The sequence below is a fragment of the Bradyrhizobium sp. ISRA464 genome (assembly GCF_029910095.1).
Taxonomy (GTDB): Bacteria; Pseudomonadota; Alphaproteobacteria; order Rhizobiales; family Xanthobacteraceae; genus Bradyrhizobium.
Window position 1 is genome coordinate 5,407,616 of sequence record NZ_CP094526.1, and the last position, 57,156, is coordinate 5,464,771.

Consider the following 57,156-nt stretch of genomic DNA (forward strand, 5'->3'; position numbering starts at 1 on the left):
CGGTGGACGCCTCACGTGCAACTGACGAGTGCGCATGCGGCGGACGGTGAGGTCGTGCAGGCCTGACGCCCTAGTGGCAGGTGTCTCCTTGCAAAGCGCGAAGCGCTTTTGCAAAGACGGTGACAACAAAGCCCAGTCTCGCCGGGGAGAGCACGTATAAGCCGTAAACCATCGCGCAGGGAAAGCCGGGATTGCTCCGGTTTCACCTGTGGTCCTACCTCCCGAGCTTTCCATTTGCTCGGGACCCATGGGTGCGATCGGCACTCGGCTTTCCCTGCGCCCTCTGATCCTCAGAGTGGCGAAGACTTGACGAAAACCTCGGACGCATCGCGCCGCGAGAACGCGGATGTACGACTCTCAACCAGCGCCACACATTCAGTGTCGTCCTGGCGAAAGCCAGGACCCATTACCCCCAATGCTCATTGTTGCGCGACGCTGGGGCCAAGATCTCATTCATCATCAAATGCGGTGGTTATGGGTCCTGGCGTTCACCAGGACGACGAACGGCGAGTCCCGCTCACAACACAAGCCGCGGCGTATGGGTCCCGGCTTTCGCCGGGACGACAGCGGTGGACGCTGCTCTGGCCTTTGCGGAACGATGGCCGTTGGCGAGGCGGCCGCCCTACTCCGCCATCTCGACCGCCGGCCGCGTGGCGGGGCCGGCGAGCGGGCGCTCTTCCATCGTGATCATGCAGATGGAGGCGGTGGTCAGCAGCACGGCAGCTGCGGTGAACACGTAGCGGAAGGCAGTGATCATATCGGCGACCGGGATCGCACTCACGACGCCCGCGCCCGCCGCGTGATGTTCGCCGGCAAGCGAGATATCGGGCCCCAGCGTCATCAGCAGGATCGCCGCGAAAGCAGCGACCGTGAAGGAGGCCATCAGCGCGCGGAAGAAATTCATCGCGCCGGTGACTGTTCCGACCTGCGCGCGCGCCACCGAGTTTTGCAGCGACACCACGCTGACCGGGAACGTCGTGCCGAGCCCGAGCGCGAACACGCCCATCAGAATCAGCAATCCCCACAACGGCAAGGTCGTGACGGCCATCCCGACGGCGCAGATCGCGGCGACAGAGGTGCCAACGATCGCCACGCGCTTGTAGTGCTTTGCCTTCGCCATGGTTCGTCCCGCGATCGCGGCCCCGCAGGTCGAGATCGCGGCGAGCGGGATCAGCGCAAGCCCGGCCTCGCTGGCGCTGAGGTGATAGACCACCTCGTAATACAGCGGCAGGTGGACGGTCAGGCCGACGATGGCGCCGAGCGCGCAGCCGCCCGCGCCCATCGCGAAAGGAACCACCGAGCCGCCGAGCAGCGACAGCGGCAGGAATGGCTCATCCGCGCGCCGCGCATGCCAGACGAAAGCGCCGGCGAGCGCGACCGAGGCCCCGAGCATCGCCGTGATGGTGGGCGACAGCCAGGAATAGCGGGTGCCGCCCCAGGTCAGCACCAGCATGAACACGACGGCCGATGCCATCAGCAGGACGCCGCCGAGCCAGTCGACCTCGCGCTTGCGGTGGAACACCGGGATCTTGGCCATCTTCGGCAGCAACAGCGCGAGCGCAGCCGCCGCCAGCGGCAAGTTGATCCAGAAGATCATCGACCAGTGCAGATGCTCCGCGAACACGCCGCCGATCACGGGCCCGAGAATGCCGCCGGCCATCCAGACGCTGGAGAAATAGGCCTGGTAGCGGCCGCGTTCGCGCGGAGACACCACGTCGGAGATCACGGTCTGGACGACCGGCATGATGCCGCCGCCGCCAAGCCCCTGCAGGCCGCGGGCGAGGATCAGCATGGTCATGTTCGGCGCGATCGCGCACAGGATCGAGCCGACCACGAACAGGCTGAGCGAAGTGATGATCATGGCGCGGCGGCCATAGATGTCGCTCAACGTGCCGAACACCGGCGCCACGGCGGTGGACGCCAGCAGATAGGATGTGATCACCCAGGACAGATTGGTGACATCCTGAAACTGGCGGCCGATGGTCGGCAGCGCGGTGGCGACGATGGTCTGGTCGAGCGCCGCAAGAAACATCGTCAGCATCAGGCTGATCACGATGGTGCGGACTTCGTCGTGATTGAGCGCGGCAGGCGGCGCGATGGGCGGGGCCTCGCTGAGTTCAATCACTTCGCTCGGAAGACCAGACAACTCTACGGCAATGTCGTCGGGCAATGTCTGTTGGTCGGCAGGAAAACGGCTCTGCCGTTCATACTTGTTCATTTGGGGCGTATAAGTGCTGCGCGGGCCGTGCCCGTGATGGAATCATTCTACAACCGGCAATTTATGCAGCAATTCGTTACCGAGGCAGGCACCTCCGCGCATGGGTGCTTCCCGCCGGGGCATTCTCGCGATGACGTGATTGAAAGCCGCGTGGCCCCACGTCTTACGACGTCACGCCTTCGTCGTTTTCGGATGTTTCTTCAGCCGTGCCCGCTTCGGCAGCAGTGCCGGCCACCGCACAATGTGATCCTCGAGATCGGCGTCGTTGACGTCGAGCTCGGTGCCCTGCACCCGGCCACGCACCGAGACGCCCGCTTCATGAACGGTGTTGGGATCGCCGGAGATCAGCGGGTGCCACCAATAGAGATCCCGTCCCTCGGCCACGAGGCGGTAGGCGCAGCTCGGCGGCAGCCAGTTCAGGGTGCGGACGTTCTCGGGCGTCAGGCGGACGCAATCCGGAACCTTGTCGGAGCGGTTCGCATAGTCCTTGCAGGTGCAGAGGCCGGCATCGAGCAGTTTGCAGGAGATATGGGTGAAGTAGATCCTGCCCGTATCCTCGTCCTCGAGCTTCTCCAGGCAGCAGCGTGCGCAGCCGTCGCACAGGCTCTCCCATTCGGCGTTGGACATCTCTTCCAACGTCTTGGTTTTCCAGAAGAATCCCTCCTGGTCCGACGGGCGCTTGGGCGGTGCTGTCATGATTCCCTGAAAATGCCGATGCCGCTCTTCTTGGGATGCCGCCAAAGCCCGCGCAAGGGGGTGGTTTTTGCGGGGTCGAAAAAGCCGGTGGGCGACGTTAGCCCTCTCATTAAATTCACGAGCCGCGCCATTGGTTTATGGCTGCCGCTCGGATAGAACAGCCTGCGAGTCCCCAATGACGCAAAAGCGCCTTGGGTTTGCCGCAACCTCCAAGCAAGACGCTCGTCGGTGCCCCGTGGGGCGCTTGCAGCGCTGTCGAACTGATCAAGGGCCACGGTGCGCCAGATCCTACCGCCGCATTGGAAGCAGAAGGTCCGGAACTTCTTCCTCGACCTCGATGCGCGTATCGACTCGACCCTGTTCTCGTCGGGCAAGGGGCTGCGCGAGCTCTACGAGCGCTACTCGACCTTCATGGACCGCTTCTATGTCGGCCGCTGGAAGCGCTGGGTGTTCATCGAGCCACTGTCGGAGGCCGCGACCATCGGGCTCGCCGGCATGGTCCTGATGCTGACGCTCGCGATCCCCGCCTTCCGCGAGACCGCCGACGAGGACTGGCTGAAGAAATCCGACCTCGCGGTGACCTTCCTCGACCGTTACGGCAACCCGATCGGCAGCCGTGGCATCAAGCATAATGACTCGATCCCGCTGGAAGACTTTCCGGACAACCTGATCAAGGCGACGCTCGCCACCGAAGACCGCCGCTTCTACGACCATTTCGGCATCGACGTTCCGGGCCTGGTGCGCGCCCTCGTCACCAACGCGCAGGCCGGCGGCGTTCGCCAGGGCGGGTCGTCGATCACCCAGCAGCTCGCCAAGAACCTGTTCCTGAACAACGAGCGCACCATCGAGCGCAAGGTGAAGGAAGCCTTCCTCGCGATCTGGCTGGAGACGCGCCTCACCAAGAACGAGATCCTCAAGCTCTATCTCGACCGCGCCTATATGGGCGGCGGCACCTTCGGCGTCGACGGCGCGGCGCATTTCTACTTCAACAAGTCGGTGCGCGACGTGAACCTCGCGGAGGCCGCGATGCTCGCCGGCCTGTTCAAGGCGCCGACCAAATACGCCCCGCATATCAACCTGCCCGCGGCGCGCGCCCGCGCCAACGTCGTGCTCGACAATCTCGTCGATGCCGGCTTCATGACCGAAGGCCAGGTGTTCGGCGCCCGCCGCAACCCCGCCGTCGCGGTCGACCGGCGCGACGACAACTCGCCAAACTACTATCTCGACTACGCCTTCGACGAGATGCGTAAGCTCGTCGACACCTTCCCGAAATCCTACACCGAACGCGTCTTCGTGGTGCGCACCGCGATCGACATGAACGTGCAGCACGCGGCCGAGGAAGCGATCGAGAACGAGCTGCGCCAGTTCGGCCGCGATTATCACGCGACCCAGGCGGCAACCGTCGTGTCCGATCTCGACGGCGGCATCCGCGCCATGGTCGGCGGACGCGACTATGGCGCAAGCCAGTTCAACCGCGCCGTCGACGCCTATCGGCAGCCGGGTTCGTCGTTCAAGCCCTACGTCTACACCACGGCCTTGCTGAATGGCTTCACGCCGAATTCGAAGATCGTCGACGGCCCGGTCTGTATCGGAAATTGGTGTCCGCAAAACTATGGGCACTCTTATTCCGGCTTGGTGACGCTGACGCAGGCGATCACCCGCTCGATCAACGTCATCCCGGTCAAGCTCTCGATCCTGCTCGGCGGCAAGGCAGGGCCGAAGGCCGGCCGCGCCAAGATCGTCGAGGTCGCGCGCCGCTTCGGCCTCACGGCGCCGCTGCCGGACACCCCGTCGCTGCCGATCGGCTCGGACGAAGTCACCGTGCTTGAACACGCCGTCGCCTATGCGACCTTCCCGAACAAGGGCAAGGCCGTCACGCCGCATGCGATCCTCGAGGTCCGCACCGGCGCCGGCGACCTGGTCTGGCGCTGGGATCGCGACGGGCCGAAGCCGCGTCAGGCGATTCCGCCGAATATCGCCGCCGACATGGCGGGCATGATGAGCCACGTGGTCAGCGAAGGCACCGCGCGCCGCGCTGCGCTCGACGGCATTCCGACCGCGGGCAAGACCGGCACCACCAATGCCTACCGCGACGCCTGGTTCGTCGGCTACACCGGCAACTTCACCTGTGCGGTCTGGTTCGGCAATGACGACTATTCGCCGACCAACCGCATGACCGGCGGCTCGCTGCCAGCACAGACGTGGCACGACATCATGCTCGCCGCGCATCAGGGCGTCGAGGTGAAGGAACTGACCGGTGTCGGCATGGGTCAGAAGCTGCCGCAGCCGCCGCAGGCCAATGTCGCGGCCAATGCTGCGCCCAAGGTGCTGGAGACGCGGCCGGGCCCGCCGCCGGTGCTGACCAAGCGTGGCGCCGATGTCCTGGTCCGCGTCGAGAAGGAGCTCGATGACGCCGCCAAGACCATCGGCAAGACCACGCTGAACGAGCCGTCCAACGTCACGCCCAAGCCGGAATCCTCCAGCGCGCTGGCCTTCCCCGAAAACTATGTCGCCGCGGCCGGGCCGGACGGCACGACGGCGACCGTGCCACGTAAGAACTGACGTGCGGCTGCTCTTCTCCACCTTGCTGGCGCTGTTGATCGCCGCTGCTGTCGGGCTCGGCCTGACCTACATGACAGCGACGCGCGGCACCGATCTCGGCACCCTGAAGATCGGCGCCTGGACCGCGCGGCCGAAGAACGGCACCTCCGACGTCGACCCTTATTCCCGCGCGACCATCGCGCGCAGCGGCGAGCTGCCGATCGGCACCGGCGACGGTATCGCATTCACCGCCACCACCGACGACAAGAACAAGCCGCTCGACGGCCGCTGCGACGTCGTCGTCAGCGGCGTGACGCCGGCGGCGCGGTTCTGGACGCTGACGCTGTTCGATCGCAAGGGCCATCTGGTCGCCAACGCGCTGCAGCGCTACGCCTTCACCAGCCAGGAGATCACCCGCGCCTCCGACGGCACCTTCGAGATCCACATCGCCTCGCGCGCGCGGGCCGGCAACTGGCTGCCGACCGGCGGCATCGAGCGCTACGCGCTGATGCTCCGCCTCTACGACACGCCGGTCGGAGTAGCGACCCGCACGCAGCGTGATGCGCCGCTGCCGGCGATCGCAACGACAGGCTGCCCATGATCCGCTTGCTGCTCACCATCATCGCGGGCGTGCTGCTGGGCGGCGTGGTGCATCTCGTCAGCGTGCTGGCGCTGCCGAGCATCGCCTCGCAGGACGCCTATTCGCGGCTGACGCCGATGACCAAGCTCAACGAGGTGACGCAGCTGCCGCTGGCCGATCCCAACAACTCGCCTATGCCGTTGATGGACCCGGCCTTCGCGGTCGCGATCTGCCGCTACGATCTGTCGACCGGGCCGATCAAGCTCACGGTGCCGGTGAGCCAAGCCTATACGTCGGTGTCGTTCTACACCCGCCAGGAGATCGCCTATTACGCCATCAACGACCGCTCCGCCGGCAAGAAGGTGATCGAGCTCGACCTGATGACGGAGCAGCAGCACAGTGACCTGCCGGAGGACGAGGACATCACCTCCGCCGACCGGCTGATCATCGACTCGCCGACGACCACCGGGCTGATCCTTCTCAAGGCGCTGGCGCCGGAGCCCGGCCTGATGCCGCAGGCACAGGCCTCGCTGGCAGCCGCGAAGTGCAAGGTGCAGTCAGAGCCGACGGCCGCGAAGCAGGACGCGCCGCCGCCGGTCGCCCCGGCTCCGGCACCGCCCCCGGCGCGCAAGCGCTAGGCCGCGGCGGCTGGCGCCGTATGCCGGCCGCAGCGGCAGGCCTCGTAGTCGACGGGGTCGTGGCTGTTGATGATGGTGACGGTGTCGCCATGGGCCGCCTTCAGCGCCCGCAGCCGCTCCTGGTTGTGGATGCGCGCCGCGCGATCCATGTCGACGCGGCGCTGGAACATGCCGAGCACGAGCGGAATCCTCGGCCTGGCGTCGAGCTGCGCGTGATGGAAATAGGCATCGCCGGCGTGCAGCAGCCACCTGCCCCCATCGCGCACCGCGATCGCGCAGTGGCCGAGCGTGTGGCCCGGCAGCGGGATTAGAAGAATATCGGGCTCGCGGTCGCCGAGCGCGCGCACGCCCGCAAAGCCGAACCAGTTCTCTCCACCTTCGTCATGGAGCGCCCAGTCCGGCTCGTGCCGCCACTGCGCCGTGACGTAGCGACCGGGCGGCGGCGCAATCTGCCGCGTCACCGCCATCTCGTACTCCTTGCGATGGACGTGGACCTTGGCCTTCGGAAAGTCCGCCACGCCCCCAGCATGATCGCGATCGAGATGCGTCAGCAGGAGATGCCGCACGTCGTTCGGAGAGAAGCCGAGCGCCTTGATCTGCCGCACCGCGGTCTCCGCCGGGTCGAGCCGCGGCGTGGTCTGCCTGACCCATTTGCGGCCGAGCCGCGACGGGTCGGCGATATCGTCAAGCCCTATGCCGGTGTCGACCAGTACAAGGCCGTCATTGCTCTCGACGAGCAGGCAGTGACAGACCATCCGCCCGCGCCGGAACAAGCCGCCGGTGCCGTTCACAAGCCGCTGTCCGATCGGACACATGGTGCCGGTGTTGAGATGATGGATGCGCATGATGAACCCTCCGCTGAACCAGCTCACGGCTTGCCACGCGTCATGACATAGGTAAAATATTGTCTTCTGATCTATTCGATAGGATGTTCCTATGGATATCCGCGAGCTGCGCTACTTCGCGGCGGTCTACCGCGAGCGCAACCTCACCGCCGCGGCAAAGCGCTGCTTCATCTCGCAGCCGTCGATCTCGGCGGCGATCACCAATCTCGAGGCCGAGCTCGGCACCACGCTGTTCATCCGGCACAAGAAGGGCATGGCGCCGACGGAATCCGCTGCGCAATTCCATGCCGTCGCCCGCAGGATCATCGACGAGGCGGACGCGGCGCGAAACCTGTTTCGCAAGCCGGCGACGCGGCAGGCGCTGACGCTCGGGCTGTTGCGGACGCTCGATCAGACGCGCACGATTGCGCTGCTGAAGCCGCTGACCGGCAACACCGATCTCGCGCTGCGCCTGGTCGGCGCCAACGAGAAGGCCGACGCACGGATCGTCGCGAAGTCCATGATCGACGCCGGCGAGCACTTCATCCCGCTCTGGAGCGAGCGCTACGTCGCGGCGCTGCCGCCATCGCATCCGCTCACCTTGAAGGAGACGCTGCGGACCGCCGATTTCGCCGGCGTCCCGATGATCGATCGCTGCCATTGCGAGCAGCAGGAATTCTTCAAGCGCGCCTCGCCGCCGCGCGCCCCAGTGGCGATCGCCGAATCGGAGGATTGGGCGATGGCGCTGGTTGCCGCCGGCGTCGGCGTTGCGATCGTCCCCGAAGGAGTGGCGCGCGGCAATCCCGACGTCGCAGTGCGCGCGATCGAGATCGACGTGACGCGGCAGGTCGGGCTCGCCTATCCCGCAGTCCGTCCGCCGTCCGATGCGCTGAAGGAGTTCATTGCGACACTGCCGCGGCAGCAGGCCAAGGGCGGCCGCGCAAGACCAAAGGAAAGGAAGCCTAGCCCTTCGACACCACGGCGCGGCCGATGACCGGCGCGGAGACGATCGGCGCAGCGGCCGCGAGACGCGCGAGCTCGCCGATCTGGCGGTCGGCGTCTGCCGCCATGCCATCAGGCGCCTGGATCACCAGCCGCTCCAGCGCCCAGCGATAGGACGAGATGCGCCGCTCCAGGCTCTGCTGGACCCATTGCACGATCAGCGCGTTCTCTTCCATCCGCGCGACTGCGTCGGCGCGCTCGCGCGGCGACACATCCGCGATCATGTTGAGACTGGCGTTGCGCTTGCGGTCGAGGTCGATCACCTGGCTCGCGGTGGCGAAGAACGGTTCGAAGCGCGTGATGTCGTCGCGGACATCGTCGATCAGCAGCGAATAGCGCGAGGCAAAGGAGCGGTGCGGCTCATCGATCAGGTTGCGGCCGTAAGCGGTGCGGTCGAACACCGCTTTCTGCCGCCATGGCGACGGCAGCGGCTGGTAGTCGCCGAACACGCTCTTCCAGGCCGGGCGCGAAAGCGGCGCCTCGATGAACTGATAGGCGAGGTCGCGCAGCTGCCGCTCATTCTCGGTGAGCTGGAACTGCGAGGCCTTCATGCCGATGCTGCCGGTCGCTTCCGCACCGAGCCAGCGATGCATGTCGTCGTTGCGGAAGTCGGCGCGGGTGCGGCCGAAGTCACCGCCGCTGCAGCCGCCGAGCGTGGCGCCCGCCAACAGCAGGATCAGCGCCGGGAGTGACCACCGGCCAGCGATCCGCTGCGCAAGCTTCGGCATCGCACGATGTCCGCAATCAGGAGCGCCGGCGGCGACGGCGCCCCGGTGCAGTCCCCTGTTCGGGTCCACGATCACCGCCGGTCTGTTCGGCAGCTCGCTCGATCCGAACGACGGGGAGGATCAGCACGATTCCCATGCCTTCGCTTGCAGCGCCGTCCATCATGCTCGGCCGCCGCGTAGCCGCATCCGCCGGAAACTCGATGATGGTGCCCATGTTCCGTTCTCTCTGGCCCCCGCACGGACATGATTTGCCCTGCGCTGCCCGAATTAAGAACGGGCATGGTTAATGACATCTTAATCTGCAAATGCGGGCGGTTACGGATGTGGCGTTGTGCCTTATTTGACACGCGCAAATTGTAGCCTTCGCCTTCACGACTTATTTTCCTTAACTGCCTCTTAAAGCAGCCCGCGTAGGCTCGCTTGCACAAGGATTCCCAAACTCGAATCGATACCGACGTCGCGTAACGCCCGAGATGAGCGCAGCTCCACTATTTCCCGGCTTTGATGGGCTGATGACGCTCTCCCGACGCGAGGGTGTCGACATCCGCCCCACCCTGCTGCGCGTCTTGACTGACCTCTATGTACAGGCAAGCGCCCACTCCACCGACGAAGAGCAGCAATTCGTCGAGCTGACGTCGCGCCTGATCGACGAGGTCGACGACGCGACCCGCGCTGCCGTCCGCGCCCGCCTTGCGATCTATCCGGCAACGCCCGCCAGGATCCTCGACAAGCTCGGGCTGCGGTGCGCCGATGCTGGCCAGCCGATCGCGGCTGCGTCTCCCATTCCCGCTCCCGCGCCGTCGGCGCCAGCGGTCAGGGTCCCGACCGAAGCCGAGTTGCGGATGGCTGCGAGCCTGTCGATGCGGCCGAACGATGCGGCCGAAATCTCCGACGTGTTCTTTGCCGCCGGTGCCGGCGAGCGCGCGCGGATCCTGCATAATCTGCAGGACACGCCGCTGAAGGCCGCCGCGCGAATTCCGGCCGACCGCGCCGCGCGCGCGATCCACATCCTGGAGATGGCGGCGTTCGCCGAGGACGTCGAGAACTTCACGCTGGAACTCGGAGAAGCGTTGATCCTGTCATCGCGGATCGCCGCGCAAGTGGTGAACGATCCTGGCGGCGAGCCGCTCGCCTGCGCGATGCGGGCGCTCGACGTGTCGAGCGCGGCGTTTCAGCGGATCCTGATGTTCCTCAACCCGGAAGCGGGCTCATCGGTCAACTATGTCTACCGCCTCTCGCGGCTCTACGATCGGCTGAGCGAACGTTCCGCACTCGTGATGCTGGCGGCGTGGCGCGGCTCGACCATGGCGGTGGTCCGCGCCAAGTATCGCTCCTCGCTCTATGACGATGAGCCTCATCGCGCGCGTCCGGCGTCGTCGCTGACGCGGCCGACCGTGCAGCCCGGCAGTGCGCCGGCCATTCGCAACCACAAATCCGGAAGCTAGCTTTTCGCGAGGTCGAGAAAATGCCGCCCGGTGCGGTCCTCGGTCTCGACGATCCAGGCGTCGGGGTCGAAGCGGACCTCCTTGACCAATCGTTGCTCGACCGACGGCTCGGGCAACGGCTCCGGCGCGATCGGAACAAACAAGCGTTCGACCGGGCGGCTGTCGTCATAAACCGTCTGCGGCGCCGGCGCATACAGCATTGCGTTGCCATCCATCAGCGCCACCTTGACGAAGACGGCACCGGCCTCCTCGGCACCCTTCTTGCGGATCGCGCCGAACACGCCCTCAGTCTGGCAGCGGCGCAGATAGGCGGCCACCCATATGCTGGTTTTCAATCGCATGCGCGACCTATAGGCCAGCGGCGCGGCTCCGTGCAATCGCGGTGTCGAGCACCCCTACAGGTTGCCCCTCGCACCAGCCGTCCATATCCTCGCTGTCGCAGTGTGAGCCGCGCCTGGGTCGACGGGGCCATTCCGGATCCCGACGATCCGGAATCGGTGTTGATCGGGGGACGCAAGAAAGAGTTCTCCGACGAGGTCAGAGAGGTCCTGCTTGAGGACGTCAGTTGACAAGCGGAATCACTCGATCGGGTGGCCTATCATCGCGGTGAGTTCGTGAACCAGGCGATCGGACATCTGTCCGGTCACCGGGAGCTTCCGCGCCCGCTCGAACTTCGCGATCGCGGTCTGCGTATCCGCGCCGATCGTGCCGGTCGGCTTGAGCTGACCATAGCCATATTCGGTCAGCGCACGCTGGACCGCGGCGATGCGTCTTCCGGCCGGGCTCAGATGCGGGGTCGGGATCGGTGCCGGCGGACGAATGACGTTGGACGGCGCGGCGGCCGGCGGCGCAGCGGTCGACTTCATCACCAGATTGGTCATGGGGTCGGACGCCTTCGCCTCGGCCGGCTTGGCTTCAGCAGATTTTGCCTCGGCGGCCCTGGTTTCAGCCGGCTTCGTCTCCACCGGCTTCACCTCGACCGGCCTCGGCGTCTCCACGGCAGCGGGCTCGACCGACCGCGCTGCGGCTTCAGCCGGGCGCGGACGCGGCAACGGGCTGGTAACGGCGGCGACCGGCGCCGGCGGCGGAAGCGTCACGACCGAGCCGCCAAACATCGGCGACGGATGACGGCCAGCCTGCAGGAACAAGGCATTGATCAGGATCGCAACGATGACAGCCGCTGCCAGCACGCCCGCGACCATGTCCTTCGGACTGTAGAGCAGCACGCGCAGGAAGAGGCCGCGTTCTTCCTCGGCCTCGATCGCCATTGCCTTCGCGCCGCGGCGACGGCGCGGCGCCTCATCATCGTCCAAAGTCTTTCTAGGCACTTTTCTTCACCTGATGGGCTTGCTCTTGTAATCCGGACCGCAGCGCGGGCTTCAGCGGCGAGACATTGCTGGACGGTTCGGCCGCTACCGGCAGCGTGAACGCGAGCGGCAGCGCGATCGACACCGTGGTGCCCTCGCCGACCTTGCTTTCCACGCTCAGCTCGCCGTGATGGAGGCTGACCAGTCCCTTCACGATCGAGAGGCCAAGGCCCGTGCCTTCGTGCCGACGCTGATAGGTCTTGCCGGCCTGGAAGAATGGGTCGCCGATCCGCTTGAGGTCATCGGCGGCAATGCCGACGCCGGTGTCCGAGACACGCAGCTGCAGCCGCGATCCTTCGACCGCAGCCGATACCGTCACCCTGCCACCGCGTTCGGTAAACTTGATGGCGTTGGAGACGAGATTGAGCACGATCTGCTTGAACGCGCGCGGGTCGCCATTCATGACCGGCAAATCATCGGGAACGCGGGTCACGAGATCGACGCCGTTCTCGCGCGCCTTCAGCGCCACCAGGTTGCAGCAATTGACCAGCGCCGGCCGCGGGGCAAACGGCTCGGGAGAAATCTCGAAATTGCCGGACTCCATCTTCGACATGTCGAGGATGCCGTTGACGACGGACAGCAGATGCTGGCCGGAGTCGTGGATAAGCTGCGCGTACTCCTTGCGGCGCACGGCATCGAGGCCCAGGGCCTCCTCCTGCGCGATCATCTCGGAGAAGCCGATGATGGCGTTGAGCGGCGTCCGCAGTTCGTGGCTCATGGTCGCGAGGAAGCGCGTCTTCGAAGCATCCGCCTGCTCCGCAGCGTTGCGTGCCAGCTCCAGGGCTTGCTCCTGCACCTTGCGATCAGTGACGTCACGGATCACGGCGACGACCTCAGCTTCGCCGGAGGTCTGATCGAGCGGACGGCAGCGCATCTCCACCCAGATGAAGTCGGCCGCGACGGCCTGGCCCCGCGCCGCGTCGCGGCGCAGGCGGAACTCGACGCTGCGCGGCTCGCCGCCGCGCGCGGCATCCGAGAGCGCGGTGAGATAGGCCGGGCGGTCCGCTACATGAACGCGGTCGAACAGGCCGTGGCCCAACAGCCGCGGTGCCTGAACGCCGAGCATGATCTCGGCCGCGGGCGAAATGAAACGCACCGCACCGTTGCGGCTGTGCCGCGACAACACATCGCTGATGTTGTGCGCGAGCAGCCGATAGCGCTCTTCCTCGACGTAGAGCAGCGACACGGTGGTGCGCGCCAGCGACTCGGCGCCAAAGGCGAGCCCGGCTGCATAGAATATCGCCGACACGACGCCGAAGCCGCCCAACATGCTGCTCGCCGCGATCGCGGCGTCAGCAGCCGGCAGCACGTGATAATATCCGAGCGCGCTCAGCAACGCCGCGCAGGTCATCGCCAGCGCGAATGCAAAGGCCACCACGCGCCGCGACGCCGACAGCGCCGCCTCGATCGGAATGACGATGAGCCATACGGCGGCGAAGGACGTAATTCCACCGGTGGTCGCCGCGATCATCATCACGAGACCGGCGAGCGCCAGCGACGACAGCACATGCGCGCCCTCGTAGCGGCCGGTGCGCGACAAGAACCATGACAGCAGGATCGGCGCGATTAGCCAGGCGAAGGCCGCGACCTCGATCGCCGTAGGCGCACCGCGCATCGCAAGGAAGGCCGGGAAGGACGCGAGCGCAGCCAGGCTGCCGAGCAGCCGCGGCGCCATGAAGGCGCGATGGCGCGCACGCGTCAGCGCATCATATTGCGCCGACGGATGCAGCAGCGCATCGAGGCAATCGCGAATTAGACTCACAACACTCACAGCACTCGCGCTTCGGCTCGATCGTCGGACAGACGCGCCGGAACGCCTCCTTGGTGATTGCAGGTCAACGTGTCAGAGCGAACTTAAGCGAACGCTAAGGCGAGGCGTCCCGCCACCAAACACCGTGCATTCGCGAAGCTTTGGCGCGCTATTCACCGCGCATTTGTCAGGGATGGTGAACGGCAGGTTTCCGGACGTGACGATCTATGGTTTCGAAATGGTGGACACGCCCGATCCGGCACATCAGGCCTCGCCGCACGTCATCAATCGAAAATTTACGCCGAATCAAATCAGGCGGATTTTCCGCGTTTTTTCGGCGGATTTACCTCAATGCAAACACTTCCGATTTATCGAGCGATGCTACGTGTGAGCCAAATGCGGCATCGACCGCATGTGAAGCAAAAGACAAGACAGACGACCGGGGTCGCGCCATGTTTTTCCTGTTGCGCTTGGCATTCTGGCTCGGGCTGGTGCTCGTGCTGCTACCGAGGGACAAAACACCTGAATCGGACAAGGTGCCGCAGATCAGCGCATCGGACGCGGTCTCGGCTGCGACCGCGACGATTAGCGACATGGGTCAGTTCTGCAAGCGCCAACCCGCTGCCTGCGAGGTCGGTGGCCAGGCCGCGACCGCGATCGGCCAGCGCGCAACCGACGGCGCGCGCAAGCTCTACCAGATCATCACCGAAAAGAAGGCCCCCGATCACACGGACTCGATCGGCGGAGACGATTTGGACGCTGCGTCGGCCATGGCCGCATCCGGCGACACCCTGACGGCGGACGATCAGGCGATCGAATTCCACCCGCCGCCGACGCCGTAACCCGCAAATTAAGCGGGGAACCAGGTCCATTTCCGTCGCTTTCGCGGCCCGCCTTCCTATATAAGCCGGTAAGAACGGAACGCAGGCCGCAATGACGACGATCGACGAAATCAGGGACAATTTTTCGCTGCTCGACGAGTGGGACGACCGTTACCGCTACGTCATCGAGCTCGGCCGCGCGCTCAAGCCCCTGTCGGAGGCAGAGCACTCGGCCGAGAACAAGGTGCAGGGCTGCGTCAGCCAGGTCTGGCTGTCGAAGCGGATCGAGCGCGACGCCGATGGCGAACCGCGGCTGATCTATCTCGGCGACAGCGACGCCCATATCGTGCGCGGCCTGGTCGCGATCGTGCTGACCCTGTTTTCCGGTCACACGCCGAAGGACATCCTGGCCACCGATGCGCTCGCGCTGTTCGACGAGTTCGGCTTCCGCGACCACCTGACGCCGCAGCGCTCCAACGGCTTGCGGTCGATGGTCGAGCGCATCCGCAACGATGCGCGCGAGGCACTGGCGTCCGCCGCGTAAAGCCACGCTTCCTTCGCGCGGACCGCGTCCGCGTCGCTGGAAACGCTCTACTTTCGCTTTCGCGCCTGCTGGCCCAGCCCCATCTTCTTGGCGAGCTGCGAACGCGCCACCGCGTAGTTCGGCGCCACCATCGGGTAGTCGGCCGGCAGCCCCCATTTGTCGCGATACTGCTCCGGCGTCATGTTGTACTGCGTACGCAGATGGCGCTTGAGCGACTTGAAGCGCTTGCCATCTTCAAGGCACACCAGATATTCGGGCGTGATCGACTTCTTCATCGACACCGCAGGTTTGGCCGGCTCGAGCGGCGCATCGTTGCGTCCGGTCGAGACGCGCAGCAGCGCGGCGTGGACCTGGCTGATGAGGTTAGGAATATCCGAGGCCGGGGTCGGATTGTTGCTGAGATAGGCCGACACGATATTGGCCGTCAGTTCGACCGGACTCTTGCCCGACGTATCAGACATGGCTCAACCTTCCCTGTGCTCTCGAAGGGCGCGGCACCCGAGTGCCGACCGGTCAGTATCCGGCCGCAACAATACCTCCGCAGAATCTCGTACTACTTTGCGTATATGAGCGAACTACAGGGAATCTGACAAGAACGGCGATGGTCTATGTTCAAAACCGGGCTCGCCGCAAGTATTGGCCTCAAATCAAGGCCGCTGCTCCAGGTGCGACCGGAGTTCGTCGATCGAGGCAAACCGCATCATGCCCTCGGGCATCTGCGCTTCGATCGATCCGTCCGAATAAAGCGAATAGGCCATACCGTCCACGACACCGGACTTGAGCACCGTCACCGGGGGCTGCTCCTGGGGCGCCGGCGGGTGGCCGGGCGATGGCGGGGCAGCCGATGGCGGGGCGGCCTGGGCCTCTCCGAAAGTCGAGGGCGTGCGGGCGCCCCGCCGCGGAGCAACATCGACCGACCGCGGTCGCTCCGCTTTCGGCCAGGCATCGTCGAAGGTGGCGGGTGAGGACTCGCCGGCCTCAGCCGGATTCGGGCGAAGCTCCGGCGCCAACAGGTCCGGAGGCAGCGGTTCTGCGGTCCGGGTCTGAGTACGCTCGCGCTCCTTCCGCGAGGTCGAGGAAAACAGCAGGTTGCGCCGTTTAGGCGGCGCCGGAGGGGCGTCTGGAGCCGCGCCGGCAGGCGCGGGCGATGGCACCTCGCCAGGGGACCCGCGCGAGGCGATCTCTTCGTGCCACGGCGGCCGGGCGGACGAAGCCGGCGATGACGGCGCCAGCGGCGGAGGCGCCACGGCGTGGGGGTCCCGCTGGGACGGGAAAGGGATCTCACCAGGGCTGCGCGGGGAAATTGCAGGCGCCGGCAATGGGAGCTCGGGCGCACCCGCTGCAACGGTACCAAGCCGCCGGGCGATGTTCTGGAGTTCCCGGACGGCCACGGCGATCGCCAGCACGATGGCGCCGGTGCACACTCCGGTCACGCCGGCCATGATCAACGTGCTGCCGACACTGAATTCCTTGTAGGGAATTCCCAAGCCGATCGCCGCCAAGCCTGCCAACACCAAGCCCGCGCCGACGACCCACAGAGCAACCATCATCGAACTAACCCCCGGGCGGCCCGCATGAAAATCGCCGCGGCCACCAACGCCACGATACCGTCATATTGCCCACACCGCCAACCGCCAATTGTGGACGGAGTTCCCGAAAATCTCATTACAACCGGCAGTGCGGGCCTCCCGTCAGGCCTGGCGCCGGTCCTCCAGGCAGCGATTCCCCTAAATCTACTGCCTACGAAATACTGCTAATTTATTGCAACGCTTCGGGGAAATTACGCCACAATTACCAATTACTTGGAAATGGAACTGCGCTATATGGACGCCGGGGAATGAGGCCCTAAAGCGCCAACTGGGCCACAGGGACGCCGGTACCAATAGCCATGTCATCCATCACGACGTCTGCCATCGATACGCCGGCGCGGCGCTCGGTGGAAAAGACCTGCGACGATCTCGCCATCCTGGTCCTCGGCGTGGTCGCCGTCGTCGCTGGTCTCACCTTTCGCGATTACGGACTGGGCTGGGACGACTACACCCACGCCGAATACGCCGATCTCCTGCTGCGCATGTACCGTTCCGGCTTCAAGGACACCAGCGCGCTGTCCTTTGCCAACCTCTACATGTATGGCGGCGGCTTCGACATGGCGGCGGCATTGCTGCACAAGGTCATTCCGCTGGAGCTGTTCGAGACGCGCCGGCTGCTCGGCGCCATCGTCGGCGTGATCGGGCTTGCGGTCACCTGGCGGCTGGCACGGCGCGTCGGCGGTCCGCTGGCCGGGCTGGCGGCGCTCCTGCTGCTGGCGCTGTGTCCGACCTTCTACGGCCACATGTTCATGAACCCGAAGGATGCGCCGTTTGCCGTGGCAATGGTGTTCCTGATCATGGGCCTCGTTCGTCTCGCGGAAGAATATCCGGCGCCCTCGCCGCGCACGATCCTGATCGTCGGCTTCGGCGCCGGCCTGTCGCTCGGATGCCGGGTGCTCGGCGGCCTCGCGCTGATCTACGCGGCGATCGGATTCATCCCGCTCTGGATCGATGAGTACCGCAGCCAAGGCCCGCGGGAGGCCGTCCGGCGCTTCGCGCATGTGGTCTACGTGCTGCTGCCGGGGCTCGTGTTCGGCTATCTCGTGATGGGCCTGATCTGGCCCTGGTCGATCATGGAGCCCGGACATCCGCTGGAAGCGGTGACCTACTTCTCGCACTTCTTCGAGAAGCCCTGGAAGGAGATGTTCGACGGCGCACTGGTGTCGGTGCCGGACATGCCGTGGTCCTATCTGCCGACCCTGTTCGCGCTGCAGCTTCCGGAGGTGCTGCTGGTGCTGCTGATCGCGGCCGTCGTCATCACCTTCATGTCGCTGTCGCGCAAGGAGGTGCCGGCGCGGCGCAAGACCATCATGCTGATGCTGATGCTGGCGGCGATGCTGCCGCTGGTCATCGCGATGGTGAAGCGGCCGGCGCTCTACAACGGCATCCGTCATTTCATCTTCGTGATCCCGCCGATGACCGTGCTGGCCGGCGTCGCATTCGCCCGCGGCATCGATTGGCTCGGCGAGAAGCGCCGCGCTTGGCAGCCAGCCGCACTCGCGGTGTTCGCGTTCGGCCTGCTGCTGCCGCTCAGCGAAATGATCCGCCTGCACCCGTATCAGTACACGCACTTCAACCACATTGCCGGCACGGTGCGGACCGCCGACAACTACTTCATGCTGGACTATTGGGGTCTGGCGCTGAAGCAGGCGTCCGACGGGCTGCGCGAGCAGTTGGCCGAGCGGCAAGAAGTCCCGCCGCAGGACCGCAAGTGGAAAGTCGCGGTCTGCGGTCCGCAACGTCCGGCCCAGGTCGCGCTCGGTCCCGACTTCACGATCGGCTGGGACAGCAAGGGCGCCGACTTCGCGATGACGCTCGGCGAGTTCTACTGCAAGGGCCTGGCCGCGCCCGTGCTGGTCGAGATCAAGCGCGACGACGTGGTGTTCGCCCGCGTCTACGATATCCGCGGCCGCAGCATTTCGAGCCTGCTCACGATCCCGGCTCCTTAAGGGCCGATGTCTTCACAGCAAATCGATCGCGCGTCGGCGCGGTATTGGAGCATGATCGTTTCCGATCATGCCCCAGCCGTCACACGGCGGCATGACTGTCACGCCGGAGCGCGGCCTTGCTGCGCTCAGGCCGCAACGCTAGGCTTCCCTTGAACAGCAGCAGCCATCAACGGAGCAAATCGACCATGTCGCCAGCGGAAGCGCGCCTGAAGGAAGTGCCGTCGGATATCAGCGCGGCGGAGTGGGAGCAGCGGGTCAACCTCGCCGCCTGCTACCGGCTGGTTGCCCTCTATGGCTGGGACGATCTGGTCGACACCCACATTTCCGCACGAGTGCCGGGACCGGAGCATCACTTCCTGATCAATCCCTACGGCCTGATGTTCGATGAAATCACCGCGTCGAGCCTGGTCAAGGTCGATCTCGACGGCAATCAGCTCTCCAAGAGCGACTACAGCATCAACCCGGCCGGCTTCACCATCCATTCGGCGATCCACGAGGTGCGCGAGGACGCCGGCTGCGTGCTCCATCTGCACACGATCGACGGCACCGCGGTGTCGAGCAGCCCCGACGGACTGCTGCCGCTGAACCAGACGGCGCAGCTCGTCACCCACGACCTCGCCTATCACGACTATGAAGGCATCGCGCTCGATCATGACGAGCGCCCGCGCCTGCAGCGCGACCTCGGCCACAAGAACCACATGCTGCTGCGCAATCACGGCACGCTGACGGTCGGCCGCTCGGTCGCCGCGGCGTTCGAGCGCATGTACCATCTGGAGCGGGCCTGCTCGATGCAGGTGGCGACCCGCGCGCTCGGCCCGATCGCCTATCCGGTCGAGCAGCAGGCGATCGACAAGAACACCGAGCTGCTGTCCAATCCCGACCGCGCCGAGCTGCGTTCGACCCAGCTGGTGTGGCCGCCGCTGTTGCGCAGGCTCGACCGGGTCAATCCCGGCTACCGCAGTTGAATTTTCACAATCTTCGCGTAGATTAGCTGCCAACACCCTCTGCACTATCGGAATCAAACGCCGCCCAATTCCGGGCGGCGTTTTTACGTGCGGCAACTGCTCCGCGCTTCGCGCCTATTTGGCGTCCGCGAAGGCCGCGAGAATCCGCGCCCAAGAGCGGATGCCCTTGTGGAAGCTCTTGAGGTCATACTTCTCGTTCGGCGAATGGATGTTGTCGTCGTCGAGGCCGAAGCCGACCAGCACGCTGTCGAGCCCGAGCGTGCGCTTGAAGTCGGCGACGATCGGGATCGAGGCGCCGGAGCCGATCAGGAGCGCCTCCTTGCCCCATTCGTCGGTCAGCGCACGCCGGGCGGCCGCGAGCGGCTTCATGTTCCAATCGAGCGCGATCGCCGGCGCGCCGGCATGGTCGATGAACTCGACCTTGCAGTCCGCCGGCACGCGCGCCCTGACGTAGTCGCGGAACGCCTGCCGGATCTTCTCCGGGTCTTGTCCCTCGACCAGGCGGAACGAGACTTTCGCCGATGCCTCCGCCGGGATCACCGTCTTCGAGCCCTCGCCGGTGTAGCCGCCGACGATGCCGTTGACGTCGCAGGTCGGACGCGAGGAAACCTGCTCGATCAGGAGCCTGTCCTTCTCGCCGGCCGGCACCGAGAGGCCGATCGGCTTGAGGAAGCTTTCCGGCGTCAGATTGAGCTGCTTCCATTGCGCCAGGATGTCCGGCGGCAGATCCTTCACGCCGTCGTAGAAGCCGGGAATGGTGATGTGACCGTTCTCGTCATGCAGGCCGCCGAGAATGCGCGTCAGCACGCGGATCGGATTCTGCGCACCGCCGCCGAACACACCGGAATGCAGGTCGCGATTGGCGGCCTTGATCTTGACCTCGTCATACACCAGTCCGCGCAACGAGGTCGTGATCGCCGGCGTGTTCGGATCCCACATGCCGGTGTCGCAGACCAGCGCGAAGTCGGCCTTCAGCTCGGCCTTGTTCGCCTCCAGGAACGGCACGAAGTTCTTCGAGCCGACCTCTTCCTCGCCCTCGATGATGACGGTGATGTCGACCGGCAACGACCCCGTCACCGTCTTCCAAGCGCGGCACGCCTCGATGAAGGTCATCAGCTGACCCTTGTCGTCCTCGGCGCCGCGCGCGACGATGATCTTGCGGCCGTCGGCGTGGTCGGTGACCACAGGCTCGAACGGCGGACGATGCCAGAGATTCAGGGGATCGACCGGCTGGACGTCGTAATGGCCGTAGAACAGCACATGCGGGCGCCCGTCGGTGCTGCCGGTGAACTTGCCGACCACGGCCGGATGGCCCGCGGTCGGCCGCACCTCGGCCTGGAAGCCGAGCGTTGCGAGATCCGCGGCGAGATGATTGGCGGCCGCCTTGCAGTCCTTGGCGAAGGCCGGATCGGCCGAGATTGACTTGACCCTCAGAAGCGTGAACAGCCGCTCGAGACTGTTGTCGAAATCGGCATCGATGCGGTCGAGGACCGGCTGCAGCTTGACGTTGGACATCGCGGACATCCTCTTGGTGAACGTGGCACCGGGTTGTAGCCCGCTGCCCGCCGGAGGCAAAGCGCCGGCCCTTATTCGTGGCGCGCCGGCGCGGGATGTTACCTGCGCAACAATCCGCCGAGCGCACCGCGCACGATCGCGCGGCCGATCGACCCGCCGACGGAGCCGCCGACCGACTTGCCGAGATCGGCAACCACGCCACCGACCACCCTGTCCGTGACCGAGCGCGTGACATTGCGCGCGATCACCTGCCCGGTCGACAGCCGGCCACGCTTGACGTTGGTGCCGAAGATCTCGGCGGCGATCGCACCGATATGGCCGAGGATGCCGCCGCCCTCCGCGCCTTCCGCCGGCGCCGCCGTTGCGGCGAGCCGCTTCTGGATGATCTCGTAGGCGGATTCGGCGTCGATCGCGGTGTCGTATTTGCCCTTCACCGGACTTGCATCCATGATCGCCTTGCGCTCCTCGGGCGTGATCGGCCCGATCCGCGCCGATGGCGGCCGGACCAGGATGCGCTCGACCATCGACGGCGTGCCGCCGCCCTCGAGGAACGACACCAGCGCCTCGCCCTTGCCGAGCTCCATGATCACGCGCGCGGTGTTGAGCTTCGGATTGGGGCGGAACGTTTCCGCGGCCGCAGCAACGGCCTTCTGGTCGCGCGGCGTAAAGGCGCGCAGCGCGTGCTGCACGCGGTTGCCGAGCTGCGCCAGCACCTTGTCGGGCACGTCGATCGGATTTTGCGTGACGAAATAGACGCCGACGCCCTTGGAGCGGATCAGCCGCACCACCTGCTCGATCTTGTCCATCAGCGCCTTTGGCGCATCGTTGAACAGCAGATGCGCCTCGTCGAAGAAGAACACCAGCTTCGGCTTCGGCAGGTCGCCGGCTTCCGGCAATTCCTCGAACAATTCCGAGAGCATCCAGAGCAGGAACGTGGCGTAAAGCCGCGGACTCTGCATCAGCTTGTCGGCGACGAGAATGTTGACCATGCCGCGGCCGTCGCGATCGGTCCGCATGAAGTCCTTCAGCGTCAGCGCCGGTTCGCCGAAGAATTTCGTGCCGCCCTGGTTCTCGAGCACCAGAAGCTGACGTTGAATGGTGCCGACCGTCGCCTTGGACACGTTGCCGTAGCTTTGCGCAGCCTTACGGAGCGGCGCCAGCGGATCTTCCTCGTCATCGGCGGCCTTCTTGCTCCCGTCGGGAGCGACCGCATCGAGCAGAGCGCGCAGATCCTTCATGTCGATCAGCGTAAGGCCGTTCTCGTCGGCGACACGGAAGGCAACGCTGAGCACGCCTTCCTGCACGTCGTTGAGATCGAGCATTCGCGAGAGCAGCAGCGGACCCATTTCGGTGACGGTGGCGCGCACCGGATGCCCCTGCTCGCCGAAAACGTCCCAGAACACGGTCGAGAACTGGTCGGGCTGGAAGGTCAGCCCCATCTCCTGGGCGCGCTTGACAATGAAGTCCTTGGCCTCGCCGACTTCGGAGATGCCGGAAAGATCGCCCTTGATATCGGCCGCGAAGACCGGGACTCCGGCGCGCGCAAAGCCCTCCGCCATGACTTGAAGCGAGACGGTCTTGCCGGTTCCCGTCGCACCGGTCACGAGGCCGTGCCGGTTGGCCAGCGCGAGCGTCAGCCACGCTGTCTCGTCACCCTTGCCGATAAAAATCTTCTCGTCGGTATCGGCCAGCTTGTTGTCGGAAGTCGCCATCGCTTGGTCTCTTCGCAAAGATAGATCGGCCTCGGTTGCCGAACCCACAGCAATCATATTGCATCTTGCCGGTCGAATGAAACTGTCAGTGTGCGCTGACATACATTGTCGCTCCGAGGTTCCTCATACTTTCTTCCCTGTCGCGCGAAGAAAACGAGTGCGCATTGCGACAAGATGGCGTGAATCCGGCGCTCACTCTTGCATCGGTGCAACACTTGCAATGCGATCGAAAACTGAACGGCGCGGATCGCTTGTATTTCGTGGCACAGACGCTCAAGATGAATTGTTAATAAATATCCGGCAAGAACCGGATGAGGCGGGGCAAGATGGACGAACTGGTTGGACGGCTGGCCGCGAAGGCCGGCATCGATGGCGCTGTCGCTGAAAAAACCATCGGCATCGTTCTGGGTTTCCTCCGTAACGAGGGACCTTCCGACAAAGTCCAGGCTCTCATCGACCAAATCCCCGGCGCCGAAGCGGCAATCGCCGCCTCCAACAACAGCGGTGGTCTATCGCGGTTGATGGGCGGCGGACTGATGGCCGTCGGCACCCGACTCATGGCGCTCGGCTTGAGCATGAGCGAGATTCAGAAAATCGCGCGTGAACTTTTCGTGTTCGGTCGCGACAAAATCGGAGCTGATCAAATGGGCGAGATCATTTCGGGGACGCCGGGCCTTAGCCAATTTGCCTGAAGCACGTCTCACGCCTTGCGGATACGCTCCCTTCTACCTGCACACGAGTATCATGACATACCCCCTCTCCGAGATCGACGGCCTGTCCCCCTATTGCGCAGCAAAACTGAAATCACAGGGTATCCGCACGACCGAAGCGCTGCTTGAAGCCGCCCGCACCGTCAAGGGACGCAAGGCGCTCGCGGCCAAGACCGGGATCAGCGAACAGCAATTGCTCGAGTGGGCCAACATCTCCGACTACATGCGGATTCCGGGTATGGGCAGGGCGAAAGTCGGCCTGATGCGCGCCGCCGGTGTCACCACGGTGCGCGAGCTCGCGCACCGCAATCCGTCGCGGCTGGCTCAGAGCATGAAGGACGCCAACCTCAAGCGGAAGCTCGTCCGCGTCATGCCGTCCGAGAAGTCGGTCGAGTTGCTCATCGAACAGGCGCGCAAGCTGCCTCCCAAGATCACCTACTAGCCCGCCTGAAGGCTCCAGGTCGCCGCCGGCGCCAGCCTTGCTTCGCCATGCCTTGACTTGCCGGCGCTGTCAGCGCAAAGCGACCGCATGATGGCGACCAAGCCCATATCGTCAGCCGCAGCCGGCCCGGCCGGACGCGCGCTGCTGCCGACGTTGCTGTCCAAGCCCTATCCGGCCGTGATGGGCATATTGAACGTGACGCCGGATTCATTCTCGGACGGAGGGCAGTTCATCGCGCCCGAGCAGGCGCTGGCGCAGGCCCGCAAGCTGGTCGCTGACGGCGCCGACATCATCGACATCGGCGCGGAGTCGACCCGCCCCTACGGCTCCCAACAACCAGTCTCGGCGGACGACGAGTTGAAACGGCTGAAGCCGGTGCTGGCCGACGTCATCGCGCTCGGCGTACCGGTCTCGATCGACAGCATGAAGTCGGAGGTCGTGGCCTGGGCGCTGGACCAGGGCGCCGCGATCGCCAATGACGTCTGGGGCCTGCAGCGCGATAGCGGCATGGCCCCCCTCGTCGCCGCACGCGGCGTGCCCGTGATCATCATGCACAATCGCGAGCAGGCCGATCCGGCGATCGACATCATGCATGATATTGCGGCCTTCTTCACCCGCTCGCTCGACATTGCGGCCGGCGCCGGCATTGCGTCCGACCAGATCGTGCTCGATCCCGGCATCGGCTTCGGCAAGACGCAGGAGCAGAGCATGACGGTGCTGGCGCGGCTTTCCGAGCTCGACGCGTTCCGCCTGCCCGTGCTGGTCGGCGCGTCGCGCAAGCGCTTCATCAGCACGGTTGTGCCGTCGGAGCCGCGCGAGCGGATCGGCGGCTCGATCGCGGCGCATCTGATCGCCGCGCAGAATGGCGCCCGCATCATCCGCGCGCATGACGTCGCGGAAACCGTTCAGGCGCTGCGGGTGGCTGCAGCAATCAAGGGACAGCAATGACCGATACGATCTTCATCACCGGGATCGTCATCCATGCCCGTCATGGCGTGATGGAACATGAGACCGAGGTTGGGCAACGTTTCGTCATCGATCTCGAGCTCTATACCGATCTCTCGGAGTCCTCGCGCACCGACCGCCTTTCCGACACCGTCTCCTATTCCAACGTGGTGGCGACCGCGACGTCGGCGTTCAAGGACACGAACTACAAGCTCTTGGAGCGCGCCGCCGGTGCGGTGGCCGACGACATCCTCAGTGCATTCCCGCGCATCAGGGCCGTCAAGGTCACCGTCCACAAGCCGCACGCCCCGATCGCCGCGATCTTCGACGATGTCGGCGTGGTGCTGACGCGCTCACGGCATCCGCCGTCCCATGGCTAGCGTCCTGATCGCGCTCGGGGGCAATGTCGGCGACGTCCGCACGACATTCCGCAAGGCCATCGCCAATATCTGCGGCATGGCGCAGGCCGCCCTGCTGGCGCGCTCGTCGGACTATTCGACGCCGCCCTGGGGAGAGGAGCAGCAGCAAAGCTTCATCAATGCCTGCATAGAGATCGAGACCAGCCTCGATCCGCATGCGCTGCTGTTCACGCTGCACAAGATCGAGACCAGGTTCGGCCGCGACCGCGCCAACGAGCGGCGCTGGGGGCCGCGCACCCTCGACCTCGACCTGATCGCCTATGACGACGTCAAGCTGGACAAGCCGGAACTGACCCTGCCGCACCCGCGCCTGTTCGAGCGCGCTTTCGTGCTGGTGCCGCTGGCCGAGATCGTTCCCGATCGCCTGATCTCCGGCCGCCGTGTCGCCGACGCGCTGGCCCAGGTTTCCGCCGACGGTATTTTCCGTCTGCCGAACCTCGATTAAGGTCCAATATCCCCAAAACAACTGTTTGGCTTGGCCGCGCACCCGTGGCAATTTCCGGCCAAATCAGGAGGCCCTCGCAGGGCTGGCGAAGGATATATTGGGCGGATGACGACCACGACTGACGATTTGCGGCTGGCAGCGGATTTTCAACCAGCAACCTATGAGGACTGGCGCAAGCTGGTCGACGGCGTGCTGAAGGGTGCGCCGTTCGAGAAACTGGTCGGCAAGACCTATGACGGACTGAAGATCGATCCGATCTATCGCCGCGCCACCAACACCGGCCCGATCGCCGGCCGCGCAGCCGTGGCCCCCTGGCGGATCCTGCAACGGATCGACCATCCCGATGCCGCGCAGGCCAACGTGCAGGCGCTGCACGATCTCGAGAACGGGGCGACCGGCCTCGAATTCGAATTCGCAGGTGGTCCCGGCGCGCGCGGCTTCGGCCTCGCCGACGCCAGCAAGCAGACATTGGCCAAGGTTTGCGACGGCATCCATCTAGACGCCGGCATCATGATCGCGCTCAACCCAGTGATCGGACGCGAGAACGCCGGCGAAACGTTTGCCGACGTCGTGGAAGCCCGCAAGATCGATCCGGCCAAGCTCGACCTTCACTTCAACTATCAGGCGCTCAGCACGGTCGCGGTGCGTGGCGCCGCGGCTGCCGCTTGGGCCGATTACGAGCAGCCGTTCGGCAAGGTCGTCAACGGCCTGATCAAGCGCGGCTTCAAGGGACCGTTCGTGCTGGCCGACGGCCGTCCGGTTCACGACGCCGGCGGTTCCGACGTGCAGGAGCTCGCTTTCACGCTTGCGGTGGCGCTCGCCTATCTGCGCATGCTGGAAGCGGCTGGCATCGATCTCGATGCGGCGCGCGCCGCAATCTCGTTCCGGCTCAGCGCCGACGCCGACCAGTTCCTGACGCTGGCGAAATTCCGCGCGCTGCGGCGGCTGTGGGCACGGGTCGAGCAGGCCTGCGGGCTTGCGCCGAAGCCGATCTTCGTCAACGCGCAGACCGCGTGGCGCATGCTGACCCAGCGCGACGCCAATGTGAACATGCTGCGCGCGACCATGGCGACGTTTGCGGCCGGCCTCGGCGGCGCGAATGCGATCACCGTGCTGCCGCATACTCTGGCGCTCGGTTTGCCCGACGAGTTCGCCCGGCGCGTGGCGCGCAACACGCAACTGGTCCTGCTTGACGAAGCAAACCTCGCAAAGGTCTCCGATCCCGCGGCGGGCTCCGGCGGCATCGAGACGCTGACGTCGCAGCTTTGCGAAGCGGCCTGGGCGATGTTCCAGGAGATCGAGAAGGCCGGCGGCGTCTTCGCTGCGCTCCAGCTAGGCCTGATCCAGAACAAGGTCGCCGCGACCCGCACGGCACGCGAAGCCAACGTTGCGAAACGCCGCGACGTGCTGACCGGCGCCAGCGAGTTCCCGAACCTGCATGAGGCCGACATCGCGGTGCTGGACGTGAAACCTTCAGTCCCGATCGCCCCGGCCGATGCGACGATCAAGTTCGACGCACTGGCGCCGACGCGCCTTGCCGAACCGTTCGAAGCGCTGCGCGACAGGTCGGATGCGGCGCTGAACGCGAAGGGTGCGCGGCCAAAGATCTTCCTTGCCAATCTCGGCACAGCGGCGGATTTCACCGCACGCGCCACCTTTGCCAAGAGCTTCTTCGAGACCGGCGGCATCGAGGCGATCGACAGCGAGGGCTTTGCCGACGCGGCGGCGCTGGCCACGGCCTTCAAGGCCTCCGGCGCGGCAATGGCCTGCATCTGCTCCTCGGACAAGGTTTATGCCGACCGTGCGGCTGATGCCGCCAGGGCCCTTCACGGAGCCGGAGCGAAGCATATCTATCTAGCGGGACGGCCCGGCGACCAGGAAGCGGCATTGCGGACGGCCGGCATTGGTGAGTTCGTCTTCGCCGGCGGCGACGCGCTGGCGACATTGCGCGACGCCTATCGGCGGCTGGAGCAAGCATGACGGCTGAAGCACCATCAAAACCCGTTCTGACCGGCGGCTGCCAATGCGGCGCCGTCCGCTTTGCGGTATCGACAGCACCAACCCGGATCAGCATCTGCCACTGCCGGATGTGCCAGAAGGCCTCCGGCGCGCCGTTCGCCTCCTTCGCCGAGGTTGATCGCAACGATTTCACCTGGACCCGCGGCAAGCCCGCCGCGTTCAGGTCCTCGTCGATCGCCGAGCGCGACTTCTGCGCGGCTTGCGGCACACCCTTGAGCTTCCGCCGTATCGACGGACCGCGGATCGAGATCATGACCGGCGCCTTCGACCGGCCGGACCGGGTGGTGCCGACGCAGCAATTTGGAAGCGAGTCCCGGCTCGGCTGGGTGGTTGGTATTGCCAATCTGCCGAGCCAGACCACGATGCAGAATTACGGCCCGGAGAAGATGGCGACCATCGTCAGCCACCAGCATCCGGACCATGATTGAGGGGCGTCGCAAGACGATCCGAGTGATATGATGGACAACATGAGCCGCATACCAAATTTCGCCGATATCGCTTTTGAGAAGGTCGGCGGTGGAGCGCCCGCCACGAACGCCGAGCCGTGGCTGACGCCCGAGGGCATCCCGGTCAAATCCGTCTACAGCGAGGCCGACCTCGAAGGCATCGACTTCCTCGAGACCTGGCCGGGGATCGCGCCTTATCTGCGCGGTCCCTACCCGACCATGTATGTCAACCAGCCCTGGACGATCCGCCAATATGCCGGTTTCTCCACGGCGGAGGATTCCAACGCCTTCTATCGCCGCAACCTCGCGGCAGGACAGAAGGGCCTGTCGGTGGCGTTCGACCTCGCCACCCACCGCGGCTATGACAGCGATCATCCCCGCGTCTCCGGCGACGTCGGCATGGCTGGTGTCGCGATCGATTCCATCTACGACATGCGCACGCTGTTCGCCGGCATTCCGCTCGACCAGATGAGCGTGTCGATGACCATGAACGGCGCGGTGCTGCCGATCCTCGCGCTGTTCGTGATCGCCGCCGAGGAACAGGGCGTGCCACCGGAGAAGCTGTCGGGCACCATTCAGAACGATATTCTGAAAGAGTTCATGGTGCGCAACACCTATATCTATCCGCCGGTGCCCTCGATGCGGATCATCTCCGACATCTTTGCCTACACCTCGCAGCGGATGCCGAAGTTCAACTCGATCTCGATCTCCGGCTACCACATGCAGGAAGCCGGCGCGACGCAGGACCTCGAGCTCGCCTATACGCTGGCCGACGGCGTCGAATATCTGCGCGCGGGTCTCGCGGCCGGGCTCGACGTCGACCGCTTCGCGCCGCGGCTGTCGTTCTTCTGGGCGATCGGCATGAACTTCTTCATGGAAGTCGCCAAGATGCGCGCCGCGCGGCTGTTGTGGGCCAAGCTGCTCAAGCCGTTCAACCCGAAGGATCCGCGCTCGCTGTCGCTGCGCACGCATTGCCAGACCTCCGGCTGGTCGCTGACCGCGCAGGACGTGTTCAACAACGTGATGCGCACCACGATCGAGGCGATGGCCGCGACGCAAGGCCATACCCAGTCGCTGCACACCAACGCGCTCGACGAAGCGCTGGCGCTGCCGACCGACTTCTCGGCGCGCATCGCCCGCAACACGCAATTGTTCCTGCAGCAGGAGAGCGGCACCAACCGCATCATCGATCCCTGGGGCGGCTCCTATTATGTCGAGCGGCTGACCCGCGATCTCGCGGCGAAAGCCTGGGGCCATATCCAGGAGGTCGAGGCGCTGGGCGGCATGGCGAAGGCGATCGAGGCCGGCGTGCCGAAGCTCCGTATCGAGGAGGCCTCCGCCAAGACGCAGGCGCGCATCGACGCCGGCCGCCAGGCCGTGATCGGCGTCAACAAGTACAAGCCGGAGAACGAGAAGCCCATCGACGTGCTGAAGGTGGAGAATTCCACCGTGCGGCAGCTGCAGATCGACAAGCTCGCGCGGCTGAAGAAGGAGCGCAACCAGAAGGACGTCGACGCAGCGCTTTCGGCGCTCACCCGCGCGGCCGGCGAAGGCAACGGCAACCTGCTGGCGCTGGCGATCGACGCGGCGCGAGCGAAGGCGACCGTCGGCGAGATTTCGGATGCGATGGAGAAGGTGTTCGGCCGGCACCGCGCCGAGATCAAGTCGATCACCGGCGTCTACAAGCGAGAGGCAGCGACCATGTCCAACCGGGTCGGGAAGGTGCAGGCCCTGATCGATGCGTTCGAGGAGGCCGAAGGCCGCCGTCCTCGCATCCTGGTGGCAAAGATCGGCCAGGACGGTCACGACCGCGGCCAGAAGGTGATCGCATCCGCTTTCGCCGATGTCGGCTTCGATGTCGATATCGGGCCGCTGTTTGCGACCGCGGACGAAGCCGCCCGCCAGGCGGTCGAGAACGACGTGCACATTCTCGGCGTCTCGTCGCTGGCGGCCGCGCACCTCACCGCGGTGCCGGAGCTGAAGGCCGCGCTGAAGAAGCATGGCCGCGAGGACATCATGATCATCGTCGGCGGGGTGGTGCCGCCGCAGGATTACGATGCGCTGTACAAGGCTGGCGCCGAGGCGATCTTCCCGCCGGGCACGGTGATCTCGGATGCCGCCGAGGAGCTGATCCACAAGCTCAACGCGCGGCTCGGCCACAGCGAGGCGGCAGAGTAGCTCTGCCGCCTCCGTCCCGAACGGAGTTTTCCATGCGCGCCGCTCGCATCACGACGCCTGCCCGCATCCTATGTCTTGCCGGCGTGCTTGCCTGCCTCAGCCTTCCCGCGCGTGCCGACGATCCCAAGCCCGATGCATCGGTCAAGAACAACAGCGTTGAGGCCAATGTCTATCTCGACGACAAGATCAAGGCGGATGCGGCCCTGGCCGCCGATTGCCTGGCCGAAGGCCGGAAGTGGATCGACAAAAATGCGGCGGAGGCGGCTTCCGCCCGCAAGGAGGAGCCGGAGTTCTTCAAGGACCGCGGCGGCTGGTCGTTCGGGCGCAAATATTCCGTGCGCTCCGTGGTCGACAACCGCTATGTGAGCGTCCTGCGCGACGACTATATGGACACTCACGGCGCGCATCCGAACTCCGATGTCGACACCATCCTGTGGGACTCGGCCGAGAAGAAGCGCATCAGCATCCGCCCCTTCTTCACTGAGACCGCCGACAATGGTCCGACCCTGAAGGCGATGCGGAAGGCCATCGTCAGCGCGCTGAACGCGGAGAAGAAGAAGCGCGGCGCAAGCGAGACGGCAACGGCCGAGTGGTACAAGGAGCTCAAGCCGACGCTGCTGAAAATCGGCGCCGTGACGCTGGCGCCGTCGACGGAAGCCGGCAAGAGTTCAGGCCTCACCTTCCATTATCCGCCCTATGCCGTCGGCCCCTATGCCGAAGGCCAATATGTCGTCGTCGTGCCCTGGGAGACGCTGAAGCCTTATCTCACCGCAGAAGGCGTCAGGATCTTCGGCGGCGCCCGGCCGAAGGGCGATGAGGACGATCCGGGCTAGCACTGACGCCTGGCTCAAATTTCGAAATTGAACACGTTTTGGTTGTAAATTTAGGAGGCACTGCGTAGGGTCGCGTCCGTAGGTTCATTTCGAGAGTTCATACATGACTTACATTGAGTCACCTTTCGATTCCGGCGATGCAAACGTGTCCTCCGAGACCTTTTGCACCTACCTCGCGAAGCAGTTCATTGCAAAGAAAGGTTTCGAGGTCGCCCGGATTCCCGAGATTAAGCGACTGTACGACGTCTGCGCGATCGTTCTCACGCGCTCCGACGGTTATACGTTCAGTGCGCTAGTACCCACTTTTCTTGGATCGTGAGTCGTGATTCAAGATATGGATGATACCCGAAGCAAGAGAAGTCCACCTTTCGAGGAAAGATCGCAAGGTGCTTGAGGCGTGCTGTCGCTCACCGATGACGTTGCTGCGCGATTTGAAGCGGGCGCGGATAGTTCTGTTGGCGGCGGACGGGCGCAGCACCCGATCGATCGCCAAGGAAGTTGGGGTCCAGCCGCGGATTGTCAGCCTTTGGCGGCATCGTTATGCCGACCAAGGCCTTGAAGGGCTGCAAGACAAGCCGCGCCCGGGCAAGCAGCCGATCTATACGAAGGCCACGGACAAGCGGATTCTGAAGCTGCTGGACCAGCCGCCCCCGCAAGGGTTCGCACGCTGGACCGGGCCCCTGCTGGCCGAGGCGCTGGGCGATGTTGACGTCCAATATGTCTGGCGGTTTCTGCGCAGCCACAAGATCGACCTCGCGGCTCGCAAGTCCTGGTGCGAGAGCAACGACCCGAACTTCACGGCCAAAGCCGCCGATGTTGTCGGCCTCTATGTCGCCCCGCCCGCGAAGGCCATTGTGCTGTGCGTGGACGAGAAGCCCTCGATCCAGGCTTTGGAGCGAGCGCAGGGTTATCTGAAACTGCCCAATGGCCGCGCCTTGACCGGCCAGAGCCACGACTACAAGCGGCATGGCACCACAACATTGTTTGCGGCACTCGAAGTCGCCACCGGGAAGATCATCGCGACGCATTCAAAACGGCGGCGCCGCGTCGAGTTTCTCGGCTTCATGACCAGCGTCACCGCGGCCTTTCCGGGCCGGAAGCTTCACGTCATCCTCGACAATCTCAACATCCACAAGAAGAACGAGGACTGGCTCAAGGCCCATCCCAATGTGCAATTCCATTTCACGCCGACGAGTGCGTCCTGGCTCAATCAGGTCGAGGTGTGGTTTTCGATCCTGCAGGGGCAGTCGCTCAGCGGCACCTCCTTCACAAGCCTCAAGCAGCTTCAGGATCACATCGATGCCTACGTCACCGCATACAACGGCAGAGCCGAGCCCTTCGTCTGGACCAAGAAAAAGGTCCGTCAACGCCGATTCAAAGGCCGCCGTATCACCCAGCTCTGATTCCGGGTACTAGGGATGGTCGATCGCGAAGCACGGCCCGATGCGACCTTCAGCATCCCAGCGGAAGAGCTGGAAGAGATCGGCGAGGCCTGCCTAAAATATTCCGGACGGGTCAACGGAAGGACGATGCCGGTCGGCATTGGAGTCCTTGAGATCGGTCCGGGTACGCTGGATCAACAAGCCCGACTACAGGCATTCAGACGATCGTCCCTCCGCGCCAGGGTCATTCCATTTGGCATGATCGTCGACACAAATTCCCGCTCGGTCTGGAGCAGTCAAACGCGCGGGTTCTTGAAGGGGCCCTATCACGGCTTCGTCGAGAAGCTTCTCACGGTGCCGCGCGAAGCCAATCTGGATCTAACGCCACCGGTTGTCGCCACGTCACCCTCCTCATTCCCGTTCGTCACCGCATCTATCCTGCTGGTGCTGGCAGCCGTGTTCGCGGCAGAGATCATCTTCGGGATCGGCCCATGGACCAAGCTGCTGCAGCCAACCAATGTTACGTTGGTCGCATTCGGCGCCATCATGAAGTCTTTCGTCCTGCAATCCGGTGAGTGGTACCGCCTGCTATCTGCTCCGTTCCTGCATGCCGATATCGGCCACCTGATCATGAACGCGATCGCATTGTGGCTCGCCGGCCGCGTGCTTGAGCCGCTGGTCGGCCGTGCCTGGTTCGGAACCATTTACGCCATGGCAGCGCTCTATGGTTCCGTGCTCTCAGTGACGCTCAATTCTGCTACGACCCTTGTGGTTGGTGCATCCGGCGCAATCATGGGCCTGTTCGCGGCAATGCTTGTCATCAGCGCCCATTTTCCTCCCGGAGCCATCCGGACCAGACTGCAGATGAGCGCGATCTACGTCCTGATCCCATCGTTGTTGCCGCTGGCGGGCGCCTTGAAGGGACACAAGGTCGACTATGCCTCCCATTTTGGAGGAGCTTTGGGTGGCGTCGCTATTGGCCTTCTCATACTCGGCATCTGGTCACGCAGCGAAGCATTGCCGAGATTCCGGCGCGCCGCTGCAGCGATTGCCCTCGCAAGCGTCGCAGCGTTGATCTATCCTGCAATGTCCGTGTCCCACGCCTACAGCGGCATGTCGTTTGCGAGCCAACTCATTCCCGCGAACGAGCTTCCCAAGACCAGTGCGGACATGCGCACCCGCGCCACGGAACTGATCGCAAAGTACCCGCACGACCCCCGACCACGCTTCATCAGAGCTGCCGAACTGCTGGACGCCAACGACCCGATCGGCGCCGAACGTGAAGCTCGCGCTGGTCTGGCTGACGAGGATAGCTGGCGTCAGTTGCTCGTTCCGCAGTTCGGCAACAACCTTCGGGTCGTGCTCGCCCTTGCAATCAACAAGGACCGTCATGAAGAGGCATTGCAGACCGCACGTCCGGCCTGCGACGCCATCAAGGATGGCCCGATGCGCAGGTTGCTTGACGACCGGAAACTATGCGGAACGTAAATCGCCGAATGAGCGAAACCCTGATACCGGTCCGATCCCGCAACCGCCATGGATAACGGGGAATCTGCCCTCGCCTGCAACGGTCAGCCGTTGTAAACCATGCCCCATGACGTCGCCGAAGACTGCCTCTCCCGACATCCATGCCCTCGCCCAGCAGCTCCGCGCCGGCCAGCGTGCGGCGCTCGCCCGGGCGATCACGCTGGTGGAGAGCCGCCGCAGCGACCATCAGGCGGCGGCACGCGACCTGGTGCAGGCGCTGCTGCCCGACACCGGCAAGGCGGTGCGGGTCGGCATCACCGGCTCGCCCGGCGTCGGCAAGTCGACCACCATCGATGCTCTCGGCATGTTTCTGATCGAGCACGGTCACAAGGTCGCGGTGCTGGCGGTCGATCCTTCCTCCGCGCGCACCGGCGGCTCGATCCTCGGCGACAAGACGCGGATGGCGCGGCTTGCGGCCTCCGATCAGGCCTTTATCCGGCCCTCGCCTTCCTCGGGTACGCTCGGCGGCGTCGCGGCGAAAACCCGCGAGGCGATGCTGTTGTGCGAGGCGGCCGGCTTCGACGTGGTGCTGGTCGAAACCGTCGGCATCGGCCAGTCCGAGACCGCGGTCTGCGATATGACCGATTTCTTCCTGGCGCTGATGCTGCCAGGCGCCGGCGACGAGTTGCAGGGCATCAAGAAAGGCCTCGTCGAGCTCGCCGACATGATCGCGATCAACAAGGCCGACGGCGACAATATCAAGCGCGCCAACCTCGCTGCGGCCGAATATCGCAGCGCGCTGCACATCCTCTCGCCCCGCTCCGAGCATTGGCATCCGCCGGTCGAAACCTATTCGGCGCTGTCGGGTACCGGCCTCGACAAATTGTGGAAGAAGATCCTCGAGCACCGCGCCGCGATGGCCGCCTCCGGCGAGTTCGCCAGCCGCCGCCGCGAGCAGCAGGTGAAGTGGATGTGGTCGATGTTCGAGGGGCGGATGATGGCGCGACTGCGCGCCGATGCCGCGATCCGGGCGAAGGTGAAGAAGATGGAGAGCGACGTCGCCGACGGCCGCATCGCTCCCGCGCTCGCCGCCGAACAGATCGCAGAGATGCTGAGGTGAGCGGCAAGCTGCGCCTCCTCGTCACCGGCTTCGGGCCGTTCCCGGGCGCGCCGTTCAACCCGACCATGGCGCTGGTGAAGCGGCTGACCGAGCTGCGCCGCCCGGCCTTCGACGACGCCGCGCTGACGAGCCATATCTTCGATGTCACCTATGCTGCCGTCGATCGCGAATTGCCGGAGCTGCTCGCAACGCATCGCCCGCAGGCGCTGTTGATGTTTGGGCTGGCCGGCCGCACCGGCTATTTGCGGATCGAAACCCGCGCCCGCAACGCGGTGACCACGCGCTTTCCCGATGCCGGCCGCCAGCACGCGCGCAAGGGATCGATCGCCGACGGCGCCGATGCCCGAATGTTCGGGCCGCATTCGGAGAAGCTGCTGCGCGCCGCGCTTGCAACCGGCATCGACGCGCGCCTGTCGCGCGATGCCGGCAGCTATCTCTGCAACTATCTGAGCTGGCGCGCGATCGAGGCCGTGGGCCGCAACGGTGGCCTTCACCTTGCGCAATTTGTCCACGTTCCGCCGCTCGCCCATGACGGAACGGCGGCGCGTGGCATGTCGTCGATTGCGCTCGAACAACTTGTCGATGCCGGCGAGGCGATGCTGATGGAGCTGGTGAAACTGACCCGGCAGGCTACGCTCACCGGCATGCATGATCGCTGCACCGGGGGTTAACCCTACCGCTAACAATTGCCCTGTTCCGCCGGCCCATTCACCATGGAGCGCCGCGTTTCGCGCTACGTAGCAAGGGCGAACGTCATCGCTCGCGTCTGCGAGGGCCATGCAGCATGGACGTCAACCGCCGTCATCTCATTGGAGCATCCGCCGTCGGCGTCGCCGGCGCGCTTGCGATGTCGCCGGACGCCGCGCGCGCGGCGCCAGCGGCCGGGTCGCTCGGCCGCGATGTCACGCAATATGGCGTTCGCCCCGGCAGTCCCGACGATCAAAGCCGAAATCTGCAGCGCGCCATCGGCGAGGCCGCACGTGCCCAGGTGCCGCTGGTGTTCCCGCCCGGCGTCTACCGCACCGGCCTGCTGCGGCTTGCGCCCGGCAGCCAGTTGATCGGCGTGCGCGGCGCGAGCCGGCTGGCCTTCACCGGCGGCGCGTCGATGCTCTCGGGTGAAGGCGCCGACGGCGCCGGCCTCACCGGCCTGACCCTGGACGGCGGCAACATCCCGCTGCCGACCCGGCGCGGCCTCGTGCATTGCCTGGCCGGCCGCGACATCCGCATCAGGGATTGCGAATTCAAAGGCAGCGGCGGCAACGGCATCTGGTTCGAGCAGGTGTCGGGCGACGTCAGCAACAACATCTTCACCGACATCGCGACCACAGCGCTGGTCTCGTTCGACGCGCTGGGCCTGATCGTCGCGCGCAACACCATCAAGGGCACCAGCGACAACGGCATCGAGATCCTGCGCACTGCGATCGGCGACGACGGCACCATCGTCGCCGACAATCGCATCGAGGACATCAAGGCCGGCCCGGGCGGCTCAGGGCAGTATGGCAACGCCATCAACGCCTTCCGCGCCGGCAACGTGATCGTGCGCGGCAACCGCATCCGTAACTGCGACTACTCGGCAGTGCGCGGCAATTCGGCCTCCAACATCCACATCACTGATAACAGCGTCAGCAATGTCCGCGGCTGGGGCAAGTATCTACGAGACGTCGCGATCACCGGAAACGTGATCCGGAACGCCTTTATCGGCGTTGGCGTCTCCGTGGTGCCGGGCGCGGGCACGGCGCTGATCAACAACAACATGATCTCGGAAACGCCGCGCGGCGCGGTGGTCGGGCTCGATCACGCCCGCGCCGTGACCACCGACCTCTCGGCCGGCGGCGCCCAGCAATATGCGCAGCTGATGGTTGGCTCCAACGCCGTACGGCGCTGAGGCGCGATACGCGCTAGAACGAGTTGCGTAGCAACGGATAGCGCGCCTGGATCGCGTTGAGATCGAACACCGGCGCCGGAATCTCGAGCGGCGGCGCATCCTTCACGGCGGGTGCTTCCTCCAGCACCTCGGCCGCCGTATCGAGCGCGGCTGTCATGGCCGTCATGGTGGATTCCGCGAAGGTCAGGACCTCCGGCTCGCGGTCCGGCGCGGACAAGGTGACCCGCGGCGGCAATTTCGCGCGTCCGCGCCCCAGCCACGACAGGTCGATCGGCGAGTTGTCGAGCGAGGCCTCGCGCGACAGAAGCTCGCGCCAGATGTCGACCGCCGCCCTGGCTTCCCTGATATTTTCGAGAAAGGCGTCTTCGGTGTGATAGCGGCGCCAGCGCCCGGTCTCGAACAGTTCGGTGAGGTGTTCCAGCCTTTGCTCGGCAAGGTTGCACCAGCGCGCAACAATCTCGTGACCCCTGGCCACGTCGGTCCGATGTGTCATTCAACTTGCCCGGAAGGAGAGAAGGCGGACGCAGACGCAACCGAACCGAATCAACTGGACGTAACGGAGATATTCTGTGGAAAAGGTAAATAAAGTCTAACTAAATTCCTAATCGCCTCAGGTCGACGAAGAAAGTCTGCACCACTAAACTCCTAAGGAGTTTCTCGCTCGATCCGCAGTCAGGTCATGGGCTTGCATGACAACGATGCCGGGATCACCAGCTGCATCGGGTCAACACCGTACAGGGCATGCCCAAAATGAAAGACCCGTCCGGGGGGACAACCGGACGGGTCAAAGCCATATGGGCGCTTGGGGTGGATGGGCGCTCGCGCCTGATATAGCCGGGGAGGGATAACCGCTCCCACACACATAAGTCGTGACAGGAACGCCGACGTTCAAACCCTCGACGATTTTTTTAACTTTCTCGTCCCGAGTTCCGCTGCGTGAGCCAGCGCGTTCAGCGCCGAAAAATCGCTGCGGAGCAGCGCGATTTGCGTCATTTGCAGCGGATTTGTCCCATGCCGTCGATGGCGCTGCGTCGTCCTGCGCGCGGGCTCACGGAAGTGTTATTGAATGCTGCAAGGCCTTCGGCTGCTGCGACGGTTTGTCCGGCATCGCAGACATCCGCCCTGCCCGCGGCTGTTGGTATTGACGTGCGGCTCAACGCAAAACCGACAGCCTACGACGCTTCGGCCGCGAAGCTGACGATCTTCTCCTTCTGCAGCCTGGCGACCAGCGCTGCGACGTCGCCCCTGGACATCGCGCGGTTACCGAACTGCAGGCGGAACAGCCCACCCTTGGCGCCATCGACGATCGACGCCTGATAGCTGTCCAGCAACGCGCTGATGTCGGCGACCCTGGCATCCGGCGTGAAACGCACCAGCACGCGTGACGCCGCGGCCGCCGGGGCAGCCGAGAGGTCGCGGGTCAACGGCGCGCTGCGCTCGGCCGTCTGCGGTGGCGTTGGCGCCGGGCTAGAGAGGTCGCGGGTGACCGGTACGCCGCGGTCGGCCTCGTCCAGTGACGCGGTCTGAAACGACGTCGGCTGGCTCCGCATCAGCACCGTGCCGATCACGCCGGCCTGCAACAGCACCAGGATCGCACCGAGCGCGGACGACCAGGCCAGCGTCCGCGGCGACAGCTTCGCGAAGAACTCCGAGATGCCGGCCGACATGCGCGCCACCATCGACGGCTTGCGCTCCGGCTCGGCATCGATCGCCGTAAACAGCTTCTGCATGGCGCGCGTCGAGGGCGCACCGAGGCTCTCGTTCAGACGAATGGTCTCGGCATATTCATCGCGGGTCACGGCATATTGCCTCGCTAGCTCGGGATCGCGGGCGAGCGCGTCCTCGACACGGCGCGCGTCACGCGCGTTCAGCGTGCCGGCCGCGTGCCAGGGCAGCAGCAGCTCGATATCGCCCGGCTCCTGATCCAGCACCTTCCTGTTCGCTGCCGTCATGGCCAACCTCGCTCGACGCCGGCTGCCTTCAGCAACTCGGCGAGTTTCTTGCGCGCGTAGAACAGACGCGTCTTCACGGTGTTCTGCGGAATGCCAACGATTTCAGCGACGTCTTCCACGGATTTCTCGTGATAGTAGACAAGATCGACGATCTCCCGATGTTCCGCCGACAATGCCGTCAGGCACTTGCGCAGCGCTTCACCGGTATCCTTCTTCTGCACCACCGTTTCCGGATCGTCGGACGTATCCTCGATCGCGTTCGCGGCCTCATCGTCCAGTTCCGCGTCTTTCCTGCGCCGCAGCGCGGACAACGCCTTGAACCGGGTAATCGCCAGGAGCCAGGTTGAAACGGCGGATCGACCCTCGAACTTGCCCGCCTGACGCCACACGTCCAGGAACACCTCACTGATGAGGTCTTCCGCCACCTGTTCGTCCCGCACGAGCCGAAGCCCGAAACGATACACCCTGACATGGTGCCGTCCGTACAGCACCTGCATGGCAAGCCGGTCGCCTTGGCCGATCCGGGCGATCAGAATCTCGTCTGAAGCCGCCTGTGTCGCGCTCAATGGCCGTCTCGCAAGATTGGTCTAAAGGGGATGGCGCGCGGTTCGACGCGGAAGCCAAGATTCTTCACATTACGGCAATGCTCTAACCGCATGTGTGATCTACACCACTGACCAACTCCCGACTGCAGAAAAATTGCTGGAAGCGATCGGGGCTCCAAAACGGTATCATAATAACGAATGCTCTCTCTGACACCGCACTCTCCGGCACGACCTTACCAAGGCTTCACCGGCAAGCCAGCGCCACTTGCAGTCAGCACCCCCAACGCGAGCGTGCCCGCGCGGCCTCTCGCGGCACCGTTGGCGACACGGATTTCCCTTACGAAACAAGGGCGAGGACCGGATTCCAATGGAGCGGATTCGGCTCCAAAAGATACCAAACCTAAAGGCTTTCCCACGTAGATTTTTGCCGGATTTCACCAATGGCGAGACCATGGCCGGCGCTGCGTCGTCATTTCTCGGCCCGATCGCGGGCGCACTGGACGGCGACCGTCCGAAGCTGACGGCTGAACGTCTGGCGCTTCGGGCCAGGCAGCGCCGCCAGATCCAGGCGATGATCGCCGGCTGCTATTTGCTGGATGCCGTTGTCCTGCTGATCTACGCCCATGCCGGCACCACCACGGTCGAAGTCGCGGCCAGCTATGCTCTGGCCGGCCTCGCTTTGGTGGCAATTTACGTGCTGCTCTCGGAGCGCGGCTTCCACGAGCGCTTCCGCGACCACTATCTGGTCACGCCGCAATCGGCCATCAACATGGCGAACCTGCTCGCGTTCACCTACATCGCGCCGGAAGTCGGCGTGCTCTTTCTCTGCAACCTGTTCGTCGTGTTCGGCTTTGGCGCGCTGCGCATCTCGGCGCGGCAGACCGCCATCGTCTGGACCGTCATGGTGTTGGGCCTGGCGGCGCTGCTCCTGGGAACCGACAAGCCGATCGGCATGCCGACCGGCACCACGATGGAGCGCCTTGCCACCATGCTGGTGTTCGCGCTGACCATCGGACGCTGCATGTGCCTCGGCATCTTCTCGAGCTCGATGCAGCAATCGCTGTATCAGAGCAGCTTGAAGCTCAAGGAGGCCTATCGTCGTATCGAGGAGCTCGCCGAGATCGACGAGCTGACCGGCGCGTTCAATCGCCGCTGCATCATGCGCATGCTCGATGAGGAGATCGCGCGCTGCACCCGCAACGGCAGCTCGTGCGCGGTCGCGCTGATCGATCTCGACCATTTCAAGCGGGTCAACGACGTCTACGGACATCCGATGGGCGACGAGGCGCTGCGCACTTTCGCGATCAGCATGTTCGCCAATCTCCGCAGCATCGACCGCTTCGGCCGTTACGGCGGCGAGGAATTCCTGCTGGTACTGCCTGACCTGTCGCAAGACCAGGCCATGCGCGCGCTCCAGCGTCTGCGCGCGATCATCGCCGATCTCGACTGGAGCGCGTTCTCGCCGGGCATGCAGGTGACGATCTCCGCGGGCGTCACGACGCTACGGCCGCGTGAAAGCGCCGACACGTTGCTCGCGCGCGCCGACGGCGCGCTCTACACGGCCAAGGCCCGGGGACGCAACCGCATTGTAGGTGCCTGATCGCCCCCGTTCTGCAAGCGGCGCCGGAGAAACCGTCGCCATCGCTCCAGGATAGAGTCATGAGTTCGAAGTCCGCGACCGCCCCCGCAAGCCTGCTCGACGAGCTGCAGGCGACGCTCGCCCACGGCCCCGTCGCACGCCGTGTCGAGACGTTGCGTCGCGTGACCGACCTCTTCATCAGCGGCTCGGTGGACTATTCGCACGAGCAGATCGGCCTGTTCGACGACGTTTTCCAGTGCCTACTCGAGCACATCGAAAGCTCGGCCAAGGCCCTGCTCGCCAATCGGCTCGCCCCTATCGACACCGCGCCGCCGCAGACGATCCGCACACTCGCCTTCGACGACCTGATCGAGGTCGCGGGCCCGGTGCTGGCGCAGTCGGCGCGGGTCGACGACGACACCCTGATCGAGACGGCGCGCAGCAAGAGCCAGGCGCATCTCCTGGCCATCTCGACCAGGAAAGCACTGAGCGGCGCCGTCACCGACGTGCTGGTGCTGCGTGGCAATGACGAGGTGATCCAGAGCACCGTGAACAATCCCGGCGCGGAATTCACCGAACGCGGCTTCACCCGCCTGGTCAGCCGTGCCGAGGGCGACGACAACCTGTCGACCTGCGTCGGCCTGCATCCGAGCATTCCGCGGCACCTTTATCTCAAGCTGGTCGCGAAGGCATCCGACGCCGTGCGGCAGCGGCTCGAGGCCGCCAACCCGCAGCATGCCAAGGAGATCCCGATTGCGGTGAAGGAAGCGACGCGACGCGCGCGCTCGGCCCCCGCGGCCGTGACCCGCGACACCACCATCGCCCGTGCCCTGGTCAAGTCTCTCTACGAGGACGGCCGGCTCGACGAATTCCAGCTCGCGGCGTTTGCCGAGGCCGGCAAGTTCGACGAGACCAATGCCTCGCTCGCCGCGCTCGCCAATGTCACGGTCGGCGTCGCCGAGAACATGATGATCGAAACCCGCGCCGAAGGCGTCATGATCCTCGCCAAGGTATCGGGCCTGTCGTGGTCGACGGTGCGGGCGATCATCAATCTGCGCGACGACATCTCGGGCGGCGAACCGACCGACCTGCAGGCCTGCAAGGACACCTACGAGCGGCTGCGGCCCTCGACCGCGCAGCAGGTGCTCCGCTTCCACCGTATGCAGCAGTCCGCACCGGCGGCCTGATTTCTCAGCCTGATCTCCCGTAGCCCGGATGCAGCGCGGCGAAATCCGGGATCCATCAGCCGCGCAAAGACTCCTGGGCTTCATGAAGCCTGCCATCGGGCGCGCATTCGCGCGACCCGTTGGCTCCATTCGCGCTACAATCGGTCAGTATCTCAGCACCCGCCGTCCAGCGAACGCGCCGACGGTCGCGACGATCGCGGTTGCGAGCGTGTACCAGGTCGCGACGAACAGCGGCGAATCATCGGTGCAGTGCGACGCATAGATCGTCGCCGCCAATCCTGCCGACAACATGCCCGCGACCGCGCCGGCCACCGCCGGCCGCGACGGCGCGCCCTGCCGGAGCGCGCGCAGCGCGCCCGCGAGCAGCGGCAGCGACATCGCGGGGATCGCGGACATGCAGGCCGTCGAATTCTTGCCGATCAGCCGCGTCATCATCGGTGCGCGCTGCGGCATCATCATCTCGCCGCTGATCGCGGCAACGAGAATGCCGGCGGGAACCAGCAACCACCAGCCGAAGCCGCGCAGCGAGGCTTCGGGCCGCGACAGATGCAGGCTGACCGCGATCGCGGAGGCCGCAAGCGCCAGCGTGACGGCGAATTTCAGGTCGAAGAACGGGTTATGCATTGCCGTCATCACGTCGGGGCGGACACCAAGCTCGGCAAAGAAGATCAGGAGCGAGACCGGGGCCGCGGCAAGCAGCGCCAACATCAGCGCAAGACCGATCGGCCGCGGGCGGTAGGCATTGTCGGCGGCCAGGGTTCGAATGAGTTGATCCGTGTCCATGCTCATCGGTCCCGTAGTTTCGCAGTGAGGCTCGCCAACCCACGATGAAGCGCGACCCGCACCGCGCCCTCGCTCATCGAGAACTTCGCCGCAGTGTCCTTGATCGAGGCGCTGTCGACCGCGATCGATTGCAGCACGTCGCGCTGCCGCGCGGGCAAGGACTGCAGCTGGGCCGCCACCTCGCTCGCCGATGCAGTCGGCTCGGGCGTTTCTCCCGGCAACGTCTCGGCAAAGTCGTCGATATTGACAAAGATGCGCTTGCCGCGACGGCGCAGCGCGTCGATCAGCTTGTTGCGGGCGATCGCGAACAACCACGGCGCAAATGGGGCGTTAGCGTCCCATGTCTGCCGCTTCAAATGCACCGCCAGCAAGATGTCCTGCACGATGTCCTCGGACTGATCGACCGGTTGTCCCGCGCGCGCCAATCCCCGGCGCGCCGCGGCGCGGAGCACCGGCGTGATGGCCTTGAGCAGACGATGATACGCTGCCTCATCGCCTGAAATGGCCGACCGCATCAAGTCGGTCCACTCATCCTCACGTTCCCGCACGCCCGCTCCTGAGTTGCAATTCGGTCGATCTTTCAATTCGTTACGCGCAGAGCAAGCACATCACGAATTCGTGATATCAGGCTCCGGCGAGGATGGCACCGACGACCGGCTGGCAGAATCGCCCCCGTGGGGTTCCAGGACCTCTGGCTCATAACACCGATCGGAGCGACAAGCATCGGTGCCGTTCCCGGCCATCACATCAAGTCGGCAACGCAGGAATTGCCCAGCTTTCGCCCGTTGTGGCCCGAAGATTCCCTTTTTCTGCCCCGGTGTGGACACGCAGCAGGGTCTCTTTTCGCCTCGGGGCCAGGCGAATGGGGAGATAATCAAATGAAAATCAAAGCCAGCGGGCGCTTGGCCTTGATGGTTGCGACAGGGTTCCTCGTGTGTGTCGCCGGGTCTTCGCCGATGCGTGCGGCTGGTGCGGACACCACGGCGTCCAAATCCACCAGCGCCACCGCTGACAAATCGGTCCGGCACGACAAGCGACATGCCCACCGCAAGTCCTCCAAGGCCGCCGACAAATCCGAGAGCAAGGCCGCCGTCGGCGACGCCGGCAGCGTCACGTCGACAGGCATCCCCGCCTCCGTTGCCAACGCCAATGCAGAGCTGACCGCCGGCGACACCAACGCCGCACCCGCCAACGCCAATTCCACTGTAGCCGCAGCCGACAAACCAGCCGATTCGCAGCCGCAGGCCGCCGACACTGACGTGGTCGCCTCCGACCAACTCAACGACGTCGATCGTGCCTTACAGCAGGCACAGCCGACGGAACAGCAACAACCAGCCCAGCAGCAGGCAGCTCAGCCCGAAACCCGGCCGGCGCAGCCGCAAACCGTGGCAATGGCTGCCCCCACGGCAGCACCGGTCGTGGCCAGCGGCGACGGCTCGACCTGGGACCAGACATCGCTGATCGGGAAGATCTTTATCGGCTTTGGCGCCCTGCTCACCGTGGCCTCCGCCGCGCGCATGTTCATGGCGTAAGTCTGTCGACCATCACGGGCGCGGCGCGCGTAGCGCCGCAACCGGCCCGGCCCTCCTTTCAGCCACTTGAAGCGCATCCCGCCAGCGGGCACATTGCCGGGCAAATCAGGCACGGGGTTTGCGTCCATGGCTACGTTCGAATTCATCATCGTCGAGAGCAAAGGACCGGTCGGCGTCATCACGCTGAACCGGCCAAAGATGCTCAATGCTCTGTCTTTCGGCGTGTTCCGCGAGATCGCCGCAGCGGTCGACGATCTCGAGGCCGACGACAAGATCGGCTGCCTTTTGATCACCGGCAGCGAGAAGGCATTTGCGGCCGGCGCCGATATCAAGGAGATGCAGCCGAAGGGCTTCATCGACATGTTCACCAGCGACTTCGCCTCGATCGGCGGCGATCGTATCGCCAGATGCCGCAAGCCGACGATCGCGGCGGTGGCCGGCTATGCGCTGGGCGGCGGCTGCGAGCTCGCGATGATGTGCGACGTCATTATCGCCGCCGACACCGCCAAATTTGGCCAGCCGGAAATCACCCTCGGCACGATTCCCGGCATCGGCGGCACGCAGCGCCTGACACGCGCGATCGGCAAGTCGAAGGCAATGGATCTCTGCCTCACCGGGCGAATGATGGACGCTGCCGAGGCCGAGCGCTCGGGTCTGGTGTCGCGGATCGTGCCCGCCGACAAGCTGATGGAAGAGGCGCTCGCCGCGGCCGAGAAGATCGCCTCGATGTCGCGCCCGGCGGCTGCGATGGCCAAGGAAGCCATCAACCGCGCCTTCGAGACGCCGCTCTCGGAGGGCATGAATGTCGAGCGCAACCTGTTCCACTCGACCTTCGCGCTGGAAGACCGCTCCGAGGGGATGGCCGCGTTCATCGAGAAGCGGAAGCCGGTCAACAAGAACCGCTAGCGTCCCCTGCTCCGCGCGAGCGCCGCGCTGACCAGGGCGCGATAGGCGCGCTCGGCAAAGTGGGTAGGCTTGTCGAGGCCGAGCCGCGCCAGGCATTCGCGGTCGGGGGCGTCGGGCGGATGCCGCATGCCCTGCCATAGCAGGCTTGGCAGCTGGAGCGGTGTGCGCTGCGCCTGCTGCAGGATCTGCAAGGCGGGGATCAGCCGCTGCTCGACCTCGGTGAAATCGCTGCCGAACGGGAACGGCGGCAACAAGCCGGCGTCACGCGCGGGCTTCAGCGCAGCGCGGATCCGCTCGGGATAGTTTTCGCGGTGGGCGACCGGAATCTCGTAATTGCGCGGTAGCTTGCCGGCATCCTTGGCCTGCCGCATCAACTCGCCCTGGAAGCGGGAATCCGCCACCTGCAGCATCGCTGCAATGACATCAGCATCCGATTTCCCGCGCACGTCGGCGACGCCATATTCGGTGACGAAGATATCGCGCAGGTGCCGCGGAATGGTCTCGTGGCCGTAGCTCCAGCGGATGTTCGACTGTATCTGTCTTGCGGACGGATGTGTGGACTCCAGCGTCAACACTGAGCGTGCGCCCTCGAGCGCAAACGCCTGTGCCACGAAATTGTACTGGCCGCCGACTCCGCTCACGACTTGGCCGTTCTCCAGACCGTCCGAGATCGCCGCGCCGAGCAGCGTCGCCATCATCGCATTGTTGACGAAGCGTGCATCGACGCGGGCGCGGCGCTTGGCATTTTCGTCGCCGAAGATCTCGTTGGTGAAGGATACCGGCATCATCTGGATCCGCGCGAGCTGCTCCGCTGTCATTTCGCGCAGCGCCCGATAGAACGATCGCGGGCCCAGGAAGAAGGCGCCGTGCAGGATCACACCGTCGACGTCGCGCTTGAGGATGCAGCGTCGATCAACCCGAGGAACGCCTCGAACAGCATCTCGCTGACGCCGTAGAGGCCCTTCTCGAACGGTCCGGTTTCGGCTGCGGCGAGCTGTTCGCTACCGGGCGCAAGTCGCTTCATGATGCCGTGGAACTGCCCATTGTCGCGATGACGGACCACCAGCCCCTGTGCCAGCGCATCGCCGACCTGACCGATGCCGATTTGCAGCGTGCCGCCGTCGCGCACCAGGCCTGCGGCATGCAGCCCGATCGCATATTTGGTGTCGCTGATCGGCTCGGACGGCGGCGCGAACAGCGGAAAGTCGACCGCAGGGCCGTCGAGCACAGCCGCGAATTCATCGGCCGACAGGTCGCCGGCGCCGGGCATGAACGGCAGCTCGGAGTTGACCTGCGCGATCAGCTTGAACGCCGCACGCCCGTCGCGGCGGGCACGCAGAACGTCGAGGGTCGTATCGGTGTTGCAGCTCAGGCTGTAGCGCGCCTCGCCATCGACCACGCGTTTGGCGACGAGCTGGGTGACGACATTCAGTCCACGCGACAGCAAATAGGACGCCGCGTGGGTGTAGTTCGCGGAGATGTAATGCTGTTGTGCGAATGGCTGATGCAGCCACTGCCCTGCGAGGAAGAAAAACTCGATCACCTTGATGTTGGGCGGCAGGGCGCCGGCATGCAGCGCATCCGCATAGGCGAGATCCGGATAGCCGCCGAACAGGCGCTCGATCACCGGACCGATGAAGCGCTGCTCGAGCAGGTTCTTCGGCCTCGGCTTTTCCAGCGTCAGCGCCGAGAGCAGCGTCAGATTGATGGAACGGTCGGCGGCGGCCCGCGCATACAGCGCATTGACGATGTGGTTGGCCTTGCCGAGCCCGAGCGGCAGCCCGACCACCAGATCGGTTCCGACGTCACGGATGATGTGTTCGGCGATCGCCTCGGGATCGGAGAAGATTTTCGGCATCACGGTTGAACCCGGCGAGGCTGTGGACAACCGGCATCCTGAATCGGCCGCCGGTGGCCGAAATTTATACTGCATATGACATTAAGGTTCCCCTGTGACGAACCGGCAACAGACAACAATTGAATTGATGTGCAGATGTCGCCCGGCGGTTTGCCAGTGGCGATGCCGCCCCCTAAACAGGTAGATGTGTCGAACACGTCGGCGGGGGCGGCCTGCCGGGGTTGGTTTTGCGGGATCACATGGTTGAGCGTGCCGCCAGGTTTGGCGACGTAAAGAGACGCGTGCTGTTGTCGGGCAGTTGCGTTGGCGCATTCGTGTGCACGCTGCTGCTGGCCCTGCCTGCCGCCCGCGCCGAGAGCCTGCCAGAGGCGCTGGCCAAGGCCTATCGGAGCAACCCGCAGCTCAACGCCGAACGCGCACGCCAGCGTGCGACCGACGAAAACGTGCCGCAGGCACTTGCCGGTTACCGGCCCCAGATCGCGGCCAGCCTTTCGGTCGGCCTGCAGGCGGTGCGCGACCAATTGCCCGGCAATGTCATCCAGACCGCGACCTTGAAGCCCTGGCAGATCGGCCTGACGGTCACCCAGACCCTGTTCAACGGCTTCAAGACCGCCAACAGCGTGCGCGTCGCGGAACTGCAGGTGCAATCCGGCCGCGAGGCGCTGCGCAATGTCGGCCAGGGCGTGCTGCTCGATGCCGTCACCGCCTATACCAACGTGCTGGCCAACCAGACCCTGGTCGACGCCCAGCGCGCCAACGTCGCGTTCCTGAAGGAAACCCAGGCGATCACGCAGCGGCGCCTCAATGCCGGCGACGTCACGCCGACCGATACCGCGCAAGCCGAGGCGCGGCTCAATCGCGGCCTGGCCGATCTCAATGCCGCGCAGGTCAACCTCGCTGTCAGCCAGGCCACCTACGCGCAGGTGATCGGCAACCCGCCGTCACAGTTGCGTCCCGCTGAGTCCATCGACCGGCTGCTGCCGCGCAGCCGCGAGGAAGCCATCGCGTTTGCGTTGCGCGAGCATCCAGCCGTGCTGGCGGCTGGCTACGACGTCGACGTCGCCTCGACGTCGATCCGCGTCGCCGAAAGCAGCCTGATGCCGAACGTCACGGTGCAAGGCAGCGTCAGCAAGAGCCGCGACTCCGACTCCACGCTCGGCACCTTCGGAACCGATCAGGCCTCGGTGATCGGCCAGGTCACGCAGCCGATCTATGACGGCGGCACGGCGGCGTCGCAGACCCGGCAGGCCAAGGAAGTGGCGGCGCAGAGCCGGCTCGTGCTCGACCAGGTCCGCAATCAGGCCAAGACCGCCGTGGTCAGCGCCTGGGTCGCGAGCGAGGGCGCCAAGATCGCAGTGTCGGCCTCCGAATCCGAGATGAAGGCCGCGGAGGTAGCGCTGGCCGGCGTGCAGAAGGAAGCCGCCGGCGGCCAGCGCACCACGGTCGACGTGCTCAATGCTCAGCAGGATTTGATCACGGCGCGGGCGCGGCTGATCGGCGCGCAGCGCGATCGCGTGGTCGCTTCCTACACGCTGCTCAGCGCGATCGGACGCCTCGACGTCAAGACGCTCAATCTGAAGACGCCGGACTATCTGCCCGAGGTCCATTACCATCAGGTCCGCGACGCCTGGCATGGCCTCCGCACGCCGTCGGGACAATAGACGTCGACGCGGAACCGTTCGCACGACCAGCGCCGAGCCCTTCCCGCCCGAGCGATCCCCCGATAACCTCCCTCCCCGCCGGCGACAGATAACGCCGAGGCGCGGATGACGCGCATAACAGCCGAGCACGCAGGGAGACGTCCAATGCTGACGCGACGCAGTATGATGTTGGCTTCCATCGCGGCGGGAGTGACCATGACCAGCAGCAACGCATTTTCCAGGGCCTCGCAGCCATCGACCCCGGTGAACTTCGATGTGCCGGCCGGGGCATGCGACTGCCACACCCACATCCATGGAGACCCCGCGAAGTTCCCGTTCTTCGCGGGCCGCGTCTATACGCCGGAACAGGCCTCGCCCGAGGAGATGACCGCCCTTCACAAGGCGCTGCACATCGAGCGCGTGGTGATCGTGACCCCGAGCGTCTACGGTCCCGACAATTCGGCGACGCTGTTCGGCATCATGGCCCGCGGCCCCACCGCGCGCGGGGTGGCCGTGATCGACGACAAGACCAGCGAGAGCGATCTGGACGCCATGCACAAGGCCGGCTTCCGCGGCATCCGCCTCAACCTCGCGACCAGTGGCGTCAACGATCCCAATGTCGGCCGGCAGCGCTTCTCGGCCGCCGTGGAACGGATGAAGACACGCGGCTGGCACATCCAGCTCTTCACCAACCTCGCCGTGATCTCGGCGATCAAGGATCTCGTCGCCGCCGCCCCGGTGCCGGTTGTGTTCGATCATTTCGGCGGCGCGGAGGCCGCGCTCGGCGTCGCGCAGCCGGGATTTGCCGACCTGCTCGAGCTCGTCAGATCCGGCAAGGCCTACGTCAAGATCTCCGGCGCCTACCGCGCCTCCAAGCTCGCCCCCGACTATCCGGACGCCGTGCCGCTGGCGCAGGCGCTGATCACGGCCAATGCCGAGCGGATCGTCTGGGGAACCGACTGGCCGCACCCGAATTCGGTGACGCCGCCGGGCAAGAAGGTCACCGACGTCACGCCGCTGTACCAGATCGACGACGGCCGCCTCCTCAACCAGCTGCCGGTCTGGGCGCCGGATGCCGCGGTCCGCAAGACGATCCTGGTCGACAATCCGGCACGGCTCTACGGCTTCACCTGATTGCCTGCGGGATCGCTCCCTAGCGCTCGCGCGGCCGGCGCGAGAAATAGGAGATCAGCACCGGCAGCGTGACCAGGATCACCAGCGGCGCCAGCATCATGCCGGTGACGACGACGATCGCGAGCGGCTTCTGCACCTGCGAGCCGATGCCCTCCGACACCGCCGCCGGCAGCAGCCCGACGCCGGCGACGACGCAGGTCATCAGCACCGGGCGGAGCTGGAGCTCGCCGGTGCGGATCACCGCACGCATGCGGTCGTAACCCTCGTCGATCAGCTGGTTGAACTGCGACAGGATGATGATGCCGTCCATCACCGCGATGCCGAACAGCGCGATGAAGCCGATAGCCGCCGACACGCTGAACGGAATGCCCGAGATCAGGAGCCCGAGCACGCCGCCGAAGATCGCCATCGGGATCACGCTCATGGCGAGCAGCGTGTCGACCATCGAGCCGAAATTGAAGAACAGCAGCGCCGCGATCAGCGCGAGGCTGATCGGCACCACGATCGACAGCCGCTTGATCGCGTCCTGCAAATTGCCGAACTCGCCGACCCATTCGAGATGCGAGCCGGGCGGCAGCTGCACCTGCTCGTTGACCTTCTGCTGTGCCTCCAGGATCGCGCTGCCGAGGTCGCGGTCACGTACCGAGAACTTGATCGGCAGGTAGCGCTCCTGCTGCTCGCGGTAGATGTAGGCGGCGCCCGAGACCAGCTTGATCGAGGCGACCTCGCTCAAGGGGATCTGCGTGATGCCGCCATTGGGGTTGGCCACGCCGACGCGCAGGTTCTGGATCGCCTCTGCGCTCTTGCGATATTCGGGTGCGAGCCGAACGATGATCGGGAAATGCCGGTCGCTGCCGGGTTCATAGAGGTCGCCGGCGCTGTCGCCGCCGATCGCGACCTTGATCGTCGCGTTGATGTCGCCCGGTGACAGGCCGTAACGCGCCGCCCGTGCTCGGTCGACGTCGATCTGGATGGTGGGCTGGCCGAGCGAGGTGAACACGGCGAGGTCGGTGATGCCCTGCACCGTCGCCAGCACGGACTTGATCTTGTTGGCAGTGTCGGTCAGCGCCTGCAGGTCGTTGCCGTAGAGCTTGATCGAGTTCTCGCCCTTCACGCCCGACACCGCCTCCGAGACGTTGTCCTGCAGGTATTGCGAGAAGTTGAATTCGACGCCGGGGAACTTGTCCTGCAACTGCGCGAGCAATTGCGCGGTCAGTTCGTCCTTGTCATGTGTGCCGGGCCATTCGCTGACCGGCTTCAGCGGTGCGAAGAACTCGGCATTGAAGAACCCTGCGGCGTCGGTGCCGTCATCGGGCCGGCCGTGCTGCGACACCACGGCTTCCACCTCGGGACGGCTGCGGATCAGCCGCCGCATCTCATTGACGTAGGCGTTGCCTTCCTGCAGCGAGATCGTCGGCGGCAGCGTGGCGCGGATCCACAGATTGCCTTCTTCCAGCTTGGGCAGGAATTCGAGGCCCAGGAAGCGCGCGAAGATGACGGTCATGACCACGAGGCCGGCCGCGCCGGCCATCACGACCTTGCGGTTGGCGACCGCCCAGTTCAGGACCGGCAGATAGATCTGGTCGAGCTTCCTGACGATCCAGGTCTCGGTCTCGTGAATATGCGCCGGCAGGATGATCGCGCTCAAGGCCGGCGTGATCGTGAACGTTGCCAGCAGCCCGCCCGCCAATGCATAGGCGTAGGTCCGCGCCATCGGCCCGAAGATGTTGCCTTCGACGCCGCCCAGCGTGAACAGCGGCAGGAAGGCGGCGACGATGATGGTGGCGGCAAAGAAGATCGAGCGCGAGACGTCGGCTGCGGCCGACAGGATCGCGTGACTCTTTATGCCCATCACCGTGTCTTCGGAGATATGGCTCTGCTCCGTCTCCGAGAGCGAGGTGGTCTGCGACAGCCGCCGGAAGATCGCCTCCACCATGATGACGGTGGCATCGACGATCAGGCCGAAGTCGATCGCGCCGACCGACAGCAGGTTGGCGGACTCGCCGCGCAGCACCAGGATGATCACGGCGAAGAACAGCGCGAACGGAATCGTCGCGCCGACGATCAGCGCGCTGCGGAGATCGCCGAGGAAGATCCACTGCAGCAGCACGATCAGGAGGATGCCGACCACCATGTTGTGCAGCACGGTGTGGGTGGTGAGCTCGATCAGGTCCTTGCGGTCATAGATGCGCTCGATCTTCACGCCCGGCGGCAGGATCGAGGAGTTGTTGATCTGATTGACGAGCTGCTCGACGCGGGCGATCGTCGGCGAGCTTTGCTCGCCGCGCCGCATCAGCACGATGCCCTGCACGATGTCGTCGTCATTGTCGATGCCGGCAATGCCGAGCCGCGGCTTCTCGCCGATGGTGACGGTGCCGATATCCCTCACCAGCACAGGATTGCCGCCGGACTGCGAGATCATGGTGTTGGACAGGTCGTCGATCGAACGGATCAGGCCGACGCCGCGCACCACGGCCGACTGCGTGCCGATGTTCACGGTGTTGCCGCCGACATTGATGTTGGCGTTGGAGACGGCCTGCAGCACCTGCGGCAAGGTCAGGCCGTTGGCGACCAGCTTGTTGAAGTCGACCTGGATTTCATAGGTCTTCGTCTTGCCGCCCCAGCCAGTGACGTCGATTACGCCGGGCACCGCGCGGAAGCGGCGCTGCAGCACCCAGTCCTGCAAGGTCTTGAGGTCGAGCACACTGTAGTTCGGCGGGCCCTTGAGCCGGTAACGGAAGATTTCACCGATCGGGCTTGTCGGCGAAATGCCGGGCTGCACATTCCCCGGCAACGGAGCGAGCTGCGACAGGCGGTTCAGCACCTGCTGCAGCGCCTCATCATAGGTGTAATCGAACGAGAACTGCAGCTTGACGTCGGAGAGCCCATACAGCGAGATGGTGCGGATGGTGCGCAGGTTCTTGATGCCGGCGACCTGGGTCTCGATCGGGATCGTGATGTAACGCTCGATCTCCTCCGCCGAAAGGCCTGGGCTCTGCGTCACCACGTCGACCATCGGCGGGGTCGGGTCGGGATAGGCCTCGATGTTGAGCTGCTTGAACGCGAGCAGGCCGCCGATGAGGACGGCCACGAACATGGCCACCATCAAGTAGCGGCGATTGACGGCAAGGGCGACGAGGCGATCCATTCAGATCGGAGCTTTCAGGCTGGAAGGACTGCTTTGATTGAGCATGATCTCGTCGGAAGACCGACCCCACTTTTCCGGATCATGCTGTCTTAAGTGCCGGACGCGGCGCGGTCGATGAAGAGGCTCCCCTTCGTCACGATCTGCTCGCCGGGCTTCAGATTGCTGGCAACCTCGACGAGGTCGCCATTGGTGAGGCCGGGCTTGATCTGGCGCAACTCGATCGTCTTGTCGTCGCGCACGACCCAGACCCGAACCTGGTCGCCCTCGTAGATCAGCGCCTGCTTCGGCACGCCGACCGCCGGGTGATCGCCGGTCGAATACAGCGTCACATTGGCGAACATCTCAGGCTTCAGCCGGTTGTCCTTGTTGTCGATGGTGGCGCGGACCAGAAGCCGGCGCGAGGTCGGATCGATCGCGGCGGCCACGTAGTTGATCCGGGCGTTCAGCACCTTGCCCGGCAGCGCCATCACGCTGAAGCTGACGTCCTGCCCGACAGCGACGTTGTCCGCGTCGGATTCGCGGACATAGGCGATCAGCCAGACCGTGGAGAGGTCGCCGATCACGTAGACCGGATCGCTGGCGCCAGTCGAGACATACTGCCCTGGGCCCGCCTTGCGCTGGACGATGGTGCCGCCGATCGGCGCGAACACCGTCGTCTCCGGATTGAGGCGGCCCTTCTGCTGCAGCGTCGCGATGGCGTCGTCGCCGAAGCCGAGGATGTGCAGCTTGTTCTGCGCGGCTTCCAGCTGGGTCTGCGCCGAGCGGGCGTCATTCTGGGCCTGTACCAGCGCTGCCTGCGCCTGCTGATAATCCTTCAGCGGGATCGCCTTGCCCTCGGACAGGTCCTTGGCACGCTTCTCCTGGATCTGCGCGAGGTCGAGCGCCGATTGCGCCTTGTTGAGGCCGGTCATCGCCGCGACATAATCGTTCTGGGCCTGCACGGTGTCGGCCGCCTCGATCACGAACAGCGGCTGCCCCTTGGCCACGCTCTCGCCCGGCCGCACCAGCAGCCGGGTCACCCGGCCGGTATAGGGCGAATAGACCGGGGTGGACCGGTCTTCATCGATCCCGATCTTGCCCTCGGTCACGAGCTCGGAGCGAAAGGTGTGTTCGGTCACTGTCTGGAAGGTCAGGCTGGCCCATTCGGCCGCGGTCGGGGTGTAGCGCGAGCCTGCCTTGCGGGACTGGCTGGAGACCTCCGACGGCGTCGGTTTGGCCGCGCTGAGATACGCGTAGCCGTAGACAGCGGCCCCGGCCAGCGCCAGCACCGCCACGGCCGTCACCATTCGCGGGCGGTTAAAGCTCTGTGTTCGTTTGGTGAATTCTTTAAGCATGCGGTCCGGGGGTCGATCGTTTCAGCTTCCGGTGGGACGGCCCCAGCGGTGCGCTAATAGTGCTGATTTGGTGTTGTAAACAACCTAAAAATCGCCGTTCGGCAGCGGCTGCGGTTAAAGATTGGATAGCCTGAATGACGCCTGAACGCCTCATCCGGGAAACTCCGGAGGATGGCTGCCGAGCGGCATCGCCGGGCGCGACCAGTGGGCCGGCGTTTTCGACAGCACGGCCGCGTGCCTGACCGAGCTCAGTGTGCCCAAACCGGACGGGAGCTGCTCGATGTACGGCGTCACCGCATCGGCCTTCAGGTCCCCGGTGGCCAGACCGCCCGCGACGCGGCCGAGATTCCACAGCCAGCGCCCGGTCTGCGCCAGCGAGACCCGGACGTGCCAGCTGCCGCCCTCGCGCGCCTGGCGGGCCTTCGCCATCATGGCGCCGAACGCCATGAAATATCCGGTGGCGTGGTCGAGCATCTGCGCCGGCAGCTCCTTCGGCCCGTCGATCCCGGCGGCCTGCCCTTCGGCGTGATTGAAGCCGGTCGTGGTCTGTACCAGGGAATCGAAACCGCGGCGGTCCGCCCACGGACCAGCATGCCCGTAGGCCGAAAGCGTCACATAGACGATGCCGGGGTTGATCCGCGCGGCCTCCTCCGAAGAGAAGCCGAGACGCGCGATCGCCTGCGGACGATAGCCCTGTGAGAAAATATCGGCCTGCGCCACGAGATCGCGCATCACCTGCCGCCCCTCCTCGCTCCGCAGTTCGACGAAGCTCGAAAGCTTGCCGCGGCCGGTGTCGATGGTGAGCCACGGGATCGCCGGCAAGTCGGGACCCGAGATCAAGAGCACGTCGGCGCCATGCGCGGCGAGCGTGCGGCCGGCGACGGGGCCCGCGATCACACGCGAGAGATCAAGGACGCGGAGGCCGGCCAACGGCCGGTCGCCCGAGGCCCAAGGCTTTGGTGCGGCGTCGCCGATCTTCTCGATTTCGATCAGCGGCAGTTTTGCGAGCTCTTTCGCGTGCGGCGTCGCGGACCATTCGTCGTACGAGCGCATCAGCGCCACGACGCCGCCGGCGGCGTAGGCCGCGGTCTCGAACGCCTCGCCGTCCCATTGCATCAGCGCAGCCTGGACGTCGTCACGTTCCGCCTTGCAAGCGAGCACCCGGCAGACGGCGTCGCGGTGATGCGGGAAATTGGTGTGGAGGCGGACAAAGCGGTTGTCGCGTGTGCGGTAAACGCCGGCGATCTTGTCCCAGGCCGGTGGCGGCGGCTTGCCGTCGACGCGCAGGTAGCGTTCGCTGCGGCATTCGACGACGGCGTGGCGCATGTCGACGGCGACGTCCTGCCTCTCGCCGCTGCGTGATCGCCAGATCTCCGCAGCCGCCAGGCCCGCCACGGCGATCGAGGCCTGCGCCGCCGCGCCGACACGGAACGACGACGGCAGTTGCGGCTCCGCGCCGGTCAGCCTGACCGCATCGAGCGCGGACGGCGCGCCGCCGGCACCGGTCCAGATCTCGGCAAGGATTTCACTGACGTCCTGCATGCGCATGCCTCTTTCCGACCGTTGTATGCCCGAGCATGATGACAGAAAGGCGGTGCCGGTTTGGCCCGTCAAGTTGGGCTTTTCAAGGGCTTCGCCCGACCGGAACAGGAGTTGCAATGGCTGCCATCGATCCCCTCACCGCCGGCGGCGTTTTTCTTGCGACCGCGGCCACCGACGCGGTCTATGTCATGTTCACCTCGGCAGTCGTCGCGCGCAAACGCGTGCCGGCCGCGACCTGGAGCAGCATTTGGTACCTGCTCTCGTCCTATGCCGTGATCAGCTACACCGAGAACTGGGTCTATGTCGCCTTCGCCGCCGCCGGCTCCTGGGTCGGCGCCTATGCATCGATCACCTTCCTGCATCGCCCGCCGGGCGGACCGCCGGTGGGTGCCGCGGTGGAGTAGTGTGCGGCTGCTGAAGAATTCATCCGCCGTCCCTGCGAAAGCAAGACCCATCCGATAGGGACCACTTGTAAGCTACACGTCAGCTGTAAGCTACACGTCAGCATTCTCGCGACACGAATTGCCCGAGCTTTGCATCTCGTTCCGCCCTCTCTTGATCAGAGGGCGCAGGGAAAGCCGGGTGCCGATCGCACCCATGGGTCCGGTGCAACAAAAAGCACCGGAGGTAGGACCACAGGTGAAACCGGAGCAATCCCGGCTTTCCCTGCGCGATGGGTTACGGCTTACTTCGCGCTCTCCCCGGCGAGACTTGGCTTTTTTGTCACCGTCTTCGCGAAGACGTTTTGCATCTTGCGAGGAGACACCTGCCACTGGGGCGTCGAGACCACACGACTTCACCGTCCGCCTCATGCGCACTCGTCAGTTGCGCACTCCGCGTC

Annotated in this window: 50 protein-coding genes and 1 pseudogene; 30 read left to right on the top strand and 21 right to left on the bottom strand. The window is 65.1% G+C overall.

Annotated features, from left to right (window positions below; translation table 11 throughout):
* Window positions 1–622: 622 nt before the first annotated feature.
* Together MTX19_RS25315 and MTX19_RS25320 are read right to left on the bottom strand one after the other, a co-directional pair.
* A complete protein-coding gene (locus tag MTX19_RS25315; RefSeq protein WP_280979824.1) occupies window positions 623–2,218 on the bottom strand; it encodes an MDR family MFS transporter in 1,596 nt (531 codons plus the stop codon).
* Window positions 2,219–2,389: 171 nt separating this feature from the next.
* Window positions 2,390–2,914, bottom strand: coding sequence for a YcgN family cysteine cluster protein (locus tag MTX19_RS25320; protein WP_280979825.1), 525 nt, complete (start codon window positions 2,912–2,914; stop codon window positions 2,390–2,392).
* 276 nt (window positions 2,915–3,190) lie between these two features.
* On the opposite strand from MTX19_RS25320, the gene MTX19_RS25325 reads away from it, so the two are divergent.
* From MTX19_RS25325 to MTX19_RS25335, 3 genes are read left to right on the top strand one after another with little or no spacing between them, the layout of a single operon-like run.
* On the top strand, window positions 3,191–5,476 hold the full coding sequence (locus tag MTX19_RS25325; protein WP_280985521.1) for a PBP1A family penicillin-binding protein: 2,286 nt from the start codon (window positions 3,191–3,193) through the stop codon (window positions 5,474–5,476).
* Window position 5,477: 1 nt separating this feature from the next.
* A complete protein-coding gene (locus MTX19_RS25330) occupies window positions 5,478–6,056 on the top strand; it encodes a DUF1214 domain-containing protein (protein WP_280979827.1) in 579 nt (192 codons plus the stop codon).
* Window positions 6,053–6,673, top strand: coding sequence for a DUF1254 domain-containing protein (locus MTX19_RS25335; protein WP_280979828.1), 621 nt, complete (start codon window positions 6,053–6,055; stop codon window positions 6,671–6,673). The genes MTX19_RS25330 and MTX19_RS25335 overlap by 4 nt, the downstream gene beginning before the upstream one ends.
* Here MTX19_RS25335 and MTX19_RS25340 read toward each other — a convergent pair.
* Window positions 6,670–7,518, bottom strand: a complete 849-nt coding sequence (locus tag MTX19_RS25340; RefSeq protein WP_280979829.1) for an MBL fold metallo-hydrolase — start codon at window positions 7,516–7,518, stop codon at window positions 6,670–6,672. The two genes, MTX19_RS25335 and MTX19_RS25340, sit on opposite strands and share 4 nt — an antisense overlap.
* A 91-nt stretch (window positions 7,519–7,609) precedes the next feature.
* On the opposite strand from MTX19_RS25340, the gene MTX19_RS25345 reads away from it, so the two are divergent.
* Window positions 7,610–8,491 (top strand): LysR family transcriptional regulator, encoded by an 882-nt coding sequence (locus MTX19_RS25345; RefSeq protein WP_280979830.1) that lies wholly within the window; start codon window positions 7,610–7,612, stop codon window positions 8,489–8,491.
* On the opposite strand, the gene MTX19_RS25350 is transcribed toward MTX19_RS25345, so the two are convergent.
* Both MTX19_RS25350 and MTX19_RS25355 read right to left on the bottom strand, forming a co-directional pair.
* Entirely contained in the window at window positions 8,460–9,227 is a 768-nt protein-coding gene (locus MTX19_RS25350; RefSeq protein ID WP_280979831.1) for a hypothetical protein, read from the bottom strand. The genes MTX19_RS25345 and MTX19_RS25350 overlap by 32 nt on opposite strands.
* 16 nt (window positions 9,228–9,243) lie before the next feature.
* Window positions 9,244–9,441 (bottom strand): hypothetical protein, encoded by a 198-nt coding sequence (locus MTX19_RS25355; protein WP_280976954.1) that lies wholly within the window; start codon window positions 9,439–9,441, stop codon window positions 9,244–9,246.
* 298 nt (window positions 9,442–9,739) lie between these two features.
* Between MTX19_RS25355 and MTX19_RS25360 the strand changes: the two genes are divergently transcribed.
* On the top strand, window positions 9,740–10,672 hold the full coding sequence (locus MTX19_RS25360; protein WP_280979832.1) for a DUF2336 domain-containing protein: 933 nt from the start codon (window positions 9,740–9,742) through the stop codon (window positions 10,670–10,672).
* On the opposite strand, the gene MTX19_RS25365 is transcribed toward MTX19_RS25360, so the two are convergent.
* The 3 genes from MTX19_RS25365 to MTX19_RS25375 all read right to left on the bottom strand — a co-directional run bounded on the left by MTX19_RS25365 (window position 10,669) and on the right by MTX19_RS25375 (window position 13,810).
* The gene (locus MTX19_RS25365) at window positions 10,669–11,013 is read right to left on the bottom strand and encodes a DUF1491 family protein (RefSeq protein ID WP_280984879.1); all 345 of its coding nucleotides are present in this window, start codon (window positions 11,011–11,013) and stop codon (window positions 10,669–10,671) included. The two genes, MTX19_RS25360 and MTX19_RS25365, sit on opposite strands and share 4 nt — an antisense overlap.
* Window positions 11,014–11,250: 237 nt before the next feature.
* Entirely contained in the window at window positions 11,251–12,000 is a 750-nt protein-coding gene (locus MTX19_RS25370; protein WP_280979833.1) for a peptidoglycan-binding protein, read from the bottom strand.
* Entirely contained in the window at window positions 11,993–13,810 is a 1,818-nt protein-coding gene (locus tag MTX19_RS25375; protein WP_280979834.1) for a PAS domain-containing sensor histidine kinase, read from the bottom strand. Before MTX19_RS25375 ends, MTX19_RS25370 begins: the two co-directional genes overlap by 8 nt.
* 431 nt (window positions 13,811–14,241) lie before the next feature.
* Between MTX19_RS25375 and MTX19_RS25380 the strand changes: the two genes are divergently transcribed.
* Window positions 14,242–14,631 (top strand): DUF5330 domain-containing protein, encoded by a 390-nt coding sequence (locus MTX19_RS25380; RefSeq protein ID WP_280984880.1) that lies wholly within the window; start codon window positions 14,242–14,244, stop codon window positions 14,629–14,631.
* Window positions 14,632–14,722: 91 nt separating this feature from the next.
* Window positions 14,723–15,154, top strand: coding sequence for a SufE family protein (locus tag MTX19_RS25385; protein ID WP_280976947.1), 432 nt, complete (start codon window positions 14,723–14,725; stop codon window positions 15,152–15,154).
* 47 nt (window positions 15,155–15,201) lie between these two features.
* Here MTX19_RS25385 and MTX19_RS25390 read toward each other — a convergent pair whose 3' ends face one another.
* Complete coding sequence (locus MTX19_RS25390) at window positions 15,202–15,615, bottom strand: MucR family transcriptional regulator (protein ID WP_280976945.1); 414 nt, start codon at window positions 15,613–15,615, stop codon at window positions 15,202–15,204.
* Between the two features lie 186 nt (window positions 15,616–15,801).
* The gene (locus MTX19_RS25395) at window positions 15,802–16,704 is read right to left on the bottom strand and encodes a DUF308 domain-containing protein (protein WP_280979835.1); all 903 of its coding nucleotides are present in this window, start codon (window positions 16,702–16,704) and stop codon (window positions 15,802–15,804) included.
* A 338-nt stretch (window positions 16,705–17,042) separates the two neighbouring features.
* Here MTX19_RS25395 and MTX19_RS25400 point away from each other — a divergent pair, with 338 nt between their 5' ends.
* Complete coding sequence (locus MTX19_RS25400; RefSeq protein ID WP_280979836.1) at window positions 17,043–18,692, top strand: glycosyltransferase family 39 protein; 1,650 nt, start codon at window positions 17,043–17,045, stop codon at window positions 18,690–18,692.
* A 185-nt stretch (window positions 18,693–18,877) separates the two neighbouring features.
* Window positions 18,878–19,657 (top strand): class II aldolase/adducin family protein, encoded by a 780-nt coding sequence (locus MTX19_RS25405; RefSeq protein ID WP_280979837.1) that lies wholly within the window; start codon window positions 18,878–18,880, stop codon window positions 19,655–19,657.
* Window positions 19,658–19,771: 114 nt separating this feature from the next.
* Here MTX19_RS25405 and MTX19_RS25410 read toward each other — a convergent pair whose 3' ends face one another.
* Together MTX19_RS25410 and MTX19_RS25415 are read right to left on the bottom strand one after the other, a co-directional pair.
* A complete protein-coding gene (locus tag MTX19_RS25410; RefSeq protein WP_280979838.1) occupies window positions 19,772–21,172 on the bottom strand; it encodes a M20/M25/M40 family metallo-hydrolase in 1,401 nt (466 codons plus the stop codon).
* A gap of 98 nt (window positions 21,173–21,270) precedes the next feature.
* Window positions 21,271–22,884 (bottom strand): helicase HerA-like domain-containing protein, encoded by a 1,614-nt coding sequence (locus MTX19_RS25415; RefSeq protein ID WP_280979839.1) that lies wholly within the window; start codon window positions 22,882–22,884, stop codon window positions 21,271–21,273.
* A gap of 326 nt (window positions 22,885–23,210) precedes the next feature.
* Here MTX19_RS25415 and MTX19_RS25420 point away from each other — a divergent pair, with 326 nt between their 5' ends.
* The 14 genes from MTX19_RS25420 to MTX19_RS25485 all read left to right on the top strand — a co-directional run bounded on the left by MTX19_RS25420 (window position 23,211) and on the right by MTX19_RS25485 (window position 37,175).
* Window positions 23,211–23,576, top strand: a complete 366-nt coding sequence (locus MTX19_RS25420) for a DUF2267 domain-containing protein (RefSeq protein ID WP_280979840.1) — start codon at window positions 23,211–23,213, stop codon at window positions 23,574–23,576.
* Window positions 23,577–23,628: 52 nt separating this feature from the next.
* Window positions 23,629–24,036, top strand: a complete 408-nt coding sequence (locus MTX19_RS25425) for a DUF4332 domain-containing protein (protein ID WP_280979841.1) — start codon at window positions 23,629–23,631, stop codon at window positions 24,034–24,036.
* An 87-nt stretch (window positions 24,037–24,123) separates the two neighbouring features.
* On the top strand, window positions 24,124–24,984 hold the full coding sequence (gene folP / locus MTX19_RS25430) for a dihydropteroate synthase (RefSeq protein WP_280979842.1): 861 nt from the start codon (window positions 24,124–24,126) through the stop codon (window positions 24,982–24,984).
* Window positions 24,981–25,361, top strand: coding sequence for a dihydroneopterin aldolase (folB, locus tag MTX19_RS25435; protein ID WP_280976935.1), 381 nt, complete (start codon window positions 24,981–24,983; stop codon window positions 25,359–25,361). The genes folP and folB overlap by 4 nt, the downstream gene beginning before the upstream one ends.
* Window positions 25,354–25,845 carry a 2-amino-4-hydroxy-6-hydroxymethyldihydropteridine diphosphokinase gene (folK, locus tag MTX19_RS25440; protein ID WP_280979843.1) on the top strand — a complete coding sequence of 164 codons (492 nt, stop codon included), beginning with the start codon at window positions 25,354–25,356 and terminating at the stop codon, window positions 25,843–25,845. The genes folB and folK overlap by 8 nt, the downstream gene beginning before the upstream one ends.
* A gap of 105 nt (window positions 25,846–25,950) precedes the next feature.
* Window positions 25,951–27,825, top strand: coding sequence for a methylmalonyl-CoA mutase family protein (locus MTX19_RS25445; RefSeq protein WP_280985522.1), 1,875 nt, complete (start codon window positions 25,951–25,953; stop codon window positions 27,823–27,825).
* Window positions 27,822–28,292, top strand: a complete 471-nt coding sequence (locus MTX19_RS25450) for a GFA family protein (protein ID WP_280979844.1) — start codon at window positions 27,822–27,824, stop codon at window positions 28,290–28,292. The genes MTX19_RS25445 and MTX19_RS25450 overlap by 4 nt, the downstream gene beginning before the upstream one ends.
* 39 nt (window positions 28,293–28,331) lie before the next feature.
* The gene (gene scpA / locus MTX19_RS25455; RefSeq protein WP_280979845.1) at window positions 28,332–30,488 is read left to right on the top strand and encodes a methylmalonyl-CoA mutase; all 2,157 of its coding nucleotides are present in this window, start codon (window positions 28,332–28,334) and stop codon (window positions 30,486–30,488) included.
* 32 nt (window positions 30,489–30,520) lie between these two features.
* Complete coding sequence (locus tag MTX19_RS25460) at window positions 30,521–31,321, top strand: RsiV family protein (protein ID WP_280979846.1); 801 nt, start codon at window positions 30,521–30,523, stop codon at window positions 31,319–31,321.
* Window positions 31,322–31,659: 338 nt separating this feature from the next.
* Window positions 31,660–32,724, top strand: a complete 1,065-nt coding sequence (locus MTX19_RS25465; protein WP_280979847.1) for an IS630 family transposase — start codon at window positions 31,660–31,662, stop codon at window positions 32,722–32,724.
* A 15-nt stretch (window positions 32,725–32,739) separates the two neighbouring features.
* Complete coding sequence (locus MTX19_RS25470) at window positions 32,740–34,191, top strand: rhomboid family intramembrane serine protease (protein ID WP_280979848.1); 1,452 nt, start codon at window positions 32,740–32,742, stop codon at window positions 34,189–34,191.
* Window positions 34,192–34,297: 106 nt separating this feature from the next.
* Entirely contained in the window at window positions 34,298–35,290 is a 993-nt protein-coding gene (meaB, locus tag MTX19_RS25475) for a methylmalonyl Co-A mutase-associated GTPase MeaB (RefSeq protein ID WP_280979849.1), read from the top strand.
* Window positions 35,287–35,961, top strand: a complete 675-nt coding sequence (locus MTX19_RS25480) for a pyroglutamyl-peptidase I (RefSeq protein ID WP_280979850.1) — start codon at window positions 35,287–35,289, stop codon at window positions 35,959–35,961. The genes meaB and MTX19_RS25480 overlap by 4 nt, the downstream gene beginning before the upstream one ends.
* Before the next feature lie 113 nt (window positions 35,962–36,074).
* On the top strand, window positions 36,075–37,175 hold the full coding sequence (locus MTX19_RS25485; protein ID WP_280979851.1) for a TIGR03808 family TAT-translocated repetitive protein: 1,101 nt from the start codon (window positions 36,075–36,077) through the stop codon (window positions 37,173–37,175).
* Window positions 37,176–37,188: 13 nt separating this feature from the next.
* Here the strand turns inward: MTX19_RS25485 and MTX19_RS25490 are convergent, their stop codons facing one another.
* The 3 genes from MTX19_RS25490 to MTX19_RS25500 all read right to left on the bottom strand — a co-directional run bounded on the left by MTX19_RS25490 (window position 37,189) and on the right by MTX19_RS25500 (window position 39,693).
* Complete coding sequence (locus MTX19_RS25490; RefSeq protein ID WP_280979852.1) at window positions 37,189–37,668, bottom strand: TIGR03809 family protein; 480 nt, start codon at window positions 37,666–37,668, stop codon at window positions 37,189–37,191.
* A gap of 679 nt (window positions 37,669–38,347) precedes the next feature.
* The gene (locus tag MTX19_RS25495; RefSeq protein WP_280979853.1) at window positions 38,348–39,127 is read right to left on the bottom strand and encodes a hypothetical protein; all 780 of its coding nucleotides are present in this window, start codon (window positions 39,125–39,127) and stop codon (window positions 38,348–38,350) included.
* Window positions 39,124–39,693 (bottom strand): sigma-70 family RNA polymerase sigma factor, encoded by a 570-nt coding sequence (locus tag MTX19_RS25500; protein WP_280976922.1) that lies wholly within the window; start codon window positions 39,691–39,693, stop codon window positions 39,124–39,126. The genes MTX19_RS25495 and MTX19_RS25500 overlap by 4 nt, the downstream gene beginning before the upstream one ends.
* A 430-nt stretch (window positions 39,694–40,123) precedes the next feature.
* Between MTX19_RS25500 and MTX19_RS25505 the strand changes: the two genes are divergently transcribed.
* Together MTX19_RS25505 and MTX19_RS25510 are read left to right on the top strand one after the other, a co-directional pair.
* Complete coding sequence (locus MTX19_RS25505) at window positions 40,124–41,272, top strand: GGDEF domain-containing protein (protein ID WP_280979854.1); 1,149 nt, start codon at window positions 40,124–40,126, stop codon at window positions 41,270–41,272.
* 59 nt (window positions 41,273–41,331) lie between these two features.
* Window positions 41,332–42,438 carry a DUF2336 domain-containing protein gene (locus tag MTX19_RS25510; protein ID WP_280979855.1) on the top strand — a complete coding sequence of 369 codons (1,107 nt, stop codon included), beginning with the start codon at window positions 41,332–41,334 and terminating at the stop codon, window positions 42,436–42,438.
* A 144-nt stretch (window positions 42,439–42,582) separates the two neighbouring features.
* Here MTX19_RS25510 and MTX19_RS25515 read toward each other — a convergent pair whose 3' ends face one another.
* Together MTX19_RS25515 and MTX19_RS25520 are read right to left on the bottom strand one after the other, a co-directional pair.
* On the bottom strand, window positions 42,583–43,221 hold the full coding sequence (locus tag MTX19_RS25515) for a DUF1109 domain-containing protein (protein ID WP_280976920.1): 639 nt from the start codon (window positions 43,219–43,221) through the stop codon (window positions 42,583–42,585).
* Between the two features lie 2 nt (window positions 43,222–43,223).
* Window positions 43,224–43,769, bottom strand: coding sequence for a sigma-70 family RNA polymerase sigma factor (locus tag MTX19_RS25520; RefSeq protein ID WP_280979856.1), 546 nt, complete (start codon window positions 43,767–43,769; stop codon window positions 43,224–43,226).
* Between the two features lie 330 nt (window positions 43,770–44,099).
* Between MTX19_RS25520 and MTX19_RS25525 the strand changes: the two genes are divergently transcribed.
* Window positions 44,100–44,753 (top strand): hypothetical protein, encoded by a 654-nt coding sequence (locus tag MTX19_RS25525; RefSeq protein WP_280979857.1) that lies wholly within the window; start codon window positions 44,100–44,102, stop codon window positions 44,751–44,753.
* 126 nt (window positions 44,754–44,879) lie between these two features.
* Window positions 44,880–45,659, top strand: a complete 780-nt coding sequence (locus MTX19_RS25530; RefSeq protein ID WP_280979858.1) for an enoyl-CoA hydratase — start codon at window positions 44,880–44,882, stop codon at window positions 45,657–45,659.
* Here the strand turns inward: MTX19_RS25530 and MTX19_RS25535 are convergent.
* Window positions 45,656–47,517: pseudogene (locus MTX19_RS25535) on the bottom strand (acetyl-CoA hydrolase/transferase C-terminal domain-containing protein). The gene MTX19_RS25530 and the pseudogene MTX19_RS25535 overlap by 4 nt on opposite strands.
* 239 nt (window positions 47,518–47,756) lie before the next feature.
* On the opposite strand from MTX19_RS25535, the gene MTX19_RS25540 reads away from it, so the two are divergent.
* Together MTX19_RS25540 and MTX19_RS25545 are read left to right on the top strand one after the other, a co-directional pair.
* Window positions 47,757–49,178 (top strand): TolC family outer membrane protein, encoded by a 1,422-nt coding sequence (locus MTX19_RS25540; RefSeq protein WP_280985523.1) that lies wholly within the window; start codon window positions 47,757–47,759, stop codon window positions 49,176–49,178.
* A gap of 144 nt (window positions 49,179–49,322) precedes the next feature.
* Complete coding sequence (locus MTX19_RS25545) at window positions 49,323–50,291, top strand: amidohydrolase family protein (protein WP_280979859.1); 969 nt, start codon at window positions 49,323–49,325, stop codon at window positions 50,289–50,291.
* A 19-nt stretch (window positions 50,292–50,310) separates the two neighbouring features.
* On the opposite strand, the gene MTX19_RS25550 is transcribed toward MTX19_RS25545, so the two are convergent.
* From MTX19_RS25550 to MTX19_RS25560, 3 genes are all read right to left on the bottom strand, one after another.
* Window positions 50,311–53,439: a CusA/CzcA family heavy metal efflux RND transporter gene (locus tag MTX19_RS25550; protein WP_280985524.1), complete on the bottom strand. Its 3,129-nt coding sequence runs from the start codon at window positions 53,437–53,439 to the stop codon at window positions 50,311–50,313.
* An 89-nt stretch (window positions 53,440–53,528) separates the two neighbouring features.
* Window positions 53,529–54,773, bottom strand: coding sequence for an efflux RND transporter periplasmic adaptor subunit (locus MTX19_RS25555; RefSeq protein WP_280979860.1), 1,245 nt, complete (start codon window positions 54,771–54,773; stop codon window positions 53,529–53,531).
* A gap of 150 nt (window positions 54,774–54,923) precedes the next feature.
* Window positions 54,924–56,315 carry a CoA transferase gene (locus MTX19_RS25560; protein ID WP_280984881.1) on the bottom strand — a complete coding sequence of 464 codons (1,392 nt, stop codon included), beginning with the start codon at window positions 56,313–56,315 and terminating at the stop codon, window positions 54,924–54,926.
* Between the two features lie 116 nt (window positions 56,316–56,431).
* Here MTX19_RS25560 and MTX19_RS25565 point away from each other — a divergent pair, with 116 nt between their 5' ends.
* Window positions 56,432–56,719 carry a hypothetical protein gene (locus tag MTX19_RS25565; protein ID WP_280976912.1) on the top strand — a complete coding sequence of 96 codons (288 nt, stop codon included), beginning with the start codon at window positions 56,432–56,434 and terminating at the stop codon, window positions 56,717–56,719.
* Window positions 56,720–57,156 lie beyond the last annotated feature (437 nt).

Coding starts and splice junctions, on each gene's coding strand:
- MTX19_RS25315 (WP_280979824.1), bottom strand. CDS start 2,218: ATGAACAAGTATGAACGGCAGAGCCGTTTTCCTGCCGACCAACAGACA.
- MTX19_RS25320 (WP_280979825.1), bottom strand. CDS start 2,914: ATGACAGCACCGCCCAAGCGCCCGTCGGACCAGGAGGGATTCTTCTGG.
- MTX19_RS25335 (WP_280979828.1), top strand. CDS start 6,053: ATGATCCGCTTGCTGCTCACCATCATCGCGGGCGTGCTGCTGGGCGGC.
- MTX19_RS25340 (WP_280979829.1), bottom strand. CDS start 7,518: ATGCGCATCCATCATCTCAACACCGGCACCATGTGTCCGATCGGACAG.
- MTX19_RS25345 (WP_280979830.1), top strand. CDS start 7,610: ATGGATATCCGCGAGCTGCGCTACTTCGCGGCGGTCTACCGCGAGCGC.
- MTX19_RS25350 (WP_280979831.1), bottom strand. CDS start 9,227: ATGCCGAAGCTTGCGCAGCGGATCGCTGGCCGGTGGTCACTCCCGGCG.
- MTX19_RS25355 (WP_280976954.1), bottom strand. CDS start 9,441: ATGGGCACCATCATCGAGTTTCCGGCGGATGCGGCTACGCGGCGGCCG.
- MTX19_RS25360 (WP_280979832.1), top strand. CDS start 9,740: ATGACGCTCTCCCGACGCGAGGGTGTCGACATCCGCCCCACCCTGCTG.
- MTX19_RS25365 (WP_280984879.1), bottom strand. CDS start 11,013: ATGCGATTGAAAACCAGCATATGGGTGGCCGCCTATCTGCGCCGCTGC.
- MTX19_RS25380 (WP_280984880.1), top strand. CDS start 14,242: ATGTTTTTCCTGTTGCGCTTGGCATTCTGGCTCGGGCTGGTGCTCGTG.
- MTX19_RS25385 (WP_280976947.1), top strand. CDS start 14,723: ATGACGACGATCGACGAAATCAGGGACAATTTTTCGCTGCTCGACGAG.
- MTX19_RS25390 (WP_280976945.1), bottom strand. CDS start 15,615: ATGTCTGATACGTCGGGCAAGAGTCCGGTCGAACTGACGGCCAATATC.
- MTX19_RS25395 (WP_280979835.1), bottom strand. CDS start 16,704: ATGATGGTTGCTCTGTGGGTCGTCGGCGCGGGCTTGGTGTTGGCAGGC.
- MTX19_RS25400 (WP_280979836.1), top strand. CDS start 17,043: ATGTCATCCATCACGACGTCTGCCATCGATACGCCGGCGCGGCGCTCG.
- MTX19_RS25405 (WP_280979837.1), top strand. CDS start 18,878: ATGTCGCCAGCGGAAGCGCGCCTGAAGGAAGTGCCGTCGGATATCAGC.
- MTX19_RS25410 (WP_280979838.1), bottom strand. CDS start 21,172: ATGTCCAACGTCAAGCTGCAGCCGGTCCTCGACCGCATCGATGCCGAT.
- MTX19_RS25415 (WP_280979839.1), bottom strand. CDS start 22,884: ATGGCGACTTCCGACAACAAGCTGGCCGATACCGACGAGAAGATTTTT.
- MTX19_RS25420 (WP_280979840.1), top strand. CDS start 23,211: ATGGACGAACTGGTTGGACGGCTGGCCGCGAAGGCCGGCATCGATGGC.
- MTX19_RS25425 (WP_280979841.1), top strand. CDS start 23,629: ATGACATACCCCCTCTCCGAGATCGACGGCCTGTCCCCCTATTGCGCA.
- folP (WP_280979842.1), top strand. CDS start 24,124: ATGATGGCGACCAAGCCCATATCGTCAGCCGCAGCCGGCCCGGCCGGA.
- folB (WP_280976935.1), top strand. CDS start 24,981: ATGACCGATACGATCTTCATCACCGGGATCGTCATCCATGCCCGTCAT.
- folK (WP_280979843.1), top strand. CDS start 25,354: ATGGCTAGCGTCCTGATCGCGCTCGGGGGCAATGTCGGCGACGTCCGC.
- MTX19_RS25445 (WP_280985522.1), top strand. CDS start 25,951: ATGACGACCACGACTGACGATTTGCGGCTGGCAGCGGATTTTCAACCA.
- MTX19_RS25450 (WP_280979844.1), top strand. CDS start 27,822: ATGACGGCTGAAGCACCATCAAAACCCGTTCTGACCGGCGGCTGCCAA.
- scpA (WP_280979845.1), top strand. CDS start 28,332: ATGAGCCGCATACCAAATTTCGCCGATATCGCTTTTGAGAAGGTCGGC.
- MTX19_RS25460 (WP_280979846.1), top strand. CDS start 30,521: ATGCGCGCCGCTCGCATCACGACGCCTGCCCGCATCCTATGTCTTGCC.
- MTX19_RS25465 (WP_280979847.1), top strand. CDS start 31,660: ATGATACCCGAAGCAAGAGAAGTCCACCTTTCGAGGAAAGATCGCAAG.
- MTX19_RS25470 (WP_280979848.1), top strand. CDS start 32,740: ATGGTCGATCGCGAAGCACGGCCCGATGCGACCTTCAGCATCCCAGCG.
- meaB (WP_280979849.1), top strand. CDS start 34,298: ATGACGTCGCCGAAGACTGCCTCTCCCGACATCCATGCCCTCGCCCAG.
- MTX19_RS25485 (WP_280979851.1), top strand. CDS start 36,075: ATGGACGTCAACCGCCGTCATCTCATTGGAGCATCCGCCGTCGGCGTC.
- MTX19_RS25490 (WP_280979852.1), bottom strand. CDS start 37,668: ATGACACATCGGACCGACGTGGCCAGGGGTCACGAGATTGTTGCGCGC.
- MTX19_RS25495 (WP_280979853.1), bottom strand. CDS start 39,127: ATGACGGCAGCGAACAGGAAGGTGCTGGATCAGGAGCCGGGCGATATC.
- MTX19_RS25505 (WP_280979854.1), top strand. CDS start 40,124: ATGGCCGGCGCTGCGTCGTCATTTCTCGGCCCGATCGCGGGCGCACTG.
- MTX19_RS25510 (WP_280979855.1), top strand. CDS start 41,332: ATGAGTTCGAAGTCCGCGACCGCCCCCGCAAGCCTGCTCGACGAGCTG.
- MTX19_RS25515 (WP_280976920.1), bottom strand. CDS start 43,221: ATGGACACGGATCAACTCATTCGAACCCTGGCCGCCGACAATGCCTAC.
- MTX19_RS25525 (WP_280979857.1), top strand. CDS start 44,100: ATGAAAATCAAAGCCAGCGGGCGCTTGGCCTTGATGGTTGCGACAGGG.
- MTX19_RS25530 (WP_280979858.1), top strand. CDS start 44,880: ATGGCTACGTTCGAATTCATCATCGTCGAGAGCAAAGGACCGGTCGGC.
- MTX19_RS25540 (WP_280985523.1), top strand. CDS start 47,757: ATGGTTGAGCGTGCCGCCAGGTTTGGCGACGTAAAGAGACGCGTGCTG.
- MTX19_RS25545 (WP_280979859.1), top strand. CDS start 49,323: ATGCTGACGCGACGCAGTATGATGTTGGCTTCCATCGCGGCGGGAGTG.
- MTX19_RS25550 (WP_280985524.1), bottom strand. CDS start 53,439: ATGGATCGCCTCGTCGCCCTTGCCGTCAATCGCCGCTACTTGATGGTG.
- MTX19_RS25555 (WP_280979860.1), bottom strand. CDS start 54,773: ATGCTTAAAGAATTCACCAAACGAACACAGAGCTTTAACCGCCCGCGA.
- MTX19_RS25560 (WP_280984881.1), bottom strand. CDS start 56,315: ATGCAGGACGTCAGTGAAATCCTTGCCGAGATCTGGACCGGTGCCGGC.
- MTX19_RS25565 (WP_280976912.1), top strand. CDS start 56,432: ATGGCTGCCATCGATCCCCTCACCGCCGGCGGCGTTTTTCTTGCGACC.